Raw genomic sequence first — 54,574 nt, forward strand, 5'->3', positions numbered from 1 at the left:
CAGTACGGCCGCGACAACGAGCACGGCCGCCACGATCACGATCAAAGCGATGATCACGCCTGTGGACATGAGTGCCTTCCGGGTTCTCGGCCCTACCGGCTCTCCGAACGGGCCGGTTCGCTGTTCGTGTTGCCCCGGACTCCGGCCTCAAACGGCTCACAGCGCGCGCGGAGGGCGCAGCGGTGCGAAAATACGCTTGCACACGGGGCCGGTCCTCTCCCGACAACGCCGGTCATGACCTGGACCGTCGCCCCGGAACCGTACGACTCCCCCGTCGCCGCCGCCCTTTGGCGCGCGTACTGCACGGAGGTCAGCGACCGCTATTACCTGCTGCACGAGGGCCGTCCCACCGACCCCGGCGAGCTGGAGCGGGAGATCGCCGCGCACTCCGGCGCCGGCCTCGTGCCGCCCCGGGGGCTGTTGCTGGTCGCGCGGTACGGGGGCGAACCGGTCGGCACCTCGGGCGTACGGCTGCGGGACGACGCCACCGCCGAGCTGACCCGGGTGTACCTGCACGAGCGGATGCGCGGCCGGGGCGGCGCCGCGCTGCTCGTACGGGCCGCCGAGGACGCGGCACGGGCGCTCGGCGCCTCGCGGATGGTCCTCGACACGCGCGGCGATCTCGTCGAGGCCCGCGCCCTGTACGCCCGGCTCGGCTACACGGAGACCGAGGCGTACAAGGAGGACCCGTACGCCGAGCACTGGTTCGTGAAGCGGCTCCCGCACGCCGCGTGACCGGGTTCAGCCCGTGCATAATCTCTGGAGTTCGCGAGGGGAGTCGCGAGGGGGAGGGACGAACGCGTGGAACAGCAGAAGGAGCCGCCGCAGGAGCCGCGGAAGCGGCCCCGGGGGCACTCGTGCCCGGAGTGCGGAACGCCCAGGGAGGCGGACAACACGCCCGCCTGCGCCTGCGGGTCACGGGCGTCCGAAGCCCTGCGCGACGCGCGTACGGCACAGGTGGCAGCGGCGGAGGACTTCGATCCACTGCGCATACGGCCGTACGTCGAGTTGGACGGCGGTGCCGGGGAGCCGGGCACGCCCGAGGCACCCGGGACGCGCGGGACGGTGGCTCCTTCGAGGGCCTCCTCGTCCGGAGCGCCCGCGTCCGGAGCGCCCTCCTCCGAGCCGGTGCCCGCGGCGGCCCACGCCGAGTCCGCGTCCCCGTCCCCGTCCGCGTCCCCGTCCCCTTCCCCGTCCGCGCCGCCCTCCCCGCCCGACCCGGACGCCACCATGACGTTGCGCGCCGTCGGCACCGAGCCGCCCGGCGCGACCACGGAGACGACCTCCACCCTGCCCACGCCCCTGGCGCCCTCGGCCGGCCCGCCCAGCGCCCACGACCTGCGCCTGTTCGAGACCTCGGCCGGCTCGTCCGCCGCCCCCTTCGCGCCCGGGGAGCCCTCGGGGCCCGTGGGGCCCGTGGGGCCCGTGGGGCCCGTGGGGCCCGTGGGGCCCGGTGCGGACGTCACCGGCGGACGCCCGCCGCGCAAACGGCGACGGAGCGTGCTGTTGAGTGCCGCGGGGGCGGTCGTGGTCGTGGTGGGCGCGGCCGGGTACGCGAGCGGCCTGTTCTCCTACGAGACACCCTCCCGGGACGGGGCGCTGCCGGACGAGGTGCGGGCGGGCGTCCCGGCCCCGTCGACCAGTGAGGCCTCCCCGGCCCCCGAGCCGAGCGCACCGTCGGCCCCCGAGACCTCCGCGTCGCCGTCCCCGTCCGCCTCCGCGTCCCCCAGTGCCAGTGTGTCGCCCTCCCCGTCCCCGTCCCCGTCGGCGTCAAGCGCCTCGCCCACGCCGTCCCGGTCGGCCGAGCCGACGCGGAGCACGACGACCGCACCGGCCGACGGCCCCGCACAGGAATCCGAGGACGAGGACCGCGTACCCGACGGAGGCGGCACGCTGCAGCGCGGTGACCGCGGACCCGAGGTCGTCGAGCTCCAGCAGCGTCTGGCCCAGCTGCATCTCTACACCGGCGACACCAACGGCGACTACGACCGCCGGGTCGAGGACGCGGTCCGCACCTACCAGTGGGCCCGCGGCATCCGCGACGACGCGCTCGGCGTCTACGGGCAGGACACCCGGGGCCGGCTGGAGTCGGAGACGCGGGAGCCGTAGGCGGCATTCACGGGCGCGTACGCCAGGAGGGCGCAGTCCGCCAGGCCGTCACGCCCCGCCCCGACCGCCCAGCCCACCAGGCCGTCACGGCCCACCAGGACCGCCCAGCCCACCAGGCCGTCACGCCCCACCAGGACGTCACAACCCGCCAGGACCGCACAGCCCACCAAGCCATCGCGCCCCACCAGGAGCGCGCTGCCGCCAGGCCGTCACGCCCCGCCAGGACGTCACAACCCGCCAGGGCGTCACCGCGTCGGCCCGCCCCGCGCCGGCCGTCCGGCCGTCAGCCGATGTGCAGCCGCAGCGTCCCGTCCGCGCCGGCCTCCACGCGTACCCGCGTCAGGTCCTCCACGACCACGTCGGGCCCGTGGACACCGGCCCGCGGGCCCACGCCCACGACCCGCATCCCGGCGGCGCGCGCGGCCATGATGCCGGCGCCGGAGTCCTCGAAGGCGATGCAGTCGCCGGGCGCGACGCCCAGCTCGGCGGCGCCCTTGAGGAAGCCCTCGGGGTCGGGCTTGCTGGCGCCGACCGACTCGGCGGTGACCCGGACGTCCGGCTGGGCGAGCCCGGCGGCGGCCATCCGCGCGGTGGACAGCGGCACGTCGGCGGAGGTCACCAGGGCGTGCGGCAGCCCGTGCAGCGCGGCGAGGAACTCCGACGCGCCGGGGATCGCGACGACACCCTCGGTGTCGGCGGTCTCCTCGGCGAGCATGCGGGCGTTGTCGGCGTGGTTCTGCTCCATGGGCCGGTCCGGCAGCAGCAGTGCCATCGAGGCGTAGCCCTGCCGTCCGTGGACGACCTTCATGACCTCGTCGCCGTCCAGCCCGTGCCGGTCGGCCCAGCGCCGCCAGACGCGCTCGACGGCGGCATCCGAGTTGACGAGGGTGCCGTCCATGTCCAGCAGCAGGGCGCGGGCGGTGAGAACGGTGGTGGCGGTGGCCGTCATCGGCAGACTCCAAGACGCGGGGAGGAAACAAGGCGGCCCCCGCCCGCCGGTCAGGGAGAACGGGCGGGAGCCACTTTGTTTCTCTACGGTACAAAACGGGTCGGGGATTGCGCCACCGCCCCGCCGGAACGTTCACGAACCGTTCAGCCGGCGACCGCCTCCCACAGGCTCCACACCCCGAGGCCCAGCATGAGCAGCGCGGCGACCTTTGTGATCAGCGCCAGCGGCACCCGCTTCATCAGGGCCTTTCCGCCGACGATGCCGAGCCCGGCCACCGCCCACAGGGCGAGCACCGCGCCGAGGCCGACGGAGAGCGGGTCGTCGTAGCGGGCCGCGAGGTTCGCGGTCATGATCTGCGTGAGATCGCCGAACTCGGCGACCAGGATGAGCATGAATCCCGCCCCGGAGACCCTCCAGAAGGACTGGTCCTCGGGCTTGCGGATCTCCTCGTCCTCGTCGTCCTTCTTCATCATCAGCACGGCGGCGCCGCCCAGGAACAGCACGCCGGTGATCGCGTGCACGATCTGCTGCGGCAGCAGGGTCAGCACGCTGCCGGCCGCGACCGCGAGCACGACGTGCAGCAGGAAGGCGGCGGCCACGCCGGCGAACACGTACGAGGCCCGGTAACGGGTGCCGAGGACGAGGCCGGCGAGCGCGGTCTTGTCCGGCAGTTCGGCGAGGAAGACGACGCCGAAGACGACTGCCGTCACGGTCAGGCTGATCAAGGGATCCTCTATCGGTCGGGGCCGCCCCACCGAGAGTGCTGGTCCTGCGCTGCGGACACCTCGGCACGGCAGCACACGGTCGCCCCCGCCGGACGGCACGGGCGTGCACTGCTTGCCGAAGGTCTCGCTGGCCGGCCCCGCGTACGAGGCCTGCCTCCGGGCGCCGGCTCAGGCGAGCTGAGCAGTGTGTCGACGGTCCGGCGAAGAGCTACTCCCCTTCTGCGCCGTCCATAGTACGCGAGCCCGCCGGCGGGGCCGAGGGGCCGAAAGTCCCGGGACGCTCCGTCACGAGTGCCGCCGTACCCATAGACGCGCCATGCACACGTCATTAACTTCTTACCGACCGCACACCTGTGCGCCATACGGCGTCGCGAGCATTCCCCTGCCCGCGTCCCAACACCCCCACACTCCACAGGAGTTCGCATGCCGAAGTTCTACGCGCGTCGACGGCTCGGTGTCCTCGCCGCGTTCACCGGACTCATAGCCTCCGCCGGGCTCCTCAACGGCCCGGCCGCCTCCGCCGCCCTCCCCACCCCGGTCAGCGCCGCCACCGCCCGCTCCTACCTCGCCTCCCTCACCGTGGAGACCGAGAGCCGCACCGGCTACGACCGCGACCTCTTCCCGCACTGGATCACGCAGTCCGGCACCTGCAACACCCGCGAGACCGTCCTCAAGCGCGACGGCTCGGGCGTCGTCACCGACTCCTCCTGCGCCGCCACCAGGGGCAGCTGGTACTCCCCCTACGACGGCGCCACCTGGTCCGCCGCCTCCGACGTCGACATCGACCACCTCGTCCCGCTCGCCGAGGCCTGGGACTCCGGCGCCGGCTCCTGGAGCACCTCCCGGCGCCAGTCCTTCGCCAACGACCTGACCCGTCCCCAGCTCCTCGCGGTCACCGACAACGTCAACCAGTCCAAGGGCGACCAGGACCCGGCCACCTGGATGCCCTCGCGCAGCGCCTACCGCTGCACTTACGTCCGCGCCTGGGTACAGGTGAAGTACTACTACGACCTCTCGGTCGACTCCGCCGAGAAGTCGGCGCTCCAGAACAACCTCGCGAACTGCTGACGCCCCGTCCATCACGTGTTCGGCGCGGAGCCTCCCCGCCGGCCTCCGTCGTTCCGTACCGTACGGGGCGACGGAGGAGGGGATCACCATGGCCGGACTGCGCCTGGGACCACTGTTGAGATACACCGACGGCTCGTCGGCGACCATCTGGGTCGAGACGGACCGGCCCTGCACCACCGAGGTGCGCTGTGCCGACGGCTCCCGCGGCACGACCCGCACCTTCCAGGTCGCGGGCCACCACTACGCCCTGGTCCCGGTGACCGGCCTGACACCCGGCACGGCGACCGAGTACGAGGTGCTCCTGGACGGCGCCCGCGCATGGCCGCCGCCCGACTCGCCGTTCCCTCCCTCGGTGATCGCCACGCCCCCGGCGGACGAGGGCATGCGCATCGCCTTCGGCTCCTGCCGCTGGGCATCGCCGCCGGCCGGCGAGAAGGACCCGGTGGGCCCGGACGCGTTGGACACCCTCTCCGCCCGTATCGCGGCCGACCCGGAGGGCACCCGCCCCGACGTGCTGCTCCTGCTCGGCGACCAGGTGTACGCCGACGAGGTCTCCGACGCCACACGCCGCTGGATCGCGGGCCGCCGCGACCTGGCGGAGCCTCCCGGCGAACAGATCGCGGACTACGAGGAGTACACCCGCCTCTACGACGAGTCGTGGAGCGACCCCAAGGTGCGCTGGCTGCTGTCGACCGTACCCAGCTGCATGATCTTCGACGACCACGACGTCATAGACGACTGGAACACCTCCGCCGCCTGGCTCGCCGACATGCGGGCCACGGACTGGTGGCGTGAGCGGTTGCTGAGCGGGCTGATGTCCTACTGGGTGTACCAGCAGCTGGGCAACCTCTCACCGGACGAGCTGGCCGCCGATCCCCTCTACGCAGCCGTCCACGAAACCCCTGACGGCACCGACGTGCTCCGTGCGTTCGCCGCGCGGGCCGACACCGACCCGGCCTCCGTCCGCTGGAGCTACCGGCGCGACTTCGGCCGCGTACGGCTGGTGATGGTGGACTCCCGCGCGGCCCGCGTCCTCGAGGAGGACCGCCGCACGATGCTCGAGCCGGGCGAGGCCGCCTGGCTGCGCGAACAGGTCATGGAGGAACGCGACTCCTACGACCACCTCCTGATCGGCACCTCCCTGCCCTGGCTGCTGCCCCACCTCGTGCACGACGTGGAGGCGTGGAGCGCCGCGATGTGCGTCGGCGAACGGGGCGCGCGCTGGGCACGGCTCGGGGAGCGGATCAGGCGCGGGGCCGACCTGGAGCACTGGTCGGCCTTCCCGGCCTCCTTCGACTCCCTCGCGGACCTGATCGCCGAGGCCGGTACGGGGCCCGGGGCGCCCGCGACCGTGAGCGTGCTGTCGGGCGACGTCCACCACGCCTACGTGGCCGAGCCGTCCTGGCCCGGCCGCGCGCCCGACGCCACGGTGGCCCAGCTGACCTGTTCCCCCGTCCACAACTCCGTGCCGCTCTCCATCCGTCTCGGCTTCCGCTTCGGCTGGAGCGCCCCGGCGCGTGCCCTCGGGCGGCGCATCGCCCGGCACGGACGCTGCGGGCCGCCGGCGGTCGGCTGGCGCAAGACCGGCGGGCCCTGGTTCGGCAATCAGCTCATGACGCTCACCCTGCGGGGGAGATCGGCCCGGCTGCGCCTGGAGCAGGCGCGGGCGGAGCGCGACGGGACGACCGCCCTGCGGACGGTCACGGACAGGGAGCTGGCGTAGGCGGGAGGCGGAGCCGGGTATGAATCAAGTCACACCGGCGGGCTTCGCCGCCTGAATGGGAGCGCTCCCACCTGCGATGGCCGCCGCGTCAGCGGGGTGACCATGCGCCAAGCCATGGCCAAATGTTGAACTTGCAAGTACTCATTAGGCTCACCTAACGTGGGCGGCCCACTCGGTTTCGTCCCCCACCGGCCCCGTCGGGCCGGCCCGACCGAAGGAGCTCCCCCCACATGTCCGGACGCCTCGACAGCGCCCAGCCCTACGCCCTCGGCCTGTTCCGCATCGTCGTCGGCCTCCTCTTCACCTGCCACGGCGCCGCCTCCCTCTTCGGCGTCCTCGGCGGCACGTCGGGAAGCGGCGGCACGATCGAGCCCGGCACCTGGCCGGGCTGGTACGCGGCCGTGATCCAGTTGGTCGGCGGCGGCCTCGTGATGCTCGGCCTCGGCACCCGCGCCGCCGCGGTCGTCTCCTCGGGCTCCATGGCCTACGCGTACTTCAAGGTGCACCAGCCGGGCGCCCTGTGGCCGATGGAGAACGGCGGCGAGGCCTCCGCCATGTTCTGCTGGGCCTTCCTGCTGCTGGCCTTCACCGGCTCCGGCGCCTTCGGCCTGGACCGGCTGTTCGCCCGGCGCACGTCCGAGCAGGAGAAGGCCGCCACCGAGAGGCAGACACCGGTCGCGGCCTGATCCGAACCGGAGCGGCGCCTTTCCCTGAACCGGGGGGCGCCGCTCACACCCTCCACCTGCGCCCGGACGACCGCGGGGGCGCGGGGGCGCGGGGGCGCGGGGGCGCGGGGGCCGAGGCCGGGCATCGGGCGTGAACGCCCCCTCGCGAGTGAACGCTCCGTGGCGAACACACGAGGCCCCTGTGAACCTCATGTCTCACCCCGGCGTAGGCTGAATGGCTGTCATCGGCCGCTCCTGCCGTCCCCGCGTCTCGCGGCATGGCCCGGCCCACGGGGGAGTAACGGGGAGTTGTGGTGGTCGAGAGTCTCGGCAGTATCGGTTCGCTGGTCAGCAGCCCATGGATCTACGCGCTGGTCGCCGTCTCGGTGCTCCTCGACATCTTCCTGCCGGTGCTGCCGAGCGGTGTCCTCGTGATCGCGGCGGCCACGGCGGCGGCCGCGGGCTCGGGCGCGGCGGCCGCCGGGCGGGTTCCGGACGACGTCCCCGACATCCTGGTCCTGACCCTGTGCGCGGCGACCGCCTCGGTCCTCGGCGACCTGGCGGTCTACCGCCTCGCGTGGCGAGGCGGGCCTCGCCTGGACCGCGCGATCGCCCGTTCCCGTCGGCTGACCACGGCGCAGGAACGTCTCGGCGGGGCCCTCGCCCGAGGCGGCGGCGCCCTCGTCGTCCTGGCCCGTTTCGCCCCCGCCGGCCGCTCGGTCGTCTCTCTCGTCGCCGGTACGGCCCACCGCCGGATCCGCGAGTTCCTCCCCTGGTCCGCCCTCGCCGGACTGGCCTGGGCCGCCTACAGCGTGGCCCTCGGCTACTTCGGCGGTCAGTGGCTGGGCGCGACCTGGCTGGCGGCAGGGGTATCACTGGTCGCGCTGTCCGGCGCAGGGGCGGGGGCCGCGTACCTGATGCGCCGCCAGCCCCGGGCGACGGAGGCTTCGTGACCACCGCGGCCGGCCGCCGCACGGCGCGCACCTGGAAGTGCCCTGAAGATCTTGAAATCGCGCCCGGCCTGCACCGATTCATGGCGATTGACATTCACAGGCAATCTCGGGCAAGCCGGGTGGCCAGAGCAAGATCTTCATCGGTCTTCGGGGGCCGGTCGTTCGGAGCGGGTCGGCTGAGAGGGACTGCGCCTCTCGGCCCACCCGAGCGGGGCGTGGTGCGTGCGGCTGCGAGGCGGAGGAGGGCGACGGGGCGGAGCCCCGGCCACCGACGACAACGCCGCGGATGCGCGTGCCACGCCCCGCGACGCCGGCAAGATCAAAACGCCAGGCCCTGAGCCTCGCGGCAACGGCGCACGGGGTGTCACGAGGCCCGCCGTGCGCCTCCCCGCACCTCCAGGCCGGCCAGCAGATCAGCCGTGGCCCCGGCGACGGCCTCCACCGCCTGCTCGAAGGCCTCCAGATTGTGCGCGGCGGGCGCACGGAACCCGGAGATCTTGCGCACGTACTGCAGGGCGGCGGCCCTGATCTCGTCCTCCGTGGCCTCCTCGGCCAGCATGGGCGGACGCAGTGTCTTGATGCTGCGGCACATGACGTCAGTCTCCCTTCTCCAGGTCCACCCGCCAGTCGTTCGATCTGATCCAGTGGCCCTTCGGATACTCGAAGTCGGCCTGCCCGAGCAGGGCGAAACCGGCCCCGCGGCAGACCGCGTTGGAGGCGGCGTGGTCGACACTCGGGAACGCGTGCAGATAGCGGTGCGTCCCGTCGGCACGGGCCGCCTCCCGCACCGCACGGGCCGCCCGCACGGCAAGTCCCCGCCCCTGGAACTCCGGCAACACCGCCCACCCGGTCTCCCAGACCTCCGCGCCCTGCCAGGTCCGCTGCCAGTACCCGATCGAGCCGACGGTCTCACCGCCGTCCGCCAGGGCAACCCGGTACATCCGCCCCGGGCCCGGATCGGCGTACCGCCGATGCCGGGCCGCGAGCTGCTCCTCTGTCTCCGGGCCGCCCAGGTGCGCGGTCATCCCGGGGCTGTTGGTCCTGCGCAGCAGCCACAGATCCGGCTCCGCCCAGGGGACCAGACACACTCGCTCCCCGCCCCGCGCCCCGCCTCCAACCGCCCGCTCGTCCACGCCTTCCATGCTCTTCACGGTAGGGCAGGGGTCTGACAGTCGGCCCCGGCAGCGACGGCCACACTTTCGCGTGAACCATCGAAGGGAACGCGCGCCTCAAAATCGAACAGGCGTATCATTGGCGCGTGGCTACGACCTATGATTTCCCCAGTGACCTCCTCGCCGGTCAGGAGGAACTGCATCAGGTCCGGGCCGAGCTGTCGGCCCTGCTGAAAAGACTTCCCTGGTCTGTCGAACCGCTCGACGGTTTCAGCGACAGGAACGGCTGGCGCAAGGTCGAGCGCCCGGCCTCCCCCGGCTGGTCGGCGGACGAGCAGGCCGAGGTGGAGAAGCTCCGGCGGCGCGAGCGCGAACTCGCCGTGTTCGTCAGCACCCATCGCTACTGGTCGGAAATCACCGGCCCCGACCAGGTGAGCGCCCGCTCGGAGCTGAAACGCGCCCACGAGGCCCCGGCCGAGGGGACCCCGCCATCAGCTCAGTGATCTCGGCGCTGTGGGTTCATCCACGGCAAGATCGCCGGCGGGCACACGCGAGAGGCCCCCGGAAGATCTCCGGGGGCCTCCGCACCGACGACAGCGGCGCCGGTCCTGGTGGGCGCGGACGGTTTCGAACCGCCGACATCCTGCTTGTAAGGCAGGCGCTCTACCCCTGAGCTACGCACCCAGGACGAGTCGACAGCCTACATGGCCCGGGGCACTGCCCGGCAAGCGTGTTGACGCCGATACCACCTCCGCCGGGGGGTTAACCCCACCCCCGATCCGGTAGTGGCCCGGATCCCGGCGGGGGCCCGTGCTCCGTACGGTCGAAGAGCCTCGTCGACGAGGGCCTCTTCCGCTCCGGGAGGGCCGGACGCGGCACTTCGTAGCCGTCCCAGGGGGAGATCGTCATGGCCGCCCGCACCGTTTCCGCTCGCACGTTCGCAGCCGTCGGCGTCGTCGCCGTTCTCGTGGCGGGTCTCGGCGCCTGCGCCTCCGCCTCGGACGACAAGGACCCCGAGCACCGGTCCTTCGCCCTTCAGGGCCGCACCCTCACCGTCGACTCCGACGACTCCGCCCTGGAGATCGTCGCCTCGGACGACCACACGTCCGGGAAGGCCGAGGTCACCCGGTGGTTCTCCGGATCGGTCGCCGTCGGTTCGGATCCCGAAGTGACCTGGAAGATGGACGACGACCGGCTGGTGCTGCGTACGCACTGCTCCGGCGTGGTCGCCGACTGCGCGGCCAGGCACCGCATCGAGGTGCCGCGGGGCATCGCCGTCCAGGTGGAGGAAGGAGACGGCAGCGTGCGGGCGCGGGGGTTCCGGGACGCGCTGAACATCCGTACCGGCGACGGGTCCGTGCACGTCACCGACTCCACCGGCCCTCTGGAGCTGCGCACCGGTGACGGATCCGTGCGCGCGGAGGTCTCCTCGCGCCGGGTGAACGCGCACACCGACGACGGCTCGGTCCGTATCGAACTCGGCACCGTTCCCGACCTGGTGGAGTCCCGCACCGGCGACGGTTCCGTGACGATCACGCTGCCCCGGGCCACGTACAAGGTGTCCGCCGAAACCGGTGACGGCGGGGTCGACGTGTCGGTGCCGCGGGACGACGCCAGCAGCCATGTGGTGAGCGCCCGGACCGGTGACGGCAAAGTCACGGTCCGAACCGCGAACTGACCGGCCCGTGTGTTCGTCCCTTACGGGTGGGAGAATGGACCCGGGCAGGACGGACGACACGGGAGAGGGATGTGACGGCGACACCATCGCAGCCGTACTCGCCGATGGTGGCGCGCGCGCAGCGCCTGCCACACCGCTCCCACCGCCGTCGCGCGCCCGGTGCGGGCCGTGACGTGCTCGTCCTCGTGGGCCTGCCGCTCCTCGCCGTGCTCGCGCTGCCCGCCGCGTTCGCCGGGGGCGGCACCCGGCGCTGGTTCGGCGGGCGGGCCGAGAGCCAGCGGGCGGAGGCACAGGCCGCGAAGGACGACGCGGCGGCCGCCTTCTACGACCTGGACACCGCTCAACGGGACCTGCGGATCTCGATAGAGACGATCGCGGCCGTCGACGCCTCCCCCGCCGCCCGGCGCGCGGTCACCGACTTCGAGGCGCTCGGCCGGCGGATCGACGAGGTCAGCCACCAGTACATCGGTGCCGTCGACGCCCATGACCTGGACCGGGACGATCTGGAGGCGTCGGCCGCCTCCCGCGCCCGCGGCGAACTGACCGCCGCCAAGAACGAGCTGGGCCGCGTCAAGCAGGAACTGGACCGCTTCGCCGACGGTCTCGGCCCCCTGCTCGGCAAGGCCGAGACCCAGCTGGCCCGGCTGGCGCCCACCGTCGAGCGCGCCCGGCAGGCCCTGCTCGCCGCCTCCAACGCCCTGGACGCCGCGCGGGAAGCCGGGCTGAGGGCGGACGACCTCGCCGCCCGGCTCGCCGCCCTCGGTCCGGAGCTGACCCGGCTGAACCAGGGCGCGGGACAGCACGGCGTGCCACAGACCCTCGAACGGGCCGAACGGGTCACCCGAGCGGCCGAGTCGGTCCGCGCCGAGGCGGAGCGGCTGCCCGAGCGCGCCGCCGAGATCGACCACCGGCTGGTCTCCCTGCGTACCCGCGCCCAGGCCCTGACCACCCGCACCGAACAGGTCGAACCGGTCCTGAGCGAACTGCGGCGGCGATTCACCGCAGCCTGCTGGCAGGACCTGCAGCAGGTGCCGGACCAGGCCACCGAATCGGTCCGGCAGGCCGAGCGAAAACTGACCGAGGCGCAGACCGCCCGCGACGAACAGCGCTGGCCCGACGCGACAGCCCTCCTGTCGACGGTGCGGGCGCTGCTGAATTCCACCGACGAGGCCGTCTCGGCCGCCGGAGACCGGCTGCGACAGCTGAACGCCGTGCAGAAGAACCCCCAGCAGGAGATCGAGCGCACCCGTTTCGCCATCCGTGACGCCCAGCGGCTGGCCATGGCGGGCCGCAACACCCCCGACCCCCGTCACGCGCGCCCACTGGACGACGCCGTGGCCCGGCTGGAACGGGCGATCACCACGCTGGAGGGCCGCCACCCCGACTACTGGCACTTCCTGACGGAGACCGAAGCGGTCCGGCAGACGGTGGCCGGCGTGGTCACCCGGATCCGGGAGGAGCGCGGGGCCGGCCACTGACCGCCGAGCGACTGCCGGTGCTCGGGCTCCGGTCCCGACCGAGTTTTCGCCGTCGGGCCTGGCCGCTGGGCCAGGCCGGTTAACCTGTGCGCATGCCTCGCTACGAGTACCGCTGCCGGAGCTGCGGCGACACCTTCGAACTGAGCCGCCCCATGGCCGAGTCCTCCGCTCCCGCCGCCTGTCCGGCGGGCCACCACGACACGGTGAAGCTGCTGTCGACGGTCGCGGTCGGCGGGTCGGCCTCCGCGTCGGCCCCGGCGCCCTCGTCGGGTGGCGGAGGCGGCTGCTGCGGCGGAGGCTGCTGCGGCTGACCCACCGCCTCGTCCAGCGTGGTCGGACAGATCCGCCAGGCCGCCTCACGGAGCTCGTCCAGGGCGCGGCGGCTCTCGTCGTGTGCCTGGCCCAGCAGCCGGTCCCGACGGCCGGCGTCCTGACTGCGGCGGGCCCGGCCGAGCAGCATGCCGAGGGCGACGAGACGCTGCTGAACGCCGTCGTGCAGGTCCCGCTCGGTGCGGCGTCGTTCGTCGTTTCACCGCGTCGACGACGGCGGCGCGGCCGGCGGACAGCCCGGCGATCCGCCGCTCCAGCTCCTCCTGGTGGCGGGGGCCGAGGAAATGACGCGCCAGCTGCCCCTCCAGTCCGACCACTCCGAATATTCCCTGTACGGCGAGGAACACGAGGAAGAAGCAACCGAGACTGCCGAGGCCGAACGAACCGGGGTTGCGTATGCCGTCCAGCAGGAGCCAGCCGTACATCCCGAAGGTGCCGTACCCGAGGCCGATGGCGGCGGTCCGCGGCAGCGTCGCACACTGCGGAAAACCGCAATTCCCGACTGCGGTGCACCACAGTCGATCCTGCGGTCTTCCTCAGTCTCCCTTCAGCTGCGATTTTCTAGCGTGGTCGTCATGACAGCCATCGCAGCGCAGACGGCCGCGGACAGCGGTGCGGCACCGCAGTGGATCAACGACCTCATGGACGCGCTCGGCGCACCGGGCGCCGGCCTCGCCATCGCTCTGGAAAACCTCTTCCCTCCCCTGCCGAGCGAAGTGATCCTGCCGCTCGCCGGGTTCGCGGCGAGTTCCGGCCGGATGAACCTGATCGCCGTCCTGCTGTGGACGACGGCGGGTTCGGTGATCGGCGCGCTCGCCCTGTACGGGGTCGGCGCGCTGCTCGGCCGGGACCGGACGGTGGCGATAGCGGGGAAGCTGCCGCTGGTGAAGGTGTCCGACATAGAGAAGACGGAGGCCTGGTTCCTGAAGCACGGGACCAAGGCGGTGTTCTTCGGCCGCATGATCCCGATCTTCCGCAGCCTGATCTCCGTACCGGCTGGTGTGGAGCGGATGCGGCTGCCCGTCTTCGTCGCGCTGACCACGCTGGGCAGCGCGATCTGGAACACCGTGTTCGTCCTCGCGGGCTACGCGTTGGGGGACAACTGGTCCGAGGTCTCGGGCATCGCGTCCACCTACTCGAAGGTGATCCTCGCGATCGCCGCCCTGGCGCTGCTGGTCTTCATCGGCATGCGGCTGATGCGGCCGGGGGCCGGCCACCGCAGGCGGGGCCGGGGCCGCGACCGGGGGCAGGCCGTACGGCCGCCGGCCGATGACGACGCCCGCCCCGGCACCCGGGGCGGGACCGGTGCCGGGGACGCGGACGAAGGGGTCAGCGAGCCGGGCTCACCGCGCGCAGGAACTCCCGAAGGATCCGCTCACCGGCCAGGACGCCGCGCTCGGGCAAGGCACTGACCGCCGGAGCCGTCCAGTCGGAGTCGGCCAGCTCGCCGTGGCCGGGGCGCCACCCCCGGTCGGCGGCGAGCAGCAGGTCGGCGTCGAGAAGGGAGTCGCCGGCGGCGAGGGTGAGATCGGCGCCCGTGCGGCGGGCGACCTCGTACACAGCGGCGCTCTTGGTGAGCGGCTTGGGGACGGCGTAGATCTTGCGGCCCTGGAGGGACACGGTCCAGCCGCGGTTCTCGGCCCACACGGCGAGTTCCTTCACCCAGTCCTCGGGCAGCAGTTCACGCTCGACGACGAGGTAGGCGAAGAGGTCCTCGGCGACCCGGTGCTTGCGCACCCACAGCGGGTCGGCGGTGTTCATCAGGTGGTCGCGGACCTCGGCCAGCGAGGCGCACTCGTCGGCCAGCCGTGCGGTCACCCGCGCGTGCCAGTCGGGGTCGGAGACACCGTCCACGAGCAGGTGACCGCCGTTGGCGCAGATCGCGTACTTCGACGGAGGGCCGGGGAGGTTGATGCGCTGGTACTGCTTGCGGGTCCGGGTCGTGGTCGGCACGAAGACCGCCGTGTCACCAAGGTCGGTCAGCAGCCCGGCCGCCGTCTCGGTCAGGTAGGAGAGGGGCTTGCTCTCGTAGACCTCGACGCACAGCAGCCGGGGTGCCCGCAGGTCGGGCATGGTCAGCCCGAGTGCGGCGGCCGAGTAGATGAGCGTGCGGTCGAGGTCGCTCGCGACGAGCACCGGCATCAGAGCGTCACCGCCTTGCCGTCGGCGCCGGTCGCGCCCCGCGTGTACTTGGGGTGGATCAGCCCGACACAGGTGTAGGGGAGGTCATCGACCTCCTCGACGGGTACGCCCCGCTGTTCGGCCAGCAGTCGTACGTGGTCGAGGTCGGCCCCGGCGCCGGCCCGGGCCAGGACCTTCCACGGCACACGGCGCAGCATCACGCGAGTGGTCTCGCCGACGCCGGGCTTGACGAGGTTCACGTCGTGGATGCCGTACTCCTCGCTGATGCGCTCGACAGCGGCCCAGCCCTCCCAGGTGGGGGTGCGGTCGGCGGACAGCAGCTCCTTGGCCTGGGCGTCGACCGTGTCGGCGACATCCGGGAAGCGACCGGAGACGGCGTCGAGGAAGTCCGGTGACAGGTCGGCGCCGGCGAGTTCGCGGTAGAACTTCGCGCCGTGGAAGTCGTGCGTGCCGACCAGGTCGGCACGGAGCACGGTGCGGGATATCAGGCCGGAGACCGTGGAGTTGAGGCAGGCGGAAGGGATGAGGAAGTCGTCGCGGGTGCCGTAGGTGCGCACACAGGAACCGGGGTCGGCGAGCACGGCGATCTCCGGGTCGAAGCCGGTGACGCCGTCGGAGACCTCGAAGTCGCCCAGGGCGGCGGCGAGTTCGCGAGTGATGGCGCCCTTGCCGGTCCAGCCGTCGACGAAGACGACGTCGGCGGGGTCGTGACGGTCGGCCAGCCAGCGCAGCGCGTTGGCGTCGATGCCGCGGCCCCGGACGATCGACACGGCGTAGTGAGGGAGGTCGAGGCCATGACGGAACTGCGCCCAGCGGCGCATGAGAACCCCGACGGGTGTGCCCGCGCGGGCGAGGGAGACCAGGACGGGGCGGGGCGACCGCTCGGCGAGCACGATCTCGGTGACGGCGCCGACCGCGCGGGCCAGCCGGGTCGCGGACGTCGCCAGCGCCGCGTGGAACAGCTCCTGGTACTGCTCGCTGGGCTGGTACTCCACGGGGAGCGATTCCGCGTAGTGCGCGCCGCCGCTCTGGATCGCCTCCTCGCGCTCCTCGGTGGGTGCCTCCAGCGTGACGTCCGAGAGGTCCTGGAGCAGCCAGCCGACCTCGTCGGGCGCGTACGAGGAGAAGTCGGGGCCGCGCAGGGGCTCGGGCAGCATGGAGGGCCTTTCGGAGGCTTGCGGGGCTTGCGGGGCCTCTGGGACGTACGACGGGACGACGGCCAGCAGGACGTGCGGGACGTGGGCGGCGAGCCGGGCCAGCAGTCCGTCGGGCCCGTGCAGCGCGGACGTGTCGGCGGCCGAGTCGACGACGGCGACGACGGCGTCGAAGCCGGCGCCCGCGACGTTGTAGGCGTAGCGCTCACCGGGGCCGTCGGCCGGGTCGTCGTGCGCGGAGAAGACCAGGCGGGTGCGTATCGCGTATCCGGGGTCGTCGACCGCGAGGACGGGAGAGCGGGTGGTGGTGGAGTAGCGCACGTCGGCGTCGGTGATCTGCTCCAGCGTGTGGGCCAGGCGCAGCGGGGCGTACATCAGTTCCTCGAAGCCGAGGACGAGCACCCGGCGGGCGCCTGGGGGCAGCGCCCCGACGATCCGTTCGGCCATGCCGGGCAGTGCGCTCTCCAGCCGGTCGCGCTGGGCGGCCGTGAACCCGTGTCGTCCACCGTCGGGGACCCCGCCGGGCCAGCGCAGGTCGACGCGTCCGACCGATCCGGACGGCCGGGCCGGGCCGGACTCGGCGGCAGAGCCGGACGGGCCGGCCGGAGCCGGCTCGGCGGTCCGCGTCTCGTACCGGGCGACGAGGTCCCGTCCCTTCTCCAGTACGCCCTCCGGCAGCCGGACCGTGCCCGAGGCGGCCGTCACCAGGTCCACGCGGGCGCCGATGTCGCGGGCGAATTCCTCCAGCCGGCCGGCGTCGGCGGGCGAGCGCATGTCGACGAGGGCCACCACGACGTACCGCTTGCGGGGATAGCGATCGTGCAGAGCGCGGACGGTGTTGAGCACCGTGTTGCCGGTGGAGAACTCGTCGTCGACGAGGACCAGCGGTCCGTCGCCGGCCAGCAGCGCCGGGTCCTCGGGCAGCAGGAGGTGGGAGGTCGCGTGCGAGTGGGACTCCTCGAAGCCGCCCGCCCGGGCGACGCCGGTGACCGGACGGCGGGTGGAGTGCAAGTACGGGGCGGGGCCCAGGCCGTCGGCGACCGAGTGGCCGAGGCCGGTGGCGGTCTCCGCGTAGCCGAGGACGACCGCGCGCTCGGCCGCTTCGGCGCCGAGCAGTTCGCGGACGCGCCTGCCGAGGGCGACGCCGTGGCCGTACACGACGGAGGGCGACTGCGGGACGTGCTTGCCGAGCACGTTCGAGACGAGCAGGTGCGCCCGCTTGGGGTTGCGGCGCAGGGCGAGCCCCAGCAGGTCGGTCAGTGTGTCGTCACCGGCGAGCTCGACGCCGAGCCGCTCGGCGACCCAGCTGCCGGACCAGACTCCGGCGCGCCCCTCGGCGCGCGCCCTCTCGGTCATGTACTCGTGCCTCCCGTTGTCCACCGGGGCATGGGCCCTTGCGTCGGTCATGGATTCCTTGCGTTCAGTCGGACAGGGCGGTGCGGTCAGTCGGACAGACCGGCGGCGAGGAGTTCCACGAAACCGATGTCCTCGTTCGCCACCCCGAAGACCTCCGCCCGCAGCAGCGTGCGCTCGGCCCAGGCGCGGTGGGGTTTCACCTCGTTCATCTTGTTCGTGTAGGCGGACCTCAGTACACCCCCGCCGCCGCGTTCCGGCCGCAGGATGTCCTGGGCGTCACTGAACTCCTCGTGGCTGACCACGGACAGCGCGTGCACGGGGAGCACGTGCGAGGGGTGGATGCAGGTCTTGCCCAGCAGGCCGTTGGCGCGGTCCAGGGAGATCTCCCGCAGCAGACCGTCCATGGCGTGCGCGATCAGCTTCTGCCGCAGTTCGACCGCCTGCACCTCCAGGAAGGGGCTCTGCCGCAGTTGCGGTTTGAACATCCTCTCCTGGACGCGGAAGTACTCCCATACCGGCCCGGTCACCGTGAATCCGGTGCCGTCGGCCCGGGCGAGCATGTTCACCACGTCGGAGATCACGGAGGCGACGATCTGGACGTCGTACGCCGTCATGTCGGGGCCCCTGCGCAGCCCGTACGAGGAGCAGAAGTCGGTGACGCCGAGACGCAGGGCGAGCACGCGGTCGCGGTACTTGTCGACCGCGCGGAAGATGCCCTCCAGCGTCTGCACGCGGGACTCCCGGTACAGCAGGTCCGGCGACTCCAGTACAGGCATGGCGAAGAGCCTGTGGCCGGCAGCTGCCTCGGCGGCCGAGAGCGCCTCCAGGAAGGGCACGCCGCGTTCCTCGGTGAACTTCGGCAGCACGAAGCCGGACAGCAGCCGCACGGCGGGGCCGAGGCGCCGCACGAGGTCGGGTATCTGCTCGGGGGTGCGGACCCGGACGAAGAGCAGGGGGACGTCGTCGACGGAACGGGCCGCCAGTTCCGTGAGCTGGGCGACGAGGTTCGCCTCGCCGACCGGCACGTCGGCGTCGTCGATCGAGTCCTCCAGGCACAGCACCATCGACACCACACCGCTCACCCGCTGCTTGAGGATGTCGTCGGCGAGTCTGGGGCGGGTGGCAGGGCTGTAGAGCGTGGCGCCCAGGGCCGCGGACAGCAGCCGGGCCGGAGAGTCCGCCGTGAAGGCGCAGGGCTCCTGGTGGAAGAGACGCTTCCGCACATCAGGGGCAATCTGCCCGAAATGACGCATTAAACTCCCCCGCGGTGTCTGGGCGACCTGTGAAGTGTCCAAAGGTGGCCGGTAATAGTACGTACGTATCCATGTCGGAGGTTCCCACTGGGCATGAATTCCAGGTAACCCGGCTGTGTCGGCGGCGGCCACCCGAAGTGAGCGGACACGACCCGAGTACCCGCCCCCGCGTTGTCGTGACCAGGACCGAGAGGGCAGGATGACGGCATGACGCACGCGATGCTGAAGGGGTCGAACGTCCCGCTGCAAGCCACCACGGTACGCGCCGTGCTGCGCTGGACACCCGGGCAGGGGGTCCCCGACATCGACGCCTCCGCTCTTCTGCTGGGGCCCGACGACCGCGTGCGTTCCGACGAGGACTTCGTCTTCTACAACCAGCCCCGGCATCCCTCGGGTCAGGTCTGGCGGCTCGGCAAGAAGCGGGTCGACGAGGGCCTGACCGACACGATCCAGACAGATCTCTCCCGGGTCGAGCCGTCCGTGGGCCGCATCCTGCTCGTCGCCTCGGCGGACGGCGTCGCCTTCGACCGGGTCCGGTCGCTGCGCATCATGCTGCACGATGCCACGGCCGCCGACGCGGAGCCGCTGGCGTACTTCGACGTCAAGCCGGAGACGGGCCAGGAGACGGCGCTGATCTGCGGCGAACTGTACCGGCGCGGGGACGGCTGGAAGTTCCGGGCGCTGGGCGAGGGCTACTCGAACGGGCTCAAGGGCCTGGCGACCGACTTCGGCATCTCGGTGGACGAGTCGGAGGGGGCGGACGACCCCGTGTCGGCCCCCCGGCCGGAACCCGCCCAGACCACGCCCGTCCAGACCACGCCCGCCCCGCCGGCGGTCGGCCCCGACGAGCCGACGACCGTGCAGCCCCTCCCGGGGGTGTCGCGGCCGCTGCCCCCGGAGCAGCCCGCCGGAGTACCGGCACAGCCCGCGTACGGCTATCCGCAGCGGCCGCCGACGACACAGCCGGCCTACGGCTACCCGCAGCCGGCCGGACGGCCCGGGTACGGATACCCGCAGGCGCCCGCCGCGGCGGGGGTCACCGGCGCGCAGCCCGGCTACGGTTATCCGCCGCCGGTCACCGGGGCGCCCGACCCGGACTTCCGGCTGCCGCCGCAAGGACCGCAGTTCGTCGGCCGGTAACCGCCCGGACGATCGCGGTACGTCCCTCAGCGGAACGGGCGGCAGCCTGAACGGGATGGGCCGGGGCGGGACGGGCCGGGCCGGGATGGGCCGGGCCGGGCCTCAGCGGGACGGGCGGAGCCTCAGCGCTCCGCCTTGCTCTTGTGCCCGCGGCCCCATTGCAGGCCCCACCCGTACAGCCGGTCCAGCTCCCCCTGGAAGCCGTACACGAACTTCACCTCGCGACGGACGAAGATCTCGCCCTTGATGTTCTCGATCATCACCACGGCGCAGGACCGGGCCTGCGGATGGCGCTCGTCGAGGCCTATCTCGATGCGGGGGCCATTGCTCGGGTAGAGCGTGACGATGGCGTGCGTCCGGTCGAAGGCCGGGGTCTGGTCGTAGATGTAGGCGAAGAGCAGGAGGCGCTTGATCGCGTCCTTGTGGTCGAGGTTGACGTAGATCGTCTCGCCGGAGGCCGAGCCGAAGCGGTCGTCGCCGCTGAGCTTGACGTACGGCGGGCCGTTGACGTCGCCGAGGAAGCCGCCCAGCGGCTGGACGACCCCGCGGGTGCCGTCCTGCAGCTCGTAGAGGCAGCCGAGGTCGAGGTCGACGTTGACCATGCTCTGGCTGTGGCCGATGACCTCGGGGGGCTTGAGCGCCTTGAAGGGGTGCCGCAGCAGGCTCTCGCGCTGTGCGCCCATGATGTCCGAGGTCCGCATCCGCCAGGAGAGGTTGACGCGCAGGTTGCCGGTCGCCGCGCCCTGCTTCGTCAGCGAGACCTGGCTGTGCCGTTTGGTCAGCTGGATGGAGTTGGTGGCCGCGCTGCCCGAGTCGAACTCGGACTCGCGACCGCGCCACAGACCGTCCAAAAAGCCCATTCCCGCCCCCACCTTCGCTCGAACCACCGACCGCGGACCGCCGACGGGGCGGCCCCGAGGAGTGGTCCTCGTCGGCCGCCCCGCACAGAGCGTTCCTCGCCCGGGCCGTGTTCACACCGAAGGAGCAGGCGCACCGGGAGCGAACCCGGCCCGGGAACAGAAGGGTTTCACACCCCGGAGGAGACCTCCGCCTTCTCCTTGCCGCCTTCTCCCCCGGCCTCGGCGAGCCGCTTGTTGCGGCGCACGGAGGACCAGAAGGAGGCGCCGATCAGGACCACGCCGATCATGCCGGTGATGAACTCGTTGATCTCGTACTGGATGGTCACCAGGAGGACGACGGCGAGGGCGCCGATGGCGTAGTGGGCGCCGTGCTCCAGGTAGACGTAGTCGTCGAGGGTGCCCTCGCGGACCAGGTAGACGGTCAGCGACCGGACGTACATGGCGCCGATGCCGAGGCCGAGGGCCATCAGGACGATGTCGTTGGTGATGGCGAAGGCGCCGATGACGCCGTCGAAGGAGAACGACGCGTCCAGGACCTCCAGGTAGAGGAACATGAAGAACGCGGCCTTGCCGGCCAGCTTGACGGCCGACTTGGGCTTGCCGGCGCGTTCGGCCCGCTCCTCGGCCTCGTGCTCCCGCTCCTCCTCCTCTTCGAGCTTGTCCTCGAAGAAGCCGGAGAGGCCACCGACGACCAGATAGGTGATCAGGCCGGCGATACCGGAGAGCAGGACGGTCTCCGCCTTGTCGGCGTGCGTGCCGCCGTGCTGGTGGGCGTGGGCGCCGAAGGTGATCGCGGAGACGAGCAGCACGATCAGGGCGATGCAGGCCGACAGCATGTCGACCTTGCCGAGCTTGGCCAGCGGGCGCTCCAGCCGGCCCAGCCACTTGATGTCCCGGTCCTCGAAGATGAAGTCGAGGAAGATCATCAGGAGGAACATGCCACCGAAGGCGGCGATCGACGGATGGGCGTCCGTCACCAGCTCCTGATAGCGGTCCTTGTCGGTGAGGGCGAGGTCGACGGCCTCGATCGGCCCGAGCGACGCGCTGACCGCCACGATCAGGACCGGGAAGACCAGGCGCATGCCGAAGACGGCGATCAGGATGCCGATGGTGAGGAAGATCTTCTGCCAGAAGGCATTCATCTTCTTCAGGATCCCGGCGTTGACCACCGCGTTGTCGAAGGACAGCGAGATCTCCAGGACGGACAGGATCGCCACGATGCCGAAGGCGGCCCACCCCCCGTAGAAGACCGCGGCCACCAGGCCGAGCGCGGTGACCGCGAACGACCACCCGAAGGTTTTCAGAACCACTGGCTACCCAATCGTGTGTGTACGGGGCTCCCCCGCGCCGTACGCGGCTTTACGAAACGTTGACTCCGAAGTCTAGAGCGATGCCCCGGAGCCCCGACGCGTACCCCTGCCCCACCGCCCGGAACTTCCATTCGCCCTGGTAACGGTAGAGCTCACCGAAGATCATCGCGGTCTCCGTCGAGGCGTCCTCGCTCAGGTCGTAGCGGGCGAGTTCCTGGCCGTCGGCCTGGTTGACGACCCGGATGAAGGCGTTGCTGACCTGGCCGAAGGTCTGGCCGCGTTCGTCGGCCATGTGGATCGAGACCGGAAAGACGATCTTGTCGCAGTGGGCCGGCACCCCGGAGAGATCGACCAGCACCGACTCGTCGTCGCCGTCGCCCTCACCGGTGAGGTTGTCGCCGGTGTGCTCGACCGACCCGTCCGGGCTCTTGAGCTGGTTGTAGAAGACGAACCACTCGTCGCCGAGCACCCGGCCGCTGCTGCACACCAGCGCGCTGGCGTCCAGGTCGAAGGGTGCTCCGGTGGTGGAACGCGCGTCCCAGCCCAGTCCGACCAGTACCTGTGTGAGGTTCGGTGCGGCCTTGGACAGGGAGACGTTGCCTCCCTTGGCAAGCGTGACGCCCATGGTGATCCCTCCCCGGGTGATGGTTCTCGGGTTTCCTGCACGTCCGGCGCCGCACGTAAACCGTGCGGCGCCGGACGGTCGAGGCGGTGGCCTCGGACGTATCGGTGACTCAGACGTTCACGCCGAAGTCCTGCGCGATGCCGCGCAGGCCGGAGGCGTAGCCCTGGCCGATGGCGCGGAACTTCCACTCCGCACCGTGCCGGTACAGCTCGCCGAAGACCATGGCGGTCTCCGTGGACGCGTCCTCGCTCAGGTCGTACCGGGCGATCTCGGCGCCGCCGGCCTGGTTGACGACGCGGATGAACGCGTTGCGCACCTGGCCGAAGGACTGCTGGCGGTTCTCGGCGTCGTAGATCGAGACCGGGAAGGTGATCTTCTCGACGTCGGCGGGGACGGTGGCGAGATCGATCTTGATCTGCTCGTCGTCGCCCTCGCCCTCACCGGTGAGGTTGTCGCCGGTGTGCTCGACCGATCCGTCCGGGCTCTTGAGGTTGTTGAAGAAGATGAAGTGTGCGTCGCTGGCGACCTTGCCGCCGCTGTTCAGCAGCAGCGCGCTGGCGTCGAGGTCGAAGTCGGTGCCGGTCGTGGTGCGGATGTCCCACCCCAGACCGACGATGACCGCGGTCAGGCCGGGGGCCTCCTTGGTCAGCGAGACATTGCCGCCCTTGCTGAGGCTGACTCCCACGAGTCCTCCATTGGTGTCCTGGGGCGGGGAGCCCCGTAGTGCGTGGATATCGGATCAACGATTCGATCCTAGTGACGGGTTCCCGCCCCCCGCAGGCCCTGGAACCGACAAATCACACGGTGTCGATCACGTCTCGATCACAGGGTGTCGAGCGCCTTCACGTACTCGGTCAGGTCACGGGCGTCCGGCAGGCCGTTGACGACGGTCCAGCGGACCACGCCCTCCTGGTCGATGATGAAGGTGCCCCGGACGGCGCAGCCCTTGTCCTCGTCGAAGACGCCGTACGCGCGCGAGACGTTGCCGTGCGGCCAGAAGTCGGACAGCAGCGGGTACTCCAGGCCCTCCTGCTCGGCGAATACGCGCAGGGTGTGGATCGAGTCGTTGGAGACGGCCAGCACCTGGGTGTCGCGGTCGGAGAACTGCGGCAGATGGTCGCGCACCTCGCACAGCTCGCCGGTGCACACGCCGGTGAAGGCGAACGGGTAGAAGAGCAGCACGACGTTCTTCCGGCCGCGGAAGTCGGACAGCCGGACGGTCGCGCCGTGGTTGTCCTTGAGTTCGAAGTCGGGGGCCTTGTCGCCGACCTGGAGCGTCATGTCCTGTTCGTCCCTTCGTAGGGTGGTTCGGTGGAACCACCCTACGCAGGGATCATCGCGGGTCCGCGGACGGGCCGACGGCGGTCGGCCCGTACGGGGTCCGGGTGTGGTGCGGAGCCTGGGCGGCTACCGCTTGGACTTGGCGGCCTTGGGCGTAGCCAGCCGGCTGCCGCTCCAGTCCTTTCCGACGCTGACGCTCTTGGACGCCGTCAGTCCGGCCGTCGTCGCGGCTTCCGAAATGTCGCTGGCCTCGACGTACCCCGAACGGCCGGTCTTCGGCGTGAGGAGCAGGATCGCCCCGCCCTCTTCGATGTACGTGGTGGCATCCACCAGCGCATCCGTCAGGTCGCCGTCGTCGTCACGGAACCACAGCACGACGGCATCGGCCACGTCCTCGTAGTCCTCGTCCACCAGCTCGCCCTCGACGGCGCCCTCAATGGCCTCGCGGAGCTCCTGGTCGACGTCGTCGTCGTAGCCGATCTCCTGGACCACCTGCCCGGGCTGGAACCCCAGCCTGACGGCAGGGTTCGTCCGCTCCTCCGCGTGGTCCGCGGTCGCGCTCACGGGTTGCCTCCTGATCATGTCTTGGTGAATATCTCAGCCACGCGCGTGCGCGAAGCATTGGCCGTAGTCCACACGGGCGGGACGGATCGCGCAAGTACCCGGCGACTGGGACCGCCGAAACGGTGACGATCCCGGCCGTGTCGCCGCAACTCCAGCCATGCCGTCCAGACCAAAGGTGACGTACACCACACCTATCTGCCCCGTTTGCGTATTTGGGAACCGTGTGTGGGTACGAGACTCGAATGAACGTGCCCCCGGTCCCCATGGGGGGACCGGTTACCCCACGGTACAGATGACGTTTGCCCCCGCGAGGTACACGATGGGGAATCGGCGGGGAATCGGCATAGACACCCGGCAATGTGGCCCTCTGACAGCGAAGGAACAGCGTGGCTTCCGCATCCGACCGCAGTGATCGCAATCCGATCATCATTGGCGGCCTCCCGAGTCAGGTTCCTGACTTCGATCCCGAGGAAACCCAGGAGTGGCTCGACTCCCTCGACGCCGCCGTCGACGAGCGTGGCCGGGAACGGGCCCGCTATCTGATGCTGCGGCTGATCGAGCGGGCCCGCGAGAAGCGCGTGGCCGTGCCCGAGATGCGCAGCACGGACTACGTCAACACCATCCCGACCAAGAGCGAGCCGTTCTTCCCCGGCAACGAGGAGATCGAGCGCAAGATCCTCAACGCCACCCGCTGGAACGCCGCGGTGATGGTCTCGCGCGCGCAGCGGCCGGGTATCGGCGTCGGCGGCCACATCGCCACCTTCGCCTCCTCGGCCTCCCTGTACGACGTGGGCTTCAACCACTTCTTCCGGGGCAAGGACGAGGGCGACGGCGGTGACCAGGTCTTCTTCCAGGGCCACGCCTCGCCGGGCATCTACGCACGCGCGTACCTGCTGGACCGGCTCAGCGAGCAGCACCTGGACGGCTTCCGGCAGGAGAAGTCCGCGGCGCCCAACGCCCTGTCGTCGTATCCGCACCCGCGGTCGATGCCGGACTTCTGGGAGTTCCCGACGGTCTCGATGGGCCTCGGCCCGATCGGCGCGATCTACCAGGCGCGGATGAACCGCTACATGCACGCGCGCGGGATCGCGGACACGTCGAGGTCACACGTGTGGGCCTACCTCGGCGACGGCGAGATGGACGAGCCGGAGTCGCTGGGCCAGCTGTCCATCGCCGCCCGCGAGGGCCTGGACAACCTGACCTTCGTCGTCAACTGCAACCTCCAGCGCCTCGACGGCCCGGTACGCGGCAACGGAAAGATCATCCAGGAGCTGGAGTCGGTCTTCCGGGGCGCCGGCTGGAACGTCATCAAGCTGGTGTGGGACCGCACCTGGGACCCGCTGCTCGCACAGGACCGCGACGGTGTGCTGGTCAACCGGATGAACACCACGCCGGACGGGCAGTTCCAGACGTACGCCACCGAGTCCGGCGCCTACATCCGCGACCACTTCTTCGGCGACGACCACCGGCTGCGCGCCATGGTCGAGAACATGACCGACGACCAGATCCTGCACCTGGGGCGCGGCGGTCACGACCACCGGAAGATCTACGCGGCGTACAAGGCGGCCCTGGAGCACAAGGGCCAGCCCACGGTCATCCTGGCCAAGACGATCAAGGGCTGGACGCTGGGCCCGAATTTCGAGGGCCGCAACGCCACGCACCAGATGAAGAAGCTGACGGTCGACGACCTCAAGCGCTTCCGCGACCGGCTGCACCTGCCGATCTCCGACAAGGAGCTGGAGTCCGGCCCGCCGCCGTACTACCACCCCGGCCGGGACACGGAGGAGATGCAGTACATGCACGACCGCCGGCTCGGTCTCGGCGGCTACGTGCCGACCCGCGTCGTGCGGTCCAAGCCGCTCGCACTGCCGGACGACAAGACGTACGCGACCGTGAAGAAGGGGTCGGGGCAGCAGTCCATCGCCACGACGATGGCCTTCGTGCGACTGCTCAAGGACCTCATGCGGGACAAGGAGATCGGCAAGCGGTTCGTACTGATCGCGCCGGACGAGTACCGCACGTTCGGCATGGACTCCTTCTTCCCGAGTGCGAAGATCTACAACCCGCTCGGCCAGCAGTATGAGTCCGTGGACCGTGACCTGCTGCTCGCCTACAAGGAGGCTCCGACCGGGCAGATGCTGCACGACGGCATCTCGGAGGCCGGCTGCACGGCCTCGCTGATCGCGGCCGGGTCGGCGTACGCCACGCACGGCGAGCCGCTCGTCCCGGTCTACGTCTTCTACTCGATGTTCGGTTTCCAGCGCACCGGTGACCAGTTCTGGCAGATGGGCGACCAGTTGTCGCGCGGTTTCGTGCTGGGCGCGACCGCGGGCCGTACGACTCTGACCGGCGAGGGCCTCCAGCACGCCGACGGCCACTCGCAGCTGCTGGCCTCGACGAACCCGGCGTGCGTCGCGTACGACCCGGCCTTCGGCTTCGAGATCGCGCACATCGTCAAGGACGGGCTGCGCCGGATGTACGGCGGGGACGAGCAGCACCCGCACGGCGAGGACGTCTTCTACTACCTCACCGTCTACAACGAGCCGATCCGGCACCCGGCCGAGCCCGCGAACGTGGACGTCGAGGGCATCCTCAAGGGCATCCACCGCTTCAGCGAGGGCACGGGCGGTTCGATCCCGGCACAGATCATGGCGTCCGGGGTCGCGGTGCCGTGGGCCGTGGAGGCGCAGCGGATCCTCGCCGAGGAGTGGAACGTGCGCGCCGACGTCTGGTCGGCGACCTCCTGGAACGAACTGCGGCGCGAGGCGGTGGCGTGCGAGGAGCACAACCTGCTGCATCCCGAGGAGGAGCAGCAGGTGCCCTACGTGACGCGGAAACTGGCCGGGGCGCAGGGGCCGTTCGTGGCCGTGTCCGACTGGATGCGGTCGGTTCCGGACCAGATCGCGCGCTGGGTACCGGGGACGTACCAGTCGCTGGGCGCGGACGGGTTCGGTTTCGCGGACACGCGCGGTGCGGCACGGCGCTTCTTCCACATCGACGCGGAGTCGATCGTGGTGGGGGTGCTGAGCGAGCTGGCGCGCGAGGGCAAGGTCGACCGGTCGGTGCTGAAGCAGGCGATCGACCGGTACCGGCTGCTCGACGTGGCGGCGGCGGATCCCGGGGTCGCGGGTGGCGACGCCTAGTAGCCCTTCGTCACGTTGCGCCACCAGTGGACACGTCGGCGGTGCTCGGGGAGGCGGCGGGCTTCTCAGTCCGCCGCCTCCCGGCCATCCCGGCGGGGGACCTACGATGCGGGGATGAGCACCGAAGCGGACACAAGGCGGCAAACGGCACAGGAACGCTGGGAGCGGCATACTCAGCGGCCTCTGCTGGTGCTGGCCCTGCTGTTCGCCGTCGCCTACGCGACGCCGATCGTCGACAGCTCGCCGAGCCCGGCCGTGGCGCGGACGTGCCTGGTGACCGAGTGGGTGGTGTGGGGGGCGTTCACGGTCGACTACCTGGTGCGGTTGCGCCTCGCCCCGCACCGCATGAGGTTCGTCCGCACCCACTGGCTGGACCTCTGCGCCGTGGTGCTGCCGCTGCTGCAGCCCCTCAGACTGCTGCGACTGGTCTCGACGCTTCTCCTGGTGGGACGGCGGGCGCGGATGGCCTCGCAGATCCGGCTGACGACCTACGTCGCCGGCTCGGTGGTCGGGCTGCTGATCTTCGGGTCGCTGGCGGTGCTGTCGGTGGAGCGGAGCGCGCCGAACGGGAACATCCGGACCCTGGGTGACGCCATGTGGTGGTCCTTCACGACGATGACCACCGTGGGGTACGGGGACCTGGCGCCGACCACGGCGATGGGACGGGTGCTGGCCGTCGGCCTGATGCTGTCCGGGATCGCGCTGCTCGGTGTGGTGACCGCGAACATCGCGGCATGGTTCATCGCCAGGTTCGAGCGGGACGACGTGGAGGGACGGCGGCGGACCGAGGCCCTGCAAGCGCTGACGGAGGAGGTCCGGGCGCTGCGGACGGAGGTGGCCGAGTTGCGGAGATCCGGCGGCGCGGTGCCGGACTCGTCCAGGGACGACGCCGTACCCGGCGGTCCCGCCGACGCGGAACCGGCGAGCCACCGGCGTCAGGAGCCGCTGGCCGTGCCGGGTCAGAACATGCCGTAGCCCGGCGACGCCGCTCCGATGAGCCAGAGGGCTGCCAGGACGGTGTCGATGATGCCCAGAACCAGGGCGACCACGGCCGGTACCGGGCGGGAACCCGCCCAGCTACGGCCCATGGCGAGCCAGCCGCAGACGATCGCGACGGGCCCGAGGACGATCCCCAGCACGAAGAACCCTGCGAGCGCGCAGATGACTCCGACGACCGCGAGCGTCGCGCGATCCGGCCCGGTCCGTGACCACGTCCGCCCACGTGAGCGGGGGTGCCCGCGCGATCCGTGTCCGAAGCCCGCCATCGTCAACTCCCTCGACTCTTCGTAGAGTTCGGGTACCCCGGTGCGGCGCCTTTTGCCTGCCGCGAACGCGCTGCCTGCGCGCTGCCCCCCTCCAGCAGCGCGCCGCAGCTTCTCGCCCCCCGTGCCCTGCGGAGGACTTGACCCACTGTGACCTGCGGGGTCCGTCGACGGGGAGGGTTCTCCGGCCCTGTCACCCGGATAGGCGAACAGGGCCGGAGACGGGCGCAGACCGACGGAGTGGAACGGAGACGGGCGGAGTCGGACCGGACGCGCCCGGCGTCCCGTCAGATGTGGCCCACGCCCGCGCCGGCCTCCGCGTTCTCCCCGCGCTTGGTGAGGAACGCGACCAGCACGGCGACGGCCGCGACACCGGCGGCGACCAGCGAGGCCAGACTCATGCCGGAGATGAAGGTGTCGTGCGCGACTTCCGTGACCTTCGCGGCCATCTGCTCCGGCATGCCCTCGGCCACCGGCGCCACGCCGACCTGGACCGCCTCGGAGGCCTGGCCCAGCTGCTCCGGCGGCAGTTCCGGAAGGCCGGCGTCCGCCCAGTTGCCGGCCAGGTCGCTGTCGACCTTGGACGCCATCACGGCACCCAGTACGGCCGTACCGAGGCTGCCGCCGATCTGCATCGCCGCCTGCTGGAGGCCGCCGGCGACGCCGGACAGCTCCATCGGCGCGTTGCCGACGATGACCTCGGTGGCGCCGACCATGACGGGCGCGAGACCCAGACCCAGCAGGGCGAACCAGAGCGACATGATGCCGCTGCCGGTGTCCGTCTCCAGCGTGGACATCCCGTACATGGCGAGCGCGGTGAACGCCATGCCGCCCGCGAGCGGGACGCGCGGGCCGACCTTGGTGATCATCACGCCGGCGAGCGGCGAGCCGACGATCATCATGCCGGTGAGCGGCAGCAGGTGCAGACCGGCGTCGATCGGGCTCATGCCGTGCACGTTCTGGAGGTAGAACGTCACGAAGAACAGGCCGCCCATGAAGGCGATCGCCATCATGACCATCAGCACCACACCCGCCGACAGCGGCACCGACCGGAACAGCGCCAGCGGGATCAGCGGTTCCTTGACCTTCGTCTCCCAGAAGGCGAACAGCCCGAAGCCCGCGGCGGACGCGACGAGGAACAGCCACGTCCTGCCGTCGCCCCAGCCCCACTCGGGTGCCTTGATGAGCGCCCAGACCAGGCAGAACATCGCCGCGGAGAGCAGCGCGATGCCCAGGACGTCGAAAGAGCGCGGCGCGTTCTCCGCGCGGTGGTCCAGCAGGATCATCACGCCGAGGACGACGGCGATGATGCCCACCGGCACGTTGATGAAGAACACGGACTGCCAGTTGACGTGCTCGACCAGCACGCCGCCCAGGATCGGGCCGCCCGCGGTGGAGGCGCCGATGACCATGCCCCAGATGCCGATGGCCATGTTGAGCTTCTCGGCCGGGAAGGTGGCCCGCAGCAGGCCGAGCGCGGCCGGCATCAGCAGGGCGCCGAACACGCCCTGGAGCACACGGAAGATGACGACCAGCGGAATCGTGTCGGACAGGCCGATGGCACCGGAGGCGGCGGCGAAACCGACCACTCCGATGAGGAAGGTCTGCCGGTGCCCGAAGCGGTCACCGAGCTTGCCCGCGGTGATCAGGGAGACCGCGAGGGCGAGGAAGTAGGCGTTGGTGATCCACTGGACGTCGGCGAAGCTGGCCTTCAGGTCGCCCTGGATCGCCGGGTTGGCGATGGCCACGATGGTGCCGTCGAGGGCCACCATCATGACCCCTACAGCAACGGTGATGAGGGTGAGCCACGGGTGGCCGCGCAGTCCGCTGGCCGGCGCCGGGCCCAACGGGCCGGACGACGCTCCCCCGCCCCCCGCCCCCGTCTTGTCGATGGTGGTCTGACTAGTCATACATTCGAGGCTAATGACAGCCACTGACAGTTGACAAACCATTTCACCAGTCGGTAACTGACATGACATCTCCCGATAGCCCGAACCGCGAAAACGAACGGCGAGGCAACACGCCGGCGCCGATCCGAGGAGCGAACCTTTGAACATGGCGGATACAGCCACCCCTCCGGGCCTGCGCGAACGCAAGAAGCAGCGCACCCGGGACACGCTGCTGCGTTCCGCTCTCGAGCTGTTCACCGAGCGTGGCTACGAGGAGACGACCGTCGACGACATCGCCGAGACGGCGGATGTCTCGCAGCGCACCTTCTTCCGCTACTTCGCCAGCAAGGAGGAGGCGGCCTTCTTCGTGTCGCGGCTCGCGGAGTCGCACTTCGTCGACGCCGTGCGCGGCCGGCCGTCCGGCGAGGCACCGCTGGACGCGCTGCGCCAGGCCCTCGTGGCGAGCTGGGACACCATCGGCGAGTCCGTCGAGCAGCTGGTCCCGCTCGAACTGCACATGCGCTTCTACCGGGTGATCGAGTCGACGCCCGCGCTGCTCGCCGCCCATCTGCGGCGCGCCACGGAGCTGGAGGAGGAGATCGCGCTCGTCATCGCCGACCGCGAAGGGCTGGACGTGGACGCGGACCCGCGGCCCCGCGTGGTCGTGGCCGTCTTCGGAGCGGTGATGCGGGTGACCGAACGGATCTGGTCGGCGCGGGACGACGCCAGTCTCGCGGCGCTGCGCGACCTGACCTCCTCCTACCTCGATCAGGTGGAACCCGCCCTCACCGGGGACTGGCGGGGCCGCCCCGGCTCCGGACGGGCCGAACAGCCCGGACGGGCGGACCCGACCCCGTAGCACCCGCCCGAAACGTGATCCGTGTCACTGGATTCACGCGAGACCGTCCCGTTCTCCTAGTGTGTCCTCCCAGTGACTTCCTTCGACGCCTCCCCGCAGCTGAACGTCTGGCGCGCACTGCTCGCCCTGGCCGTGGTGTTCGTGATGCTGGCCACCACCGGCTGGACCGCCCTGCGCAACCAGCGGGGCCCGACAGCCCTCGAAGCGTCGGTTTCGGCATGGGAGCACGGCCGGATCGACGGACGCCGGCTGCCCGACGCGCAGGCGGCCCCGTCCCGGCTGGCCCGCTTCTTCGCCTCGCTCACCGAAGGGCAGCGCGCGAGCCTGGCCCGGCGCTACCCGCTCGCCGTCGGCAACATGAACGGCGCCCCCGTCGACCTGCGCTACCTCGCCAACCGCGCGGCGATCCGCAAGGCACGGGCCGTGGAACGACTGCGCATGCACGACAAGCGCCTGTCCCTGTCCGGGCAGCGCGAGGCCGGCCGGCGCGCGCACGGCTACGACTCGCTGCTGAACCGCGGCCGCCACATCCTCGCCTTCGACCCGTCGGGCTCGGGCAAGGTCGCCGAGGTGTTCGGGAACCTGAACCGCGCCGAGCGCGTCTCCGTCGTCGTGCCCGGCGTCGACACGGAACTGCTCACCTTCCAGCGCACCGACCGCGAGTACTCGGCGCCCGTCGGCATGGCCGAGTCGCTGTACACGGCCGAGCGCACGACGAGCCCGGACACGCGTACGGCCGTGATCGCCTGGGCCGACTACACCGCCCCCAGCGGCCTCGGCATGGAGGCGGCGACGGCGACGCGCGCCGAGCACGGGGCCGTCCGGCTGAACGCGCTGCTGCGCGCGCTGCCCGGCCGGTCCCCCGTCTCGCTGTTCTGCCACAGCTACGGCTCGGTGGTGTGCGGCCTCGCCGCCGGCACGCTGCCCGGCCGGGTGACCGACATAGCGGTGGCCGGCAGCCCCGGCATGCGCGTCGAGAAGGCCACCGGCCTGCGCACCTCCGCCCGGGTGTGGGCGATGCGGGACGCCGACGACTGGATCCAGGACGTGCCCTACCTGGAGGTCGGCGGCCTCGGGCACGGCGCCGATCCGGTGTCCGCGGCGTTCGGGGCGCGGGTGCTGTCCGCGCGGGGCGCCGAGGGGCACGGCGGCTACTTCGTGCCGGGCACGGAGAGCCTGCGGAACTTCGCGCAGATCGGCGTTGGCGCATACCGCACGGTGGCCTGCGCCGCGCAGGACGACACATGCCGGGCGGGTTTGTCCGCAGCAGCGACGGCCGGACGCGCGTAGAGGCGCGGATACTCCGGTTTGCACGGGGAGGGACGGAGGAGCTCGTGCCGCATACGATGAGCCGCATGGGTGACGTACTGGCCGGATTTCATGCCGCCTGGGAGTTCGAGTCCGACTCCGTGCTCATCCGCTACGAACGGGGGATTCGAACACCCAAGCTGTTCCAGGCGCTGGGGGAACGCCGCGTCCCCCTGGAGGCGATCGCCGGGGTGACGCTCACGCCCGGCAGGCGGGGCACCGTCGTGCTGCGCGTCGAGCCGCGCCCGGGCGCCGATCCGCTGATGGAGGCGGCGGCCGGACAGCTGAAGGAGGGCAGCGACCCGTACCGGCTGGTGCTGCCCGCCGAGCGGGAGACGCTCGCGGAGTACTACGCCGACGAGCTGCGCGGCCTGCTGAGCGAGTCCGGCAGGACCGAGCGGTACCTGGTCCCGGCGCCCGAGGCACCGCTGCACTTCAAGGCGTACGACGGCAAGGCGTCCTTCGACGGGACGTCGGTCGTGTTCCGGTGGTTCTGGACGGGCGCGTCGTCGGCGAAGTGGAAGGCCGGCGACCAGACCTTCCCGGTCGCCGGCCTGGGCGGGGTGGAGTGGCGGTCCCCCGAGATGTTCGAGGGGTATCTGCGGCTGCTGCCGCGGGACGCGGCGACGGTCGCTCCGCAGGCCGACCAGGACCCCGCCTCGGTCGTGTTCGGGCTCGGGTACGGACCGGTGCACGAGTCGCTGCCGTTCGCGGCGGCGGTGCTGGCGGCGGTGCGGGACCGGGGCCCCGCGGTGCCGGTTCCGGTGCCGGCCCCTCGGCGTGACCCCGCGGACATCGCCGAGCGGATCCGGCACCTCGGGGAGCTGCACCAGGCGGGGCTGGTCACGGACGAGGAGTTCTCCTCGAAGAAGGCGGAGCTGCTGGCGGAGCTGTGACTACTCACGCCCGGCGGAGGTGAACGACATGTCCGCGTAGCGGTCCCCCGCCACCTTGTCCGCGATCGGCTCCAGCAGGGACAGCTCCTGCTCGGTGAGGACGATCCGCGTCGCACCCGCGTTCTCCGCCACCCGCGTCGGCTTCCGCGTGCCCGGGATCGGGATCACCGGCAGGCCGTGCACCCTCGCCCGCTGCTGGGCCCAGGCCAGGGCGATCTGCCCGAGGGTGGCGTCGTGGGCCTCGGCGACCGCGCGGACCGGGTCGAGCAGGGCCGCGTTGGCCGCCGCGTTGCCGCCGGTGAAGCGGGGCTGCTGCCGGCGGAAGTCGCCGGCCGTGAGGTCCTGGTCGGCGTCGGCGAAGGCGCCGGTGAGGAAGCCCCGGCCGAGCGGCGAGTACGGGACGAGGGCCACGCCGAGTTCGCGGGCCGCCGGCACCACGCCCGCCTCGATGTCCCGGCTGAACAGCGACCACTCCGACTGCACGGCGGCGATCGGATGCACCGTCCGTGCGGCCCGCAGCTCGTCGCCCGTCACCTCGCTCAGCCCGAGGTGCTTCACCTTGCCCTCGCGGACCAGGTCCGCCATGACGGCGACGGTCTCCTCGATCGGTACGTTCACGTCGCGCCGGTGCATGTAGTAGAGGTCGATCACGTCGACGCCCAGGCGGCTCAGACTCGCCTCGACCGCCCGGCGGAGGTACGGCGGATCGTTGCGGATGATCCGCTTCGTCGGCTCGTCCGGCGGGATCGACAGGGCGAACTTGGTCGCGATGACGACCTCGTCGCGATGGGCCTTGAAGAACGGCGACAGGAACCGCTCGTTCTCACCGGCACCGTACGCGTCGGCCGTGTCGTAGAGCGTGACACCCAGCTCCAGCGCCCGTTCCAGGGTCGCCCGCGACGCGTCGCCGTCCGACGGGCCGTAGCCGAAGCTCATGCCCATGCAGCCGAGACCCTGGACGCCCACCTCCGGGCCGTCGTCGCCGAGCCGCACCGTCGGGATCCTGCTGTCGGTCATCGGGTCCTCTCCCCTTCACGGGCGCGTCCGGCGTCCCCGTAGAAGCTGATCTTCCGGTCGAGTACGGCAAGGGTTTCCTGGAGCTCGGCCATCCGCGTCAGCACATCGCGGCGCGTGGACTCCAGCAGTTCCCGCCGGTCGAGGTAGGTGCTCTCGCCCTCGCGCACCAGCTCCGCGTACCGGACCATGTCGGCGACCGGCATGCCGGTCAGTCGCAGTTTGCCGACGAAGTCGAGCCAGTCCAGGTCCCGGTTGCTGTAGCGGCGCTGCCCGGTGTGCGAGCGGTCGATGTGGGACATCAGGCCGATCCGCTCGTACCAGCGCAGCGTGTGCGCGGTCAGTCCGGTGAAGGCGACGACCTCACTGATGGTGTAGCGGTCCTGCCCGTCGGGGCGCGGGCGCCGCCGGGGCGGGGCGGAGCAGATGTCCGTTCTGGTGGCGTTCGGCGCGGGTGTCCCGGCAGTGGTCTGCATCACCGTCATGCGCTCCACGCTATGACCTTGGAGTGCACTCCAAGCAAGCCGCCGCGGTGAGAGGGCGACGGTGAGCGGGCCACCGCGGAGAACCCGCAGGACACGCGCCGCGGGCGGTCACCAGGGCCCGGCCGGCGGATCGGACCGCGGCAAGCGACGGCGCCTCATCGGGCCCCGCGGCCCCGCGGCCCCGCGGCCCCGGCAAGATCCAAACGACACCCTCTAAGCTCGGTGGCATGTCCTTGAAGAGCCTCGCGTTGATCGAGAGCTGGCCGGTTCCCACCGCCGCGGCGGGTGTCGTACGAGCCGACGGCACGATCCTGGGAACCCACGGCCCGGTCGGGCAGCCATTTCCCCTCGCCTCGGTCACCAAGCCGCTCGCGGCGTACGCGGCACTCGTCGCGTACGAGGAGGGCGCCGTCGAGCTGGACGAGCCGGCCGGTCCCGCCGGGTCGACGGTCCGTCACCTGCTCGCGCACACCTCGGGTCTGGCCTTCGACGAGCACCGGGTGACCGCCCCGCCCGGGGAGCGCCGGCTGTACTCCAACGCCGGTTTCGAGCAGCTCGGCGACCACATCGCGAAGGCGGCGGACATCCCGTTCGCCGAGTACGCGCGGCAGGCCGTGCTGGAGCCGCTGGGCATGACGGCCACCACCCTCGACGGCTCCCCGGCGAAGGACGGGGTGTCCACGGTCGAGGACCTGCTGCGCTTCGCCGCCGAGGTGCAGGCGCCGCGCCTGCTGGACCCGCGCACGGTCGCCGAGGCGATGACGGTGCAGCACCCGGGCACGAAGGGCGTGCTGCCGGGCTACGGCCACCAGAACCCCAACGACTGGGGCCTCGGCTTCGAGATCCGGAACGGGAAGTCCCCCCACTGGACGGGCGCCTCGTCCTCTCCTGGCACCTTCGGGCACTTCGGTCAGTCCGGTACGTTCCTGTGGATCGACCCCGATGCCCGGCTCGCCTGCGTGGTGCTCACCGACCGGGCGTTCGGCCCCTGGGCAGCCGAGGTGTGGCCGCCCTTCACGGACGCGGTGCTCGCCGAGGTCTAGGACATCTCCCAGAGGAGCAGCTCGGCCGGCGTTACCGCCACCGCGTCCAGGCCGTCGGCGTCCGTGACGCGGGCCGCGTCGCCCGGGCCCAGTTCCTCGCCGTCCAGGCGTACGGCACCCCGCACCACGTGCACGTACACGTACGCCCCGTCCGGCACCGCCGTCCGCTCCCCCGCCGTCAGGCGGCGCACGTGCAGCATCGCGCCCGCCTCCGGTACGGCGTAGGGGGTGGAGTCGGCGATGCCGCGGACGATCTCGTAGGCGGGGTCGCCGCCGGCGTCGCGTGGGGCCAGCCACATCTGGACGAAGGTCAGGGGCGCGGCGCCGTCGTTGCGCTCGACGTGGCGGACGCCGCCCGCCGAGCTGAGGCGTTGCACGTCCCCGGCCCGCACGGTCGTCTCGTGGCCCGCGGTGTCGCGGTGGGTCAGTTCGCCCTCGGCCACCCACGTGACGATCTCGGTGTGGCTGTGCGGGTGCTCGTCGAAGCCGGCGCCCGGTGCGAGGCGCTCCTCGTTGCAGGCGATCAGCGCCCCGAAGCGCAGGTTGCCGGGGTCGTAGTGGGGTCCGAAGGAGAAGGCGTGCCGCGACTCGATGCCGGCCGCCGCGTCACCTCCGGGGTAGCGCTCGTCCGCGCGGCGTACGTCCATCACGTCGTCCACCGTAGACCCGGCGACACGCTCTCCCGTCCCGATAAGGCAGTCTTGTCCACGTGCCCGAACCCGAAACAAGCATGCCCGAGCCCGGGGCGCACGCCGTCCACCCGCACACCGCGACCCTGAAGCGGCTGGAGCAGTCCTCCGGGTCGCTGGCCGCGCAGGCCATCGCGCGGATGGACGAGACGCTGCCGTGGTACCGGGCCATGCCACCGGAGAACCGCTCCTGGATCGGGCTGGTGGCCCAGGCGGGCATCGCCGCCTTCACCGAGTGGTTCCGGCGTCCGGACGCCCCCCAGGCCATCTCCACCGACGTCTTCGGCACCGCGCCGCGCGAGCTGACCCGGGCGATCACGCTGCGGCAGACCGTCGAGATGGTGCGGACCACGATCGAGGTCATGGAGTCCGCGATCGACGAGGTCGCCGCCCCGGGCGACGAGTCGGTGCTGCGCGAGGCACTGCTCGTGTACGCCCGGGAGATCGCGTTCGCCACCGCCCAGGTGTACGCGCAGGCCGCGGAGGCACGCGGTGCCTGGGACGCGCGACTGGAGTCCCTGGTCGTGAACGCCGTGCTCAGCGGCGAGGCCGACGAGGGGGCCGTGTCCCGGGCCGCCGCCCTGGGCTGGAACTCGCCCGAGCACGTGTGCGTGGTGCTGGGCACCGCTCCCGAAGGTGACTCCGAGCTGACCGTGGAGGCCATCCGGCGCGCGGCCCGGCACGCCAAGCTCCAGGTGCTGACCGGGGTGCTCGGTGACCGGCTGGTGGTGATCGCGGGGGGCAGCGACAACCCGATGGCGGTCGCGAAGTCGCTGATCGGGCCGTTCGCGCAGGGCGCCGTGGTGGCCGGTCCGGTGGTGCCGGACCTGTTGGCCGCGACCCGGTCCGCACAGGCCGCCGCGGCCGGGCTCAAGGCGTGCACCGCCTGGCCGGACGCGCCGCGTCCGGTGCTGGCGGACGATCTGCTGCCGGAGCGCGCGATCGCCTCCGACCCCTCGGCCCGCGTGCAGCTGGTGGAGGAGATCTACAGACCACTGGAGGAGGCCGGGGCCGCGCTGCTGGAGACGCTCAGCGTCTATCTAGAACAGGCGAGCAGCCTCGAGGGCGCCGCCCGGATGCTCTTCGTTCACCCGAACACCGTGCGCTACCGGCTCCGACGTGTGACTGACGTCACCGGATGGTCACCCTCTGATGTACGGTCTGCGTTCACACTGCGGATCGCGCTCACCCTGGGGCGTCTGGCCGATGGAGATCAGCAACTCTAAGCTTTTGTCGGGGGTCCACAAAACCCCCTCGTGTTCTTCGTCCCTGTCCCCACGGGCGGTCGTGGCCGTCCTCAAGAGAGAGTGTGAGAGTGCTCGTACTCGTCGCTCCCGGCCAGGGCGCCCAGACGCCCGGCTTCCTGACTGACTGGCTCGCCCTTCCCGGTGCCGCGGACCGCGTCGCCGCGTGGTCCGACGCCATCGGACTCGATCTCGCCCACTTCGGCACGAAGGCCGACGCGGACGAGATCCGTGACACGTCCGTCGCCCAGCCGCTCCTGGTCGCCGCCGGAATCCTCTCCGCCGCGGCACTCGGTGACATGTCCGAGATCGCGCCGGGCGCGGTCGCGGGCCACAGTGTCGGCGAGATCACCGCCGCCGCGTTCGCGGGCGTCCTCGACGACTCCGCCGCGCTGACCCTCGTACGCCGTCGGGGCCTGGCCATGGCCGAGGCCGCCGCGGTCACCGAGACCGGGATGTCGGCGCTGCTCGGCGGCGACCCCGAGGTGAGCGTGGCGCATCTGGAGAAGCTCGGTCTGACCCCGGCGAACGTGAACGGCGCCGGTCAGATCGTGGCGGCCGGCACCATGGAACAGCTGGCGGCGCTGAACGACGACAAGCCCGAGGGCGTGCGCAAGGTCGTCCCGCTGAAGGTGGCCGGCGCGTTCCACACGCACCACATGGCGCCCGCGGTGGACAAGCTCGCCGAGGCCGCGAAGGCCCTCACGCCGGCCGACCCGAAGGTGACGTACGTCTCCAACAAGGACGGGCGGGCCGTCGCCGCCGGCGCCGAGGTGCTGGAGCGCCTCGTCGGCCAGGTCGCCAACCCGGTCCGCTGGGACCGGTGCATGGAGACGTTCAAGGAGCTGGGCGTCACCGCGTTGATCGAGGTGTGCCCGGGCGGCACGCTGACCGGGCTGGCCAAGCGCGCGCTGCCCGGGGTGAAGACGCTGGCCCTCAAGACACCCGCCGACCTCGACGCGGCTCGCGAGCTCGTCGCCGAGCACGGCCAGCAGGCCTGACAAGGAGCGCGAGAGCATGTCGAAGATCAAGCCCAGCAAGGGCGCCCCGTACGCGCGCATCCTCGGCGTCGGCGGCTACCGCCCGACCCGGGTCGTGCCGAACGAGGTGATCCTCGAGACGATCGACTCGTCCGACGAGTGGATCCGCTCGCGCTCCGGCATCGAGACGCGGCACTGGGCGTCGCCCGAGGAGACCGTCGCCGCGATGTCGATCGAGGCGTCCGGCAAGGCGATCGCGGACGCCGGCATCGACGCCGCGCAGATCGGCGCCGTGGTCGTGTCGACCGTGTCGCACTTCAGCCAGACCCCGGCCGTCGCCACCGAGATCGCCGACAAGCTCGGCACGGACAGGGCCGCGGCCTTCGACATCTCGGCGGGCTGCGCGGGCTTCGGCTACGGTCTGACCCTGGCCAAGGGCATGATCGTCGAGGGCTCGGCGGAGTACGTCCTGGTCATCGGCGTGGAGCGGCTCTCGGACCTGACCGACCTGGAGGACCGGGCCACGGCCTTCCTGTTCGGCGACGGCGCCGGCGCGGTCGTGGTCGGCCCGTCCCAGGAGCCGGCGATCGGCCCGACCGTCTGGGGCTCGGAGGGCGACAAGTCCGAGACGATCAAGCAGACGGTGCCGTGGGACCGCTTCCGGATCGGCGACGTCTCCGAACTGCCCCTCGACTCCGAGGGCAACGTCAAGTTTCCCGCGATCACGCAGGAGGGCCAGGCGGTGTTCCGCTGGGCCGTGTTCGAGATGGCGAAGGTCGCCAAGGAGGCGCTGGACGCTTCCGGACTTTCGCCGGACGACCTGGACGTCTTCATCCCGCACCAGGCCAACGTGCGGATCATCGACTCGATGGTGAAGACACTGAAGCTGCCGGAGCACGTCATGGTCGCCCGTGACATCCGCACCACCGGCAACACCTCGGCCGCCTCGATTCCGCTCGCGATGGAGCGGCTCCTGGCGACCGGCGAGGCCAAGAGCGGCGACACCGCGCTCGTCATCGGCTTCGGGGCGGGTCTCGTCTACGCCGCGACGGTCGTTACCCTCCCCTAGGCACTCCGTGCCGGATCACTCGGTCCGGAACGGAGACCAGCAACACCTGCCGCTGACGCGGCGGGCCGCCACACCCCCTGAAAACAACGAAGGAGCGCCACCATGGCCGCCACTCAGAAAGAGATCGTCGCCGGTCTCGCCGAGATCGTGAACGAGATCGCCGGCATCCCGGTTGAGGACGTCCAGCTGGACAAGTCCTTCACCGACGACCTGGACGTCGACTCGCTGTCCATGGTCGAGGTCGTCGTCGCCGCCGAAGAGCGCTTCGACGTCAAGATCCCGGACGAGGACGTCAAGAACCTCAAGACGGTCGGCGACGCGTCCGAGTACATCCTCAAGCACCAGAGCTGATCACCCGATCACTGCCTCTGGGCTGACTGCCCCGCCACCCGGCGGTGGCGCCGTACGAATCCGTATCCCGTTGGAGAAAGAATTCCCGTGAGCTCGACCAATCGCACCGTGGTCGTCACCGGTATCGGCGCAACCACACCGCTGGGTGGCGACGCAGCCTCTACCTGGGAAGGCCTGGTCGCCGGCAAGTCCGGCGTCAAGCCCCTGGAGCAGGAGTGGGCCGCCGACCAGGCCGTCCGCATCGCCGCACCGGTCGCCGTGGACCCCTCCGAGGTCATCCCGCGGCCCCAGGCCCGCCGACTGGACCGTTCGGCCCAGTTCGCACTGATCGCCGCGCAGGAGGCCTGGAAGGACGCCGGTTTCACCGGCAAGGCCGGCGAGGCGGCCGAGGGTGAGGGCGCCGGCGTCGACCCCGACCGGCTCGGCGCGGTCATCGCCTCCGGCATCGGTGGCGTGACGACCCTGCTCGACCAGTACGACGTGCTAAAGGAGAAGGGCGTCCGCCGCGTCTCCCCGCACACCGTCCCCATGCTGATGCCGAACGGCCCGTCGGCCAACGTGGGCCTCGCCGTGGGCGCCCGGGCGGGCGTGCACACGCCGGTCTCCGCCTGCGCGTCGGGCGCCGAGGCCATCGGCTACGCCATCGAGATGATCCGCACCGGCCGCGCCGACGTCGTCGTCGCGGGTGGCACGGAGGCGGCGATCCACCCGCTGCCCATCGCCGCGTTCGGCAACATGATGGCGATGTCCAAGAACAACGACGACCCGCAGGGCGCCTCCCGCCCCTTCGACACGGGACGCGACGGCTTCGTCCTCGGTGAGGGCGCCGGCGTCCTCGTCCTGGAGTCCGCCGAGCACGCCGCGGCACGCGGTGCCCGCGTCTACGCGGAGGCGGTCGGTCAGGGCATCTCCGCCGACAGCCACGACATCGTGCAGCCGGAGCCGGAGGGCCGCGGTATCTCGCACGCCCTGCAGCACCTGCTGGACAACACCGACCTGAACCCGGCCGAGATCGTGCACGTCAACGCGCACGCCACCTCGACGCCGGCCGGCGACATCGCCGAGCTGAAGGCGCTGCGCAAGGTCCTCGGCGACGACGTCGACCACATGGCGGTCTCCGGCACCAAGTCGATGACCGGTCACCTCCTCGGTGGCGCGGGCGGCGTGGAGTCCGTCGCGACGGTGCTCGCCCTGTACCACCGGGTGGCGCCGCCGACCATCAACGTCGAGAACCTCGACCCCGAGGCCGAGGCCGCCGCGGACATCGTCCGGGGCGAGGCCCGGAAGCTGCCCGTCGAGGGCCGGATCGCCGCGCTGAACGACTCGTTCGGCTTCGGCGGCCACAATGTCGTACTCGCGTTCCGGACGGTCTGAGCGGACGGTCTGAGCGGCTGATCCGAACGTTCGATGGCCCGGGCCCCTCGGAGGGGCTCGGGCCATCGTCGTCCGTCGGATGCCGGGTGCGGGTCGTACGTGGCTGGTCGCGCCCACGCGGCGGAGCCGCACACCGGGCAGAGACCCGCGCCGCTTCGGGGCGCTTCAGACCACCTGGTGCAGCCAGCGGACCGGGGCGCCCTCGCCCGCGTGGCGGAAGGGCTCCAGTTCGTCGTCCCAGGGCTTGCCGAGGAGCTTGGCGATGTCGGACTCCAGGTCGGTCTCGCCGCGCTGGGAGCGGACCAGAGCGGCGCGCAGCCGGTCCTCGGGGATGAGGATGTCGCCGTGGATGCCGGTGACGGCGTGGAAGATGCCGAGGCCGGGGGTGCAGCTGTAGCGCTCGCCCTCGGCGTTCGCGGACGGCTCCGCGGTGACCTCGAAGCGCAGCAGCTGCCAGCCGCGCAGTGCGGAGGCGAGCTTGGAGGCGGTGCCGGCCTGGCCCTGCCAGGAGAACTCCGCGCGCCAGGTGCCGGGCGCGGCGGGCTGCCGGATCCAGTCCAGGCCGACGCGCGTGCCGAGCACCCCGGCGACGGCCCACTCGACGTGCGGGCAGAGCGCGCGCGGCGCGGAGTGCACGTACAGAACTCCACGTGTCGTCACCGGAACCTCCGGGCTGAGCGGGACATCTCGGAACGGGCGGAACGGTCGCGGCCGGGCGGGCCGCGTTGATGGCGAGGCTACCGTGCGACGGAGCAAGGAGTGTGACGTACCGTCGGTCCCGGTGCCGACAAACCTCTGCCATTCACCCGGCAGGACGCTTGTACGGGTGTGAGCCGTTGCATCTCCGCCCTCGGGAACCCTGGCGCGGTGTCATGGGTTGAGGACGTTGGAGGCACGAGGCGAGGGGTGGGGACCGGTATGGGTCAGCGGACGAACCGGCGGACGCCTGTCGGGCGTGGACGTTCGCGTGTCGGGCGTGGACGTTCGCGTGCCGGGCGTGGACGTTCGCGTGCCGCACTCGCCGTTCTGACCGCCGCCGTCCTGGGCGTGACCGGCTGCGACGCCGTGGGCGGTGACTCCGCCGACCCGTCCCCCTCCGCGCCGAAGCGGCCGAAGCCCACCCCTGCCTGGGACACGAGCCCCGACTCGGTCGCCGCCGTGGGCGACTCCATCACGCGCGGCTTCGACGCCTGCTCGGTCCTTTCGGACTGCCCGGAGGTCTCGTGGGCCACCGGCGGCAGCGCCGAGGTCGACAGTCTCGCCGTGCGGCTGCTGGGGAAGACGGGAGCGGCCGAGCGGAGCTGGAACTACGCGGTCACCGGAGCCCGGATGGCCGACCTGACCGGGCAGGTGACCCGGGCTGCGGCGCGGAAGCCGGAGCTGGTCGCGGTGATGGTCGGGGCGAACGACGCCTGCCGGGCCACGACCTCGGCGATGACGTCGGTGGCCGACTTCCGGGACCGGTTCGAGGAGGCCATGGGCACGCTGCGCGAGAAGCTGCCCAAGGCGCAGGTGTACGTGGCGAGCATCCCGGATCTGAAGCGGCTCTGGTCGCAGGGGCGCACCAACCCGCTGGGCAAGCAGGTGTGGAAGCTGGGCATCTGCCCGTCGATGCTGGGCGACGCGGACTCCCTGGACTCGGCGGCGACGCTGCGGCGGAACACCGTGCGGGACCGGGTGGAGGACTACAACGAGGTGCTGCGCGAGGTCTGCGCGAAGGACCGGCTGTGCCGCACCGACGGCGGCGCGGTGCACGAGTACCGGTTCGGGACCGGCCAGCTGAGCCGCTGGGACTGGTTCCACCCGAGTGTGGACGGCCAGGCCCGGCTGGCCGAGATCGCGTACCGCGCGGTCATCGCGAAGCAGCCCTGACGCGGCCGACCAGGGCTTGACCTGGGCGTGTGTCCTAGAGTTCCGCACATGAACGAACTCTTCGGCACACTTTCCGACGGTACCCCCGTCCACCGCTGGACCCTGGAGCGGGCCGGCGTACGGGTACGGGTCCTGTCGTACGGCGGGATCGTGCAGTCTGCCGAGGTACCGGACCGGGACGGGAACACCGCCGACGTGGTGCTGGGGTTCGCGGACCTGGACGGCTATGTGACGCACCCGGAGCCCTACTTCGGCGCGCTCGTGGGGCGGTACGCCAACCGGATCGCGGGCGGCCGTTTCCAGTTGGACGGGCGGACGTACGCGCTGGCGCTCAACAACGGGCCGAACTCGCTGCACGGCGGTGAGTGCGGCTTCGACAAGCGCGTGTGGGACGCGGAGCCGGCCGGGGACGGCACGCACGGCGTCCGGCTCAGCCGCGTCAGCCCGCACGGCGAGGAGGGATTCCCGGGCCGGCTGGAGATCTCGGTGACGTACACGCTGGACGCGTCGGGCGCGCTGCGGATCGCGTACGAGGCGGTCACGGACGCGCCGACCGTGCTGAACCCGACGAACCACAGCTACTTCAACCTGGGCGGGCCGGGCTCCGGGCACGCGGGCGGCCATGAACTGCGGCTCGCCGCCTCCCGGATCACGCCGGTCGACGCCGGCCTGATCCCGACGGGCCCCACCGAGGACGTGGCGGACACGCGCTTCGACTTCCGGCGGGCGCGCAAGGTCGGTTCCGGCTACGACCACAACTTCGTCCTCGACAAGGGCGTGACGGACACCGCCGTGGCGGTCGCCGAGCTGTACGACCCCGCGTCGGGGCGCGTGCTGACGGTGGCGACGACCGAGCCCGGCCTCCAGCTGTACACCGCCGACCACCTGGGCGAGCCGTTCGCGCCCGGGGACGGCGTCGCGCTGGAGACGCAGCACTTCCCGGACTCGCCGAACCGGCCGGAGTTCCCGAGCACGGTGCTGCGGCCGGGCGAGGCCTTCCGCTCGGAGACGGTGTACGGCTTCTCGGTGCGGTAGCCCGTACGGTCCCCCCGGGTACTGAGCCCCGGCCCGGATGTCAGGTCCCGGGCCGGGGCTGTTCGTGGGGGCACGCCGTGAGCGGTCCCGCGTCAGACGGTAATCGCCCCGGAGATCAGGTGGTCCACGATCGGGCGTCCGGTCACCGGTTCGTACGAACCCTTCACAAACGGCCACGAGCCGGTCGCCACGCGCCATGGCGCACGGCCCTTCCGCCACGGGATACTGCCGCCGTCCCACAGCGCACCCCACGGCGACGGAAGGACCTGGACTCCCTTGACACACATACGCGTTCGGATCGGCGTACTCGCACTGGCCCTGGTGGCGGGGCTCGCGGCCCCGGCGACGGCCACGGCGGCGCCCCCGGCCACCGCCTCCGCACCCACCGTGGAGGAGCTGCGGCTCGACGGGGACGTGCCCCAGGAGATCCTGCGGCGCTCCGGATTCGGCTCGGCGGGACCGGCGTTCGCCCGCGGGCTCGGACGGGCCGACTCCTACCGCGAGGCCCGCCGCATCGTCGCGCGCGAGGGCTCGGCGCTGTGGCGGCGGGCCGTGGACCGGGTACAGGGCCGGGGTCCGGCCCGCGGGGACCTCAGCCGGGACGACGACCGGCCCCTGTACTGGGCACGGCTCGGGATGACGCGTGAACTGCGCACCTGGGAGCCGGCGTTCGGGCTGACCGGGCGGCAGCGGGCCGCGCTGCTCGGAGAACTGGAGCGCGCCTCCCGCGGCCAGAGCGACATCCGCCTGCCGCACGACAGGCACGACAGGCACGGCAAGGGCGGCAAGGGCGGCAAGGGCGGCAAGGGCATGAAGCGGGTGCTGCTCACCGGTTTCGACCCCTTCACCCTCGACCGCGACATCCGGATCTCCAATCCGTCCGGCGCCGCCGCGCTCGCCCTGGACGGCACGGTGATCGACACACCGGACGGACCCGCCCGGGTGGAGACGGCCGTGTTCCCGGTGCGCTGGCGGGACTTCTCGGACGGGGCGGTGGAGCGCGCCCTGCGGCCGCACCTGCCGAGGGTGGATCTGTTCACGACCGTGAGCCAGGGCCGGGTCGGGCGGTTCGACGTGGAGCGGACCAACGGGGCCTGGCGGGGCGGTTTCCCCGACAACGAGAACGTCTCCCGCACGGAGACGGTGCCCGTCGCCGACCCGGCCTCGCAGCCGCAGTGGACGACGACCACACTGCCGTACGAGGCGATCGCGGCGGCGGACACCGGGCGCTTCCCCGTGTACGACAACACGAGCGTGACCGAGATCCCGGCAGGAGGCACCGAGCCGGTCGTACGGCCGGACGGGCCCACGCCCGGTTCGACGGCCCGCGCCGGGGGCGGCGGGGACTACCTCTCCAACGAGATCGCCTACCGGGCGACCCTGCTGCGGGACCGGCTGGGGCTCGACGCGACCCTGCCGGGCGGGCACGTCCACACGCCGGTGCTGCAGTTCGGGGCCGGGAACACCGGTCCGGCGACCGGGGCGGTCACCGATCCCGCTTTCGTGCGGAACCGGCTGGACATCGTGGCGCAGGTGCGGGCGATCGTGGCCGTGGCGGTCAGTGCCTCGGTACCGGACCGGTCGGACCGGTCGGACCGGCCGGGCGTGCCGGACCGGAGCTGACCGCCGGGTCGGCGGAGCCGTCTTCGGAGCGGTCGGCGCCGCCGTCGCGGATCTCCTCGCCCAGCAGTTCGCGGGCGAGGAGCGTGGCGCCGGCGACCGCTCCCGGCATCAGGAACACCGCGACGAACGGCACCAGGAAGGACACGCTCAACGGTGTGCCGAAGCCCCAGACCAGCGTCTTGCGCGAGCGCAGGAGGGCGAGGCGGTCGCGCAGCTGGACCCCGCGGCGCTGGAGGGCGACGGAGGCCAGTTCCTCGGTGAGGAAGAAGCCGGTGACGAAGAAGCCGATCACCGGGACCACGGTCTGCCCGACGACCGGGATGAAGCCGAGAGCGAAGAGCAGGACGCCCCAGACGGCGGCGCGGAGAAGGATCCGGAGGCTGTCGCGGCCGGAGATCCACAACTCGCGCCAGAGCGGCAGGTGCGACTCGGGAGCGGTGCCGTCCGGGGAGACGTCGCGGTCGACGCGCTCGGAGAGGCTCTCGTAGAAGGGCTGGCCGACCAGCAGCGTCACCGCGGTGAAGGTGAGGACGGCCAGGAGCAGGGCGAGGGCGAACAGGACGGCGGTGAGGAAGCCGCGGAACAGCCCGGTCCAGGGGCTCGACCAGTCGTCGGCGAAGGGGGTCGCCCAGGCGACGAAGTCCGTGCCCCACAGCGCCAGCCCGACCAGGGCCGCCGCGTACAGCACCAGTGTGATCAGGCCCGGGAGGAGCCCGAAGCCGTAGCTCTTGCCGTGCCGGGCCACCCAGCGCTGGCCCTTCAGGAGATGGCCGAATCCCGCCCCAAGATCGCGCATGGGCGGAACTCTACCGGTCGGCACCGACACCACCCCGCTCCGATGGAGCCGCGATTGAGTCGAACACGCTCGTCGCGCCGTACCGATCGGCGAACGGCCCCGCAGAGGTCCGCCGAGTTGGTGAGGAGAAGCGGATGACGCAGAAGATCCACGGCACCGTCGCCGACGGCTTCGAGGCGGTGCGTGAGGAGTTCGCGGCGGTCGTGGCCGGCGAACGGCCGGACTACGAGGGTCAGCTGTGCGCCTACGTCCACGGTCGCCGGGTCGTCGACCTGTGGACCGGTGACGGCGCCGACGCCGGCTCGCTGTACGGGGTGCACTCGGCCACCAAGGGCGCGGCCCACCTGGTGGTCGCCGTGCTGGTGCAGGAGGGCACCCTGGAGCTGGACCGCAGGGTGACCTACTACTGGCCGGAGTTCGCGGCCGAGGGCAAGGGCGCGCTGACCCTGCGCGACCTGCTCGCGCACCGCGCGGGCGTGATCGGCACGGACACCGGCTTCAGCACGGCCGAGCTGGCCGACGACCGGGTGATCGCCGAACGCCTCGCCGACCAGCGTCCGTACTGGCGTCCCGGCACGGCCTTCGGGTACCACGCGCTCGTCCTCGGCGCCCTCGCGGGCGAGGTGGTGCGCAGGGCCACCGGGCACACCCTCCAGGAGGTCTACGAGGACCGGGTCCGCGCCCCGCACCGTCTGGATTTCCACCTGGGTCTGCCGGCCTCGCTGGACCACCGCTTCCGCACCGCGCGGGCGGTGGTCCGCACCCCGGTGCAGAAGGTGGCGCCGGAACCGCTCCCGGACGGCCCGCACACGCTCGCCGCGATCGCCTTCAACCGCAACGCGGCGCACCCCACCGACCTGGCGACCCTGCCCAACGAGCCGGTCGTGCGCGCCCGGGGCCCGGCCTCGGTGGGCGGCGTGGCCTCGGCGCGCGGGCTGGCCGGGCTCTACGCGGCGGCCATCGGCGAACTGGACGGCAAGGCGCCGCTGCTGAAGCCGGACACGGTGGCGGAGTTCGGGCAGTTCCACTCGGTCGGCCACGACCTGGTGACCCGGACGCACCGGTCGTACGGCCTCGGCTTCGAGGCGACGGCGGACACCTGGCACCCGTTCCTGGGCGCCGGGGCGATCGGGCACAGCGGTGCGGGCGGCTGCCAGGCCTTCGCGGACCCGTTCAGCGGGCTGGCGTACGGGTACACCAGGCGCCGTTGCGCCTACCCGGGCGGGGCGGCGCCGGAGAACGGCCGGCTGGTGGCGGCGGTGCACGGTGCGGCGCTCGCGTGCGAACGCCGCACCGGGTGAGACCGGGGGCCGGTCAGACGAGCGTCACGGTGATGTTGCCGCGGGTCGCCTTCGAGTACGGGCAGACCTGGTGGGCCTTCTCCACCAGCGACCACGCGGTGGCGGCGTCCACCGACGGGATCTCGGCGGAGATCTCGACGGTGATCCCGAACCCGTCGTCGTTCTTGCCGATCCCGACCTTCGCGGTGACGGTCGAACCGGTGATGTCGGCGCCCTCCTGGCGGGCCACCACGCCGAGCGCGCCCTGGAAGCAGGCGCTGTACCCGGCGGCGAACAGCTGCTCCGGGTTGGTGCCGGCGCCGTTGCCGCCCATCTCCTTGGGCGGGTTCACGACCAGGTCGAGTTTGCCGTCATCGGTGGCCACCCGTCCGTCGCGGCCGTTCTCGGCGGTGGCGACGGCGGTGTAGAGGACCTCGGACTGCTGAATCGGCATGCGGTTGTCTTCCTCCTCGGTCCGCCGTGACTCGCGCCCACGATCACGACGGATTTCGGAAAGACGCTACCGCATGCCGGAAACTCCGTGAAGGCCCGCCCTTCCCCGAGGGGAGCTGGAGCAGGGGCTCAGAGCTTGACGATCATCTTGCCGGTGTTGTCGCCGCGCAGGACGCCGAGGAAGGCCTCCAGGTTGTTCTCGATGCCCTCGACGACCGTCTCGCGGTACTTCAGCTCGCCGGAGCGGACCCAGGGTCCGACCTCCTGGACGAACTGCGGCTGGAGGTCGTAGTGGTCGCCGACCAGGAAGCCCTCGATGCGGCCGCGGGTCTGGATCAGACGGGCGAGGTTCTTCGGGCCGGGGGCGGGCTCGGTGTTGTTGTAGACGGAGATCGCTCCGCAGATCGCGATGCGGCCGTTCAGGTTGAGGGAGCCGACGGCGGCCTCCAGGTGGTCGCCGCCCACGTTGTCGAAGTAGACGTCGATGCCGTCCGGGGCGGCGGCGCGCAGCTGCTCGCCCACCGGGCCGTCCTTGTAGTTGAAGGCGGCGTCGAAGCCGTACTCGTCGACGAGCAGCTCGACCTTCTCGGCCGAACCGGCGGAACCGATGACCCGGGCGGCGCCCTTCAGCTTGGCGATCTGCCCCACCTGGCTGCCGACGGCACCGGCCGCGCCGGAGACGAACACGGTGTCGCCCTCCTTGAGCGCGGCGACGCGCAGCAGGCCGGCGTACGCGGTGAGCCCCGTCATACCGAGCACTCCCAGGTACGTCGACAGCGGCGCCGCCTCCGGGTCCACCTTGACGGCGTTCTTCGCGTCCATGGCGGCGTACTCGCGCCAGCCGAAGAAGTGCAGGACGTGGTCGCCCACGGCGAAGCCCTCGGCGTTCGAGGCGACGACCTCGCCGACCGCGCCGCCCTGCATGGGCTTGCCCAGCTCGTAGGGGTCGGCGTAGGACTTGGCGGCGCTCATGCGGCCGCGCATGTAGGGGTCGACGGAGACGAACAGGTTGCGCACCAGCACCTGGCCCTCACCCGGGGTGGGGACCTCCGCCTCGACGAGGGCGAAGTCCTCGGGCTTGGGCCAGCCGACCGGGCGGCTGACCAGGTGCCATTCGCGGTTGACGGCGGGGAGGGCGGGGGAGTCGGTCATGGGGGCACCTTTCCTGGCGCTTGCCGGGGATGTTTCAGGATCTGAAACAACCATGCGACTGAACATTTCAGGTTGTCAAACAAATGGGTACCCTGGATTCCATGGCCACACCACGCGACACGACCCGCCGACCCGACGCGCTCACTCTCGAAGTCGTCGAGCTGATCGGCGAGGTCGTGGCCCGCTTCCACGCCGACTACGAGGAGGCGGCCGCGGAACGCGCTCTGACCGGCGCGCAGGCCAAGCTGCTCAGTCTGCTGTCGCTGGAGCCGCTGCCGATGCGGAAGCTGGCCCAGAAGCTGAAGTGCGAGCCGTCGAACGTCACCGGGATCGTGGACCGGCTGGAGGCGCGGGGACTGGTCGAGCGGCGGCCCGATCCCGGCGACCGGCGGGTGAAGGTGGCGGCGGCGACGGAGGAGGGCCGACGGGTGGCGCGGGGGCTGCGCGAGTCCCTGCGGTTCGCGCGCGAGCCACTGGCGGGGCTGTCGGAGGACGAGCGGGTGGCCCTGCGGGACGCGTTGCGGAGGATGCTGGCGGAGGACTCGACGGAGGGCTGACCCTCACGGCATGTCGAACTCGTACTGCAGCTCGTAGAGGTGCCCTGCCTTCAGCATGACCGTCACCTCGACCGGACTGTCCGCTTCACCGTGGGCGACCCGGAGGGTGCGCAGGACCGGCGTACTGCTGGTGAGGTGGAGGGCTCGGTACTGCTCCTGGGTCGGAATCCGCGCGGAGACCCGGTCCACGCTGCGCCGCGCGGGGTGGCCCAGTTCCGCCAGCAGCGCGGGTGCGCCGCCTTTGATCCGGCGTCGCTCCATGAGCGCCGTGTCCCGGGCGATGTCCATCGGGTAATAGCAGTCGACGAGCTCGGCGGGCTCGTCGTCGATCAGAAGGATCTGACTGCGAAGGAGCGCCGTGCCGTCCGCGGGGAGACCGAAGGCGGAACGGACGTCGGCGGGTGGGCAGACCTCCGCGACATCACGGAGGGCACTGCGGGCGCGGGTGCCGTGCTTGGCAGCCTCCGTGAGCCAGCGGTCTGCTGTCGTGAGCGCGGCCGGTGAGACCGTACGCTGCCGGTGCTCGCGGACGGTGACGGAGGCTCCCGCCCTGCGGCCCGCAACGGCCAGAGCCTTCGCCTCCTCGACCTGGACTTCAGCGGGCTTGCGCAGGCCCCGCCACCACTTCACGCGTCCTCGTTCTCGTCGCCGGTGACGGCCTGGCCGATGCCGCCCGAAGCGGAGACCCCTCGCTCGCTCGGTACGGCGTTGCCGGAGGGAGAGGCGGGGGCCGACGGGGGGACGGGAGGCGTCGCGGGCCCGAGACGGTTGCGATCGCCGGTGACCGCTCGACCGATGACCCCGCCGGACTGGACCGACCGAGCCCCTGCGGTCGGAGAGCCGTTACGGAACAAGGCGATCACCGATACCACCAGGGCCAGGAGGCCGACCACCGCGCCCGCCACGCTCGCGGCCTGCCCGGCGGTGTCCAGGTCCGCCAGGACCGCCACGAGCACCAGGGCCGCCGAGGCCGGCCCCGCCACCACCGCCGTCACGACGATCCAGGCCCGCGCCGTCCCTGGCATGGCCATACCCCACCGACTCCCCGTGCCGACCGGAACGGTGAACGCTCCGGCACCTCCCGTTGCGTAAGACCGAGTCCGTCCAGGAGTCCTGACGAATACCCCGAATCAGGTACCGGGCCACACCACTCACGGGGCACGCGAAACGCTTACGCGCACCACCACAGGAAGCGGTCGCACGTTTCGGTGGGGGTCGGGTCCGGTGAGGTCGTCGGGGTGGGAGGCGTGGTCGGGGGCGGGTCGTCGTCCGGCCGCGTGACGGGCGGGCCGGCGGTCGGGGTGGCCTCCGAGGCCTGCGACGAAGGTGCCGACGGGGCCTCGGTCTCGACCGCCGTCTCCGCCGTCTCCGCCGTCTCCGCGTCTGGGGACGCCGATGCCGACGCCGAGGCCGACGCCGTCGCCGAGGCGGACGCGTCGGGGGACGGTGTGCCGGAGGCCGAGGTCGTCCTCGACGTCTCGTCGACCGGGACCGCCGGCGAATCCCCCACCTCGCGCGTCGCCCCGCCGTCCGTCGTCTCGCCCCCGGCGGCCGCCGGCTTCGCCGGGGAGCCGGGGGCGTCCATGCCGAGTTCCGCGAGGCTCAGTCCGCCGGCCGCCAGGACGAAGCCCGCGGTGACCAGCAGGGTCCGGCGGCGGCGACGGCGGTGTGCGGCGGCCTTGCGGTCACGGCGGCTGCCCCGGCCGCCGCGGGAACCGTCGGCGGAGGCGTCGGTGGAGGCGACAGCGGGCGCGTCATCCTCGGCGGGCGTGTCGACCTCGGCGGGCACGGGGGTCCGGTCGGGCGCACAGGGCCGGTCGGGTGTGCGGGTCTCGTCGGCGGCTCGGGGCGGGCGCCCCTCACTCGCCGCCAAGTATGCGACGGGCGAGCCGACTTGTACGGCGGGCATGCCGCACCCCGGGCAGGCGAGGGCGCCGTTGAGGTGCCGTCGGCACGGGTCGCAGTAGTCCATGACGCGGGAAGGTTAAGTTCCGCAACGGGCACGTTCCTAGACGTGGCGGTGAAGGTTGTGTGGGAAAGCGGCCGGAACCGCTCCGCTCCGCACTTTCTAAGCTGTCGAAACCGTTATGCGTCCGACCCATTGACACTCCGACCGCCGCCTCCTTACTGTCACGCCAGCATTTCGAACGAGTGACGAAATATCGAACACAGTGAAGGGCAGCCGCCGTGCGCATCACCGGAATCAGCACACACGTGGTCGGGACGCCGTGGCGCAACCTGACATACGTCCAGGTGCACACCGACGAGGGGATCACCGGAGTCGGCGAGACCCGGATGCTGGGGCACACCGACGCCCTCCTCGGCTATCTGAAGGAGGCCGAGGCCAATCACATTCTCGGTTCCGACCCGTTCGCCGTCGAGGACCTGGTCCGCCGCATGAAGTACGGCGACTACGGCCGCGCCGGCGAGATCGTGATGTCCGGTATCGCCGTCGTCGAGATGGCCTGCTGGGACATCAAGGGCAAGGCGCTCGGCGTCCCGGTCTGGCAGCTGCTCGGCGGCAAGGTCACCGACAAGGTGAAGGCGTACGCCAACGGCTGGTACACGACCGAGCGGACGCCGGAGGCGTACCACAAGGCCGCGCAGGGGGTCATGGAGCGCGGGTACCGGGCGCTGAAGATCGACCCGTTCGGCACCGGGCACTTCGAACTCGACCACGCGCAGAGCCTGTACGCCGTGTCGCTGATCGAGGCGGTCCGGGACGCGATCGGGCCCGACGCCGAGCTGATGCTGGAGATGCACGGGCGCTTCTCCCCCGCCACCGCTGTCCGGCTCGCGCGCGAACTCGCGCCCTTCAAGCCGGCCTGGCTGGAGGAGCCGGTCCCGCCGGAGAACCTCAAGGCGCTGCGGAAGGTCGCCGAGAAGGTCGACATCCCGGTCGCCACCGGCGAGCGCATCCACGACCGGATCGAGTTCCGGGAGCTGTTCGAGGACCAGTCCGTGGACATCATCCAGCCCGACGTCGGCCACATCGGCGGCATCTGGGAGACCCGGAAGCTCGCCGCCACCGCCGAGACCCACTACACGCTGGTGGCCCCGCACAACGTGGGCGGGCCGGTGCTGACCGCCGCGAGCCTCCAGGTCGGCTTCACCTCACCGAACTTCAAGATCCTGGAGCACTTCAACGACTTCGCGGACGCGGAGATCAAGAAGGTGGTCAAGGGCGCGCCGGTGGTGGACCCGGAGGACGGGTGCTTCCACCTGTCCGACGCGCCCGGCCTCGGGGTCGAGCTGGACGTCGACGCGGCGGCCGAGTTCCCGCAGCAGCAGGCCCGGTTCGACCTGTGGGCCGAGGGCTGGGAGCAGCGCAGGCCCAAGGGGGCCCAGGGATGAGTGGCGCGGTCGTCATCGAGGCGCCGGGCGAGCACCGGCTGGTGCCGCACGAGCCGCGTGAGCCCGGTCCCGGCGAGGCGCTGGTGCGGGTGCACGCGGCCGGCGTCTGCGGCAGCGACCGCGAGGTCTACCAGGGCAACCGGCCCGAGGGGTACGTGCGTTACCCGCTCACCCCCGGGCACGAGTGGTCCGGAACCGTGGCGCGGGTCGGCGCCGGGGTGCCCGCGTCCCTCGTCGGGCGCGGGGTGGTCGGCGAAGGGTTCCGCAACTGCCAGGTGTGCGACCGCTGCCACGCGGGCGAGACGACGCTGTGCACGGCGGGGTACGAGGAGACGGGGTTCACCCAGCCGGGGGCCATGGCGCCCACGCTG

General features: G+C 71.6%; 56 protein-coding genes, 1 tRNA gene and 1 pseudogene (2 of these 58 only partly in view). 30 read left to right on the top strand and 28 right to left on the bottom strand.

What is annotated here, in order from left to right; genetic code table 11:
- Positions 1-69 carry the 5' portion of a hypothetical protein gene (locus ACIQ1J_RS02905; protein WP_403553529.1) on the bottom strand. It extends 603 nt beyond the left edge of the window, so 69 of the gene's 672 nt are visible here — the first part of the coding sequence; the start codon lies at positions 67-69; its stop codon lies beyond the left edge, outside the window.
- Positions 70-234: 165 nt separating this feature from the next.
- On the opposite strand from ACIQ1J_RS02905, the gene ACIQ1J_RS02910 reads away from it, so the two are divergent.
- Positions 235-735, top strand: coding sequence for a GNAT family N-acetyltransferase (locus ACIQ1J_RS02910; protein WP_403553531.1), 501 nt, complete (start codon positions 235-237; stop codon positions 733-735).
- Between the two features lie 66 nt (positions 736-801).
- The gene (locus ACIQ1J_RS02915) at positions 802-2,109 is read left to right on the top strand and encodes a peptidoglycan-binding protein (protein WP_403553533.1); all 1,308 of its coding nucleotides are present in this window, start codon (positions 802-804) and stop codon (positions 2,107-2,109) included.
- Between the two features lie 283 nt (positions 2,110-2,392).
- Here ACIQ1J_RS02915 and ACIQ1J_RS02920 read toward each other — a convergent pair whose 3' ends face one another.
- The gene (locus tag ACIQ1J_RS02920) at positions 2,393-3,058 is read right to left on the bottom strand and encodes an HAD family hydrolase (protein WP_403553535.1); all 666 of its coding nucleotides are present in this window, start codon (positions 3,056-3,058) and stop codon (positions 2,393-2,395) included.
- 143 nt (positions 3,059-3,201) lie between these two features.
- Positions 3,202-3,783 (bottom strand): TMEM165/GDT1 family protein, encoded by a 582-nt coding sequence (locus ACIQ1J_RS02925; protein ID WP_403553537.1) that lies wholly within the window; start codon positions 3,781-3,783, stop codon positions 3,202-3,204.
- A gap of 423 nt (positions 3,784-4,206) precedes the next feature.
- Between ACIQ1J_RS02925 and ACIQ1J_RS02930 the strand changes: the two genes are divergently transcribed.
- The 4 genes from ACIQ1J_RS02930 to ACIQ1J_RS02945 all read left to right on the top strand — a co-directional run bounded on the left by ACIQ1J_RS02930 (position 4,207) and on the right by ACIQ1J_RS02945 (position 8,192).
- Entirely contained in the window at positions 4,207-4,851 is a 645-nt protein-coding gene (locus ACIQ1J_RS02930) for an HNH endonuclease family protein (RefSeq protein ID WP_310873601.1), read from the top strand.
- Between the two features lie 88 nt (positions 4,852-4,939).
- On the top strand, positions 4,940-6,574 hold the full coding sequence (locus ACIQ1J_RS02935; protein ID WP_403553539.1) for an alkaline phosphatase D family protein: 1,635 nt from the start codon (positions 4,940-4,942) through the stop codon (positions 6,572-6,574).
- Between the two features lie 230 nt (positions 6,575-6,804).
- Positions 6,805-7,260 carry a DoxX family protein gene (locus ACIQ1J_RS02940; protein ID WP_403553541.1) on the top strand — a complete coding sequence of 152 codons (456 nt, stop codon included), beginning with the start codon at positions 6,805-6,807 and terminating at the stop codon, positions 7,258-7,260.
- 293 nt (positions 7,261-7,553) lie between these two features.
- Positions 7,554-8,192 carry a DedA family protein gene (locus ACIQ1J_RS02945; protein WP_403553543.1) on the top strand — a complete coding sequence of 213 codons (639 nt, stop codon included), beginning with the start codon at positions 7,554-7,556 and terminating at the stop codon, positions 8,190-8,192.
- Between the two features lie 364 nt (positions 8,193-8,556).
- On the opposite strand, the gene ACIQ1J_RS02950 is transcribed toward ACIQ1J_RS02945, so the two are convergent.
- Positions 8,557-8,784 (bottom strand): DUF2277 domain-containing protein, encoded by a 228-nt coding sequence (locus tag ACIQ1J_RS02950; protein ID WP_403553545.1) that lies wholly within the window; start codon positions 8,782-8,784, stop codon positions 8,557-8,559.
- 4 nt (positions 8,785-8,788) lie between these two features.
- Positions 8,789-9,334 (bottom strand): GNAT family N-acetyltransferase, encoded by a 546-nt coding sequence (locus ACIQ1J_RS02955; protein ID WP_403553547.1) that lies wholly within the window; start codon positions 9,332-9,334, stop codon positions 8,789-8,791.
- A gap of 116 nt (positions 9,335-9,450) precedes the next feature.
- Here ACIQ1J_RS02955 and ACIQ1J_RS02960 point away from each other — a divergent pair, with 116 nt between their 5' ends.
- Positions 9,451-9,807 (top strand): hypothetical protein, encoded by a 357-nt coding sequence (locus ACIQ1J_RS02960; protein WP_403553549.1) that lies wholly within the window; start codon positions 9,451-9,453, stop codon positions 9,805-9,807.
- 106 nt (positions 9,808-9,913) lie between these two features.
- On the opposite strand, the gene ACIQ1J_RS02965 is transcribed toward ACIQ1J_RS02960, so the two are convergent.
- Positions 9,914-9,988, bottom strand: a tRNA-Val gene (locus ACIQ1J_RS02965).
- 223 nt (positions 9,989-10,211) lie between these two features.
- On the opposite strand from ACIQ1J_RS02965, the gene ACIQ1J_RS02970 reads away from it, so the two are divergent.
- From ACIQ1J_RS02970 to ACIQ1J_RS02980, 3 genes are all read left to right on the top strand, one after another.
- The gene (locus ACIQ1J_RS02970) at positions 10,212-10,982 is read left to right on the top strand and encodes a DUF4097 family beta strand repeat-containing protein (RefSeq protein WP_403553551.1); all 771 of its coding nucleotides are present in this window, start codon (positions 10,212-10,214) and stop codon (positions 10,980-10,982) included.
- A gap of 71 nt (positions 10,983-11,053) precedes the next feature.
- Positions 11,054-12,460 carry a hypothetical protein gene (locus ACIQ1J_RS02975; protein ID WP_210958603.1) on the top strand — a complete coding sequence of 469 codons (1,407 nt, stop codon included), beginning with the start codon at positions 11,054-11,056 and terminating at the stop codon, positions 12,458-12,460.
- A 92-nt stretch (positions 12,461-12,552) separates the two neighbouring features.
- On the top strand, positions 12,553-12,771 hold the full coding sequence (locus ACIQ1J_RS02980) for a zinc ribbon domain-containing protein (RefSeq protein WP_403553553.1): 219 nt from the start codon (positions 12,553-12,555) through the stop codon (positions 12,769-12,771).
- Positions 12,772-12,848: 77 nt separating this feature from the next.
- On the opposite strand, the pseudogene ACIQ1J_RS02985 reads toward ACIQ1J_RS02980, so the two are convergent.
- Positions 12,849-12,959: pseudogene (locus ACIQ1J_RS02985) on the bottom strand (sensor histidine kinase); the annotation flags it as partial.
- A gap of 406 nt (positions 12,960-13,365) precedes the next feature.
- Here ACIQ1J_RS02985 and ACIQ1J_RS02990 point away from each other — a divergent pair.
- Positions 13,366-14,202: a DedA family protein gene (locus ACIQ1J_RS02990; RefSeq protein ID WP_403553555.1), complete on the top strand. Its 837-nt coding sequence runs from the start codon at positions 13,366-13,368 to the stop codon at positions 14,200-14,202.
- On the opposite strand, the gene ACIQ1J_RS02995 is transcribed toward ACIQ1J_RS02990, so the two are convergent.
- The 3 genes from ACIQ1J_RS02995 to ACIQ1J_RS03005 form a co-directional block, all read right to left on the bottom strand.
- A complete protein-coding gene (locus tag ACIQ1J_RS02995) occupies positions 14,120-14,932 on the bottom strand; it encodes an HAD family hydrolase (protein ID WP_403553557.1) in 813 nt (270 codons plus the stop codon). The two genes, ACIQ1J_RS02990 and ACIQ1J_RS02995, sit on opposite strands and share 83 nt — an antisense overlap.
- Complete coding sequence (locus ACIQ1J_RS03000; RefSeq protein ID WP_403553811.1) at positions 14,932-17,442, bottom strand: phosphoribosyltransferase; 2,511 nt, start codon at positions 17,440-17,442, stop codon at positions 14,932-14,934. Before ACIQ1J_RS03000 ends, ACIQ1J_RS02995 begins: the two co-directional genes overlap by 1 nt.
- 86 nt (positions 17,443-17,528) lie before the next feature.
- Entirely contained in the window at positions 17,529-18,695 is a 1,167-nt protein-coding gene (locus tag ACIQ1J_RS03005; protein ID WP_210958598.1) for an HpcH/HpaI aldolase/citrate lyase family protein, read from the bottom strand.
- Between the two features lie 207 nt (positions 18,696-18,902).
- On the opposite strand from ACIQ1J_RS03005, the gene ACIQ1J_RS03010 reads away from it, so the two are divergent.
- A complete protein-coding gene (locus tag ACIQ1J_RS03010; RefSeq protein ID WP_403553559.1) occupies positions 18,903-19,835 on the top strand; it encodes a TerD family protein in 933 nt (310 codons plus the stop codon).
- 122 nt (positions 19,836-19,957) lie between these two features.
- Here the strand turns inward: ACIQ1J_RS03010 and ACIQ1J_RS03015 are convergent, their stop codons facing one another.
- From ACIQ1J_RS03015 to ACIQ1J_RS03040, 6 genes are all read right to left on the bottom strand, one after another.
- Positions 19,958-20,695, bottom strand: a complete 738-nt coding sequence (locus ACIQ1J_RS03015) for a Tellurium resistance (protein ID WP_403553561.1) — start codon at positions 20,693-20,695, stop codon at positions 19,958-19,960.
- Between the two features lie 167 nt (positions 20,696-20,862).
- Positions 20,863-22,005 (bottom strand): DUF475 domain-containing protein, encoded by a 1,143-nt coding sequence (locus ACIQ1J_RS03020; protein WP_403553563.1) that lies wholly within the window; start codon positions 22,003-22,005, stop codon positions 20,863-20,865.
- A 49-nt stretch (positions 22,006-22,054) separates the two neighbouring features.
- Positions 22,055-22,630, bottom strand: coding sequence for a TerD family protein (locus tag ACIQ1J_RS03025; RefSeq protein ID WP_121746764.1), 576 nt, complete (start codon positions 22,628-22,630; stop codon positions 22,055-22,057).
- Positions 22,631-22,739: 109 nt separating this feature from the next.
- Entirely contained in the window at positions 22,740-23,315 is a 576-nt protein-coding gene (locus ACIQ1J_RS03030) for a calcium homeostasis/redox stress adaptation protein (RefSeq protein ID WP_053130137.1), read from the bottom strand.
- A gap of 137 nt (positions 23,316-23,452) precedes the next feature.
- Positions 23,453-23,911, bottom strand: coding sequence for a peroxiredoxin (locus ACIQ1J_RS03035; RefSeq protein WP_210958592.1), 459 nt, complete (start codon positions 23,909-23,911; stop codon positions 23,453-23,455).
- Positions 23,912-24,037: 126 nt separating this feature from the next.
- Positions 24,038-24,475, bottom strand: a complete 438-nt coding sequence (locus ACIQ1J_RS03040; RefSeq protein ID WP_055416717.1) for a DUF3052 domain-containing protein — start codon at positions 24,473-24,475, stop codon at positions 24,038-24,040.
- A gap of 386 nt (positions 24,476-24,861) precedes the next feature.
- On the opposite strand from ACIQ1J_RS03040, the gene aceE reads away from it, so the two are divergent.
- Together aceE and ACIQ1J_RS03050 are read left to right on the top strand one after the other, a co-directional pair.
- On the top strand, positions 24,862-27,618 hold the full coding sequence (aceE, locus tag ACIQ1J_RS03045; RefSeq protein ID WP_210958590.1) for a pyruvate dehydrogenase (acetyl-transferring), homodimeric type: 2,757 nt from the start codon (positions 24,862-24,864) through the stop codon (positions 27,616-27,618).
- A gap of 114 nt (positions 27,619-27,732) precedes the next feature.
- Complete coding sequence (locus tag ACIQ1J_RS03050) at positions 27,733-28,593, top strand: potassium channel family protein (RefSeq protein WP_403553567.1); 861 nt, start codon at positions 27,733-27,735, stop codon at positions 28,591-28,593.
- Here the strand turns inward: ACIQ1J_RS03050 and ACIQ1J_RS03055 are convergent.
- Positions 28,578-28,883, bottom strand: a complete 306-nt coding sequence (locus ACIQ1J_RS03055; RefSeq protein WP_403553569.1) for a small hydrophobic protein — start codon at positions 28,881-28,883, stop codon at positions 28,578-28,580. The two genes, ACIQ1J_RS03050 and ACIQ1J_RS03055, sit on opposite strands and share 16 nt — an antisense overlap.
- A gap of 284 nt (positions 28,884-29,167) precedes the next feature.
- On the bottom strand, positions 29,168-30,790 hold the full coding sequence (locus tag ACIQ1J_RS03060; protein ID WP_403553571.1) for an MFS transporter: 1,623 nt from the start codon (positions 30,788-30,790) through the stop codon (positions 29,168-29,170).
- A 145-nt stretch (positions 30,791-30,935) separates the two neighbouring features.
- On the opposite strand from ACIQ1J_RS03060, the gene ACIQ1J_RS03065 reads away from it, so the two are divergent.
- The 3 genes from ACIQ1J_RS03065 (at position 30,936) to ACIQ1J_RS03075 (ending at position 33,832) form a co-directional block, all read left to right on the top strand.
- The gene (locus tag ACIQ1J_RS03065; protein WP_403553573.1) at positions 30,936-31,628 is read left to right on the top strand and encodes a TetR family transcriptional regulator; all 693 of its coding nucleotides are present in this window, start codon (positions 30,936-30,938) and stop codon (positions 31,626-31,628) included.
- 72 nt (positions 31,629-31,700) lie between these two features.
- The gene (locus ACIQ1J_RS03070) at positions 31,701-32,918 is read left to right on the top strand and encodes an alpha/beta hydrolase (protein WP_403553575.1); all 1,218 of its coding nucleotides are present in this window, start codon (positions 31,701-31,703) and stop codon (positions 32,916-32,918) included.
- A 65-nt stretch (positions 32,919-32,983) separates the two neighbouring features.
- Positions 32,984-33,832 (top strand): DUF4429 domain-containing protein, encoded by an 849-nt coding sequence (locus tag ACIQ1J_RS03075; RefSeq protein ID WP_210958578.1) that lies wholly within the window; start codon positions 32,984-32,986, stop codon positions 33,830-33,832.
- Here the strand turns inward: ACIQ1J_RS03075 and ACIQ1J_RS03080 are convergent, their stop codons facing one another.
- Both ACIQ1J_RS03080 and ACIQ1J_RS03085 read right to left on the bottom strand, forming a co-directional pair.
- A complete protein-coding gene (locus ACIQ1J_RS03080; protein ID WP_403553578.1) occupies positions 33,833-34,849 on the bottom strand; it encodes an aldo/keto reductase in 1,017 nt (338 codons plus the stop codon). It lies immediately after the preceding gene.
- Positions 34,846-35,331 carry a MerR family transcriptional regulator gene (locus ACIQ1J_RS03085; RefSeq protein WP_403553580.1) on the bottom strand — a complete coding sequence of 162 codons (486 nt, stop codon included), beginning with the start codon at positions 35,329-35,331 and terminating at the stop codon, positions 34,846-34,848. The genes ACIQ1J_RS03080 and ACIQ1J_RS03085 overlap by 4 nt, the downstream gene beginning before the upstream one ends.
- Before the next feature lie 227 nt (positions 35,332-35,558).
- Between ACIQ1J_RS03085 and ACIQ1J_RS03090 the strand changes: the two genes are divergently transcribed.
- Positions 35,559-36,374, top strand: a complete 816-nt coding sequence (locus tag ACIQ1J_RS03090) for a serine hydrolase domain-containing protein (RefSeq protein ID WP_403553582.1) — start codon at positions 35,559-35,561, stop codon at positions 36,372-36,374.
- On the opposite strand, the gene ACIQ1J_RS03095 is transcribed toward ACIQ1J_RS03090, so the two are convergent.
- Positions 36,371-37,021, bottom strand: a complete 651-nt coding sequence (locus tag ACIQ1J_RS03095) for a pirin family protein (RefSeq protein ID WP_403553813.1) — start codon at positions 37,019-37,021, stop codon at positions 36,371-36,373. The two genes, ACIQ1J_RS03090 and ACIQ1J_RS03095, sit on opposite strands and share 4 nt — an antisense overlap.
- Before the next feature lie 62 nt (positions 37,022-37,083).
- On the opposite strand from ACIQ1J_RS03095, the gene fasR reads away from it, so the two are divergent.
- The 5 genes from fasR (at position 37,084) to ACIQ1J_RS03120 (ending at position 42,081) form a co-directional block, all read left to right on the top strand.
- The gene (gene fasR / locus ACIQ1J_RS03100) at positions 37,084-38,289 is read left to right on the top strand and encodes a fatty acid biosynthesis transcriptional regulator FasR (protein ID WP_403553584.1); all 1,206 of its coding nucleotides are present in this window, start codon (positions 37,084-37,086) and stop codon (positions 38,287-38,289) included.
- An 89-nt stretch (positions 38,290-38,378) separates the two neighbouring features.
- Positions 38,379-39,308 (top strand): ACP S-malonyltransferase, encoded by a 930-nt coding sequence (locus tag ACIQ1J_RS03105; protein ID WP_210963568.1) that lies wholly within the window; start codon positions 38,379-38,381, stop codon positions 39,306-39,308.
- 16 nt (positions 39,309-39,324) lie between these two features.
- Positions 39,325-40,356 carry a ketoacyl-ACP synthase III gene (locus ACIQ1J_RS03110; RefSeq protein ID WP_403553587.1) on the top strand — a complete coding sequence of 344 codons (1,032 nt, stop codon included), beginning with the start codon at positions 39,325-39,327 and terminating at the stop codon, positions 40,354-40,356.
- 102 nt (positions 40,357-40,458) lie between these two features.
- On the top strand, positions 40,459-40,707 hold the full coding sequence (locus tag ACIQ1J_RS03115; RefSeq protein WP_210963566.1) for an acyl carrier protein: 249 nt from the start codon (positions 40,459-40,461) through the stop codon (positions 40,705-40,707).
- 87 nt (positions 40,708-40,794) lie between these two features.
- Positions 40,795-42,081: a beta-ketoacyl synthase gene (locus ACIQ1J_RS03120; RefSeq protein WP_210963565.1), complete on the top strand. Its 1,287-nt coding sequence runs from the start codon at positions 40,795-40,797 to the stop codon at positions 42,079-42,081.
- Between the two features lie 165 nt (positions 42,082-42,246).
- Here ACIQ1J_RS03120 and ACIQ1J_RS03125 read toward each other — a convergent pair whose 3' ends face one another.
- Positions 42,247-42,741, bottom strand: coding sequence for a DUF3145 domain-containing protein (locus ACIQ1J_RS03125; protein WP_403553590.1), 495 nt, complete (start codon positions 42,739-42,741; stop codon positions 42,247-42,249).
- A gap of 258 nt (positions 42,742-42,999) precedes the next feature.
- Here ACIQ1J_RS03125 and ACIQ1J_RS03130 point away from each other — a divergent pair, with 258 nt between their 5' ends.
- From ACIQ1J_RS03130 to ACIQ1J_RS03140, 3 genes are all read left to right on the top strand, one after another.
- On the top strand, positions 43,000-43,953 hold the full coding sequence (locus ACIQ1J_RS03130) for an SGNH/GDSL hydrolase family protein (protein ID WP_403553592.1): 954 nt from the start codon (positions 43,000-43,002) through the stop codon (positions 43,951-43,953).
- Positions 43,954-44,001: 48 nt separating this feature from the next.
- A complete protein-coding gene (locus ACIQ1J_RS03135; protein WP_403553594.1) occupies positions 44,002-44,988 on the top strand; it encodes an aldose epimerase family protein in 987 nt (328 codons plus the stop codon).
- A gap of 276 nt (positions 44,989-45,264) precedes the next feature.
- Positions 45,265-46,611 carry a pyroglutamyl peptidase gene (locus ACIQ1J_RS03140; RefSeq protein WP_403553596.1) on the top strand — a complete coding sequence of 449 codons (1,347 nt, stop codon included), beginning with the start codon at positions 45,265-45,267 and terminating at the stop codon, positions 46,609-46,611.
- On the opposite strand, the gene ACIQ1J_RS03145 is transcribed toward ACIQ1J_RS03140, so the two are convergent.
- A complete protein-coding gene (locus tag ACIQ1J_RS03145; RefSeq protein WP_403553598.1) occupies positions 46,547-47,407 on the bottom strand; it encodes an EI24 domain-containing protein in 861 nt (286 codons plus the stop codon). The genes ACIQ1J_RS03140 and ACIQ1J_RS03145 overlap by 65 nt on opposite strands.
- Positions 47,408-47,541: 134 nt before the next feature.
- Between ACIQ1J_RS03145 and ACIQ1J_RS03150 the strand changes: the two genes are divergently transcribed.
- The gene (locus ACIQ1J_RS03150; RefSeq protein ID WP_403553600.1) at positions 47,542-48,708 is read left to right on the top strand and encodes a serine hydrolase domain-containing protein; all 1,167 of its coding nucleotides are present in this window, start codon (positions 47,542-47,544) and stop codon (positions 48,706-48,708) included.
- Between the two features lie 13 nt (positions 48,709-48,721).
- Here ACIQ1J_RS03150 and ACIQ1J_RS03155 read toward each other — a convergent pair whose 3' ends face one another.
- Positions 48,722-49,141, bottom strand: coding sequence for an organic hydroperoxide resistance protein (locus tag ACIQ1J_RS03155; RefSeq protein ID WP_403553602.1), 420 nt, complete (start codon positions 49,139-49,141; stop codon positions 48,722-48,724).
- Positions 49,142-49,269: 128 nt separating this feature from the next.
- On the bottom strand, positions 49,270-50,292 hold the full coding sequence (locus ACIQ1J_RS03160) for an NADP-dependent oxidoreductase (protein ID WP_403553604.1): 1,023 nt from the start codon (positions 50,290-50,292) through the stop codon (positions 49,270-49,272).
- 101 nt (positions 50,293-50,393) lie between these two features.
- On the opposite strand from ACIQ1J_RS03160, the gene ACIQ1J_RS03165 reads away from it, so the two are divergent.
- Positions 50,394-50,849 (top strand): MarR family winged helix-turn-helix transcriptional regulator, encoded by a 456-nt coding sequence (locus ACIQ1J_RS03165; protein ID WP_403553606.1) that lies wholly within the window; start codon positions 50,394-50,396, stop codon positions 50,847-50,849.
- Between the two features lie 3 nt (positions 50,850-50,852).
- On the opposite strand, the gene ACIQ1J_RS03170 is transcribed toward ACIQ1J_RS03165, so the two are convergent.
- The 3 genes from ACIQ1J_RS03170 to ACIQ1J_RS03180 form a co-directional block, all read right to left on the bottom strand.
- The gene (locus ACIQ1J_RS03170) at positions 50,853-51,461 is read right to left on the bottom strand and encodes a UTRA domain-containing protein (protein ID WP_403553815.1); all 609 of its coding nucleotides are present in this window, start codon (positions 51,459-51,461) and stop codon (positions 50,853-50,855) included.
- Positions 51,462-51,475: 14 nt separating this feature from the next.
- A complete protein-coding gene (locus ACIQ1J_RS03175; protein WP_403553608.1) occupies positions 51,476-51,880 on the bottom strand; it encodes a hypothetical protein in 405 nt (134 codons plus the stop codon).
- Positions 51,881-52,020: 140 nt separating this feature from the next.
- Entirely contained in the window at positions 52,021-52,758 is a 738-nt protein-coding gene (locus ACIQ1J_RS03180; protein WP_403553610.1) for a hypothetical protein, read from the bottom strand.
- A gap of 278 nt (positions 52,759-53,036) precedes the next feature.
- Here ACIQ1J_RS03180 and ACIQ1J_RS03185 point away from each other — a divergent pair, with 278 nt between their 5' ends.
- Positions 53,037-54,203, top strand: coding sequence for a mandelate racemase/muconate lactonizing enzyme family protein (locus ACIQ1J_RS03185; protein WP_403553612.1), 1,167 nt, complete (start codon positions 53,037-53,039; stop codon positions 54,201-54,203).
- On the top strand, positions 54,200-54,574 hold the start of the coding sequence (locus tag ACIQ1J_RS03190; RefSeq protein WP_403553614.1) for a zinc-binding dehydrogenase. The gene runs 630 nt beyond the window's last position; the window shows 375 of its 1,005 coding nt (coding positions 1-375); its start codon is at positions 54,200-54,202; its stop codon lies beyond the right edge, outside the window. Before ACIQ1J_RS03185 ends, ACIQ1J_RS03190 begins: the two co-directional genes overlap by 4 nt.

Source organism: Streptomyces sp. NPDC097107, from assembly GCF_044762405.1.
In the GTDB taxonomy this organism is placed as follows: domain Bacteria; phylum Actinomycetota; class Actinomycetes; order Streptomycetales; family Streptomycetaceae; genus Streptomyces; species Streptomyces thinghirensis.

Coding starts and splice junctions, on each gene's coding strand:
- ACIQ1J_RS03175 (WP_403553608.1), bottom strand. CDS start 51,880: ATGGCCATGCCAGGGACGGCGCGGGCCTGGATCGTCGTGACGGCGGTG.
- ACIQ1J_RS03165 (WP_403553606.1), top strand. CDS start 50,394: ATGGCCACACCACGCGACACGACCCGCCGACCCGACGCGCTCACTCTC.
- ACIQ1J_RS03090 (WP_403553582.1), top strand. CDS start 35,559: ATGTCCTTGAAGAGCCTCGCGTTGATCGAGAGCTGGCCGGTTCCCACC.
- ACIQ1J_RS03000 (WP_403553811.1), bottom strand. CDS start 17,442: ATGACCGAGAGGGCGCGCGCCGAGGGGCGCGCCGGAGTCTGGTCCGGC.
- ACIQ1J_RS03015 (WP_403553561.1), bottom strand. CDS start 20,695: ATGGGCTTTTTGGACGGTCTGTGGCGCGGTCGCGAGTCCGAGTTCGAC.
- ACIQ1J_RS02935 (WP_403553539.1), top strand. CDS start 4,940: ATGGCCGGACTGCGCCTGGGACCACTGTTGAGATACACCGACGGCTCG.
- ACIQ1J_RS02970 (WP_403553551.1), top strand. CDS start 10,212: ATGGCCGCCCGCACCGTTTCCGCTCGCACGTTCGCAGCCGTCGGCGTC.
- ACIQ1J_RS03115 (WP_210963566.1), top strand. CDS start 40,459: ATGGCCGCCACTCAGAAAGAGATCGTCGCCGGTCTCGCCGAGATCGTG.
- ACIQ1J_RS03010 (WP_403553559.1), top strand. CDS start 18,903: ATGACGCACGCGATGCTGAAGGGGTCGAACGTCCCGCTGCAAGCCACC.
- ACIQ1J_RS02980 (WP_403553553.1), top strand. CDS start 12,553: ATGCCTCGCTACGAGTACCGCTGCCGGAGCTGCGGCGACACCTTCGAA.
- ACIQ1J_RS03005 (WP_210958598.1), bottom strand. CDS start 18,695: ATGCGTCATTTCGGGCAGATTGCCCCTGATGTGCGGAAGCGTCTCTTC.
- ACIQ1J_RS03155 (WP_403553602.1), bottom strand. CDS start 49,141: ATGCCGATTCAGCAGTCCGAGGTCCTCTACACCGCCGTCGCCACCGCC.
- ACIQ1J_RS02990 (WP_403553555.1), top strand. CDS start 13,366: ATGACAGCCATCGCAGCGCAGACGGCCGCGGACAGCGGTGCGGCACCG.
- ACIQ1J_RS03160 (WP_403553604.1), bottom strand. CDS start 50,292: ATGACCGACTCCCCCGCCCTCCCCGCCGTCAACCGCGAATGGCACCTG.
- ACIQ1J_RS02995 (WP_403553557.1), bottom strand. CDS start 14,932: ATGCCGGTGCTCGTCGCGAGCGACCTCGACCGCACGCTCATCTACTCG.
- ACIQ1J_RS03095 (WP_403553813.1), bottom strand. CDS start 37,021: ATGGACGTACGCCGCGCGGACGAGCGCTACCCCGGAGGTGACGCGGCG.
- ACIQ1J_RS02910 (WP_403553531.1), top strand. CDS start 235: ATGACCTGGACCGTCGCCCCGGAACCGTACGACTCCCCCGTCGCCGCC.
- ACIQ1J_RS03080 (WP_403553578.1), bottom strand. CDS start 34,849: ATGACCGACAGCAGGATCCCGACGGTGCGGCTCGGCGACGACGGCCCG.
- ACIQ1J_RS03180 (WP_403553610.1), bottom strand. CDS start 52,758: ATGCCCGCCGTACAAGTCGGCTCGCCCGTCGCATACTTGGCGGCGAGT.
- ACIQ1J_RS03065 (WP_403553573.1), top strand. CDS start 30,936: ATGGCGGATACAGCCACCCCTCCGGGCCTGCGCGAACGCAAGAAGCAG.
- ACIQ1J_RS03055 (WP_403553569.1), bottom strand. CDS start 28,883: ATGGCGGGCTTCGGACACGGATCGCGCGGGCACCCCCGCTCACGTGGG.
- ACIQ1J_RS03075 (WP_210958578.1), top strand. CDS start 32,984: ATGGGTGACGTACTGGCCGGATTTCATGCCGCCTGGGAGTTCGAGTCC.
- ACIQ1J_RS02930 (WP_310873601.1), top strand. CDS start 4,207: ATGCCGAAGTTCTACGCGCGTCGACGGCTCGGTGTCCTCGCCGCGTTC.
- ACIQ1J_RS03050 (WP_403553567.1), top strand. CDS start 27,733: ATGAGCACCGAAGCGGACACAAGGCGGCAAACGGCACAGGAACGCTGG.
- ACIQ1J_RS02955 (WP_403553547.1), bottom strand. CDS start 9,334: ATGGAAGGCGTGGACGAGCGGGCGGTTGGAGGCGGGGCGCGGGGCGGG.
- ACIQ1J_RS03025 (WP_121746764.1), bottom strand. CDS start 22,630: ATGGGCGTCACGCTTGCCAAGGGAGGCAACGTCTCCCTGTCCAAGGCC.
- ACIQ1J_RS03145 (WP_403553598.1), bottom strand. CDS start 47,407: ATGCGCGATCTTGGGGCGGGATTCGGCCATCTCCTGAAGGGCCAGCGC.
- ACIQ1J_RS03150 (WP_403553600.1), top strand. CDS start 47,542: ATGACGCAGAAGATCCACGGCACCGTCGCCGACGGCTTCGAGGCGGTG.
- ACIQ1J_RS03130 (WP_403553592.1), top strand. CDS start 43,000: ATGGGTCAGCGGACGAACCGGCGGACGCCTGTCGGGCGTGGACGTTCG.
- ACIQ1J_RS03085 (WP_403553580.1), bottom strand. CDS start 35,331: ATGACGGTGATGCAGACCACTGCCGGGACACCCGCGCCGAACGCCACC.
- ACIQ1J_RS03035 (WP_210958592.1), bottom strand. CDS start 23,911: ATGACGCTCCAGGTCGGCGACAAGGCCCCCGACTTCGAACTCAAGGAC.
- ACIQ1J_RS02920 (WP_403553535.1), bottom strand. CDS start 3,058: ATGACGGCCACCGCCACCACCGTTCTCACCGCCCGCGCCCTGCTGCTG.
- ACIQ1J_RS03135 (WP_403553594.1), top strand. CDS start 44,002: ATGAACGAACTCTTCGGCACACTTTCCGACGGTACCCCCGTCCACCGC.
- ACIQ1J_RS02940 (WP_403553541.1), top strand. CDS start 6,805: ATGTCCGGACGCCTCGACAGCGCCCAGCCCTACGCCCTCGGCCTGTTC.
- ACIQ1J_RS03110 (WP_403553587.1), top strand. CDS start 39,325: ATGTCGAAGATCAAGCCCAGCAAGGGCGCCCCGTACGCGCGCATCCTC.
- ACIQ1J_RS03060 (WP_403553571.1), bottom strand. CDS start 30,790: ATGACTAGTCAGACCACCATCGACAAGACGGGGGCGGGGGGCGGGGGA.
- ACIQ1J_RS02950 (WP_403553545.1), bottom strand. CDS start 8,784: ATGTGCCGCAGCATCAAGACACTGCGTCCGCCCATGCTGGCCGAGGAG.